The organism is Proteus genomosp. 4 str. ATCC 51469 (assembly GCF_003144375.1).
In the GTDB taxonomy this organism is placed as follows: Bacteria; Pseudomonadota; Gammaproteobacteria; order Enterobacterales; family Enterobacteriaceae; genus Proteus.
In genome coordinates, this window is the sequence record NZ_PENV01000017.1 from 1 (window position 1) to 55,034 (window position 55,034).

The following is a 55,034-nucleotide window of genomic DNA, read 5'->3' on the forward strand; positions in this document are numbered from 1 at the left end:
ATCAATACTTTTTTTATTGGTATCAATGTCTTTTTTATTAGCATCAATATTGTCTTCATTTGCTAATATTCTTTCTAAATTCATTGCGTGACCAGATTGATTAACTTTGCTCATCATTTTATTAAGCTTAATTTGATTATCAAACTTACTCAGTTCAACATTGTTCTTTTTGATTAACGTAATGATCTTTTTATTGAATTCATTTTCAATTGAAAATAAATCCCCTTGCTTTATTACATTGTTTTTTTCTCCATGAACAATATCATCGTATTGTTTAATGGTGAGGTTAGGTAATGTCGTTTGTGCAATCTGTATATCATCATTTGTATGTTCGGCTAGAAAGTGAAGAACGGCTTTTTTATTAAATGAAATATGTGGGGCATCGTTTGATCCTAGTAGATTACCTTCTATTTCATTATAAAAAAAAGAAGCAATCTTTGATCTTATCTCTATATCTTTCGGTGAAATAATTAAACTATCTTTTATTTTAACATTTTCTTTTGTAATGCTTTCTCCGAATGTTGTTTTTATATTCCCAATGTGTTTATTGAGCTTTTCTATTATCTCATCAGTTAATAATATTTTATTTTTTTCTAACTTAACATAGTGGTTACTTATTTTTTGATCAAAAGATGAGGGGGATGTGATTATCGTATCTGGTTCAATAGCGATAAATGGAGTTTCATCTGGTGTTATATAATATGTTTCATCTGAAAATACATGAGATGAATAAATTAAAGGTAAGATTATAATAATAGTCTTATTTAAATTCATTTTTAAATCCTTTTAAAAATATTATTTTTGTGTGAGATTGTTTATTTTATTTAAATAATGGTTTTCTACAATAACAAATAGAAGTTAACTGAAAATTTGTTCTTTTTTTAAAATTATAATTTAAGTTTATTGTGCCAATAAATTTTAATGAAAAACTTATAATATATTGCTATCCTAGCGTTAAGAGGGCGGAGTAATGACTCTCTTGTATAATGAGAAATTCCTCTTTGACTGGCCGATAGAAATATCGGCTTTTTTTTAACCTTTTGAAAATGTTAATAATGATTAATAGAAAACAAAAAATAAGATAATAAAAAACCCCTTTTACAGATAAGTAAAAGAGGTTTTAGGAAAATACTTTATTAAGTATTATTGTTTGGGTTTAAAACGCAATAAGCGGTTTGCGTTACTTACTACAGTGATTGAAGACAATGCCATTGCTGCGCCAGCAACAACAGGGTTTAATAACGTGCCTGTAAATGGGTATAAAATACCGGCTGCGATAGGAATACCTAAGCTGTTATAGATAAAGGCACCGAATAGATTCTGCTTCATATTACGTAGCGTACCCTTTGAGATCTCAACGGCATCAGCAACACCATGCAAACTATGACGCATTAACGTGATAGCGGCTGTTTCAATAGCGATATCACTACCACCACCCATTGCAATACCAACATCAGCTTTGGCTAATGCAGGGGCATCGTTAATACCATCTCCGATCATTGCAACACGACGTCCTTCAGCTTGAAGCTCAGTAATAGCTTGTGCTTTACCTTCTGGCATCACACCCGCAATAACCTGATCAATGCCTGCTTCTTTTGCAATTGCATTCGCTGTAATTGGGTTATCTCCCGTTAACATCACGAGTCGATAACCTTGATTATGTAAACGTTGTAACGCACTTACAGTATCTTCTCTAAGAGGATCGCGAATAGAAAGTAATGCCGCAATTTTGCCGTCTTGTGCTAATAAAACCGGAGTAACCCCTTTGGCTGCCTGAGAGTCAATTAGCGAATTAACTTCACTAATATCAACACCAGAGTCAACCATCAATTTTGGGTTACCTAAAAGTACTATTTTACCCTTAATTTCACCACTTAATCCCATACCTGCTAATGTACGAAACTTATTTACTTCGGGTAAATCAATGCCTTCAGCGCGTGTTAAAATTGCCTTAGCTAATGGATGATTAGAACCATTTTCCAGTGATGCTGCTAATGCAATTGCTTGAATTTCATCTACTTGATTGAAAGTATGAATTTCAGTGACTTGAGGCATACCTTCTGTCAATGTTCCTGTTTTATCAAAGACTAAAGTATCTAGCTTACTGGCTTGTTGTAGCGCATCCGCATCACGAACTAACACACCATATTCAGCCGCACGACCTACACCTGAAATAATGGACATTGGTGTCGCTAAGCCCAAGGCACAAGGGCAGGCGATGATAAGAACCGTTGTGATAATTACAAGTGCATAGGTAATTTGTGGCGAAGGACCAAAAAAATACCAAATAGCACCTGCAATTAAGGCAATAATGACAACAATAGGCACAAAAACACTTGAAATTTTATCCGCTAGCTGACCAATTTCTGGTTTACTACTTTGTGCTTGGCGAACTAATTTAATGATACGAGCCAGTGTTGTTTTACTTCCCACTGCCGCCGCTTTAAATAAAACTGAACCATCTTGAACTGTGGTTCCGGCATGAATAGTATCGCCCACTGTTTTTTGCTGTGGGATGGGTTCACCAGTCAACATGGCTTCATCCATCCACACTTCACCTTGGATAATTTCACCATCAACCGGCACTTTATCACCTGTTGCTAAACGTAATGTCATTCCTTGTTTAACATCAGCTAATGGCATTTCAACTTCACCATTTTCAGTGATAACCCTTGCTGTAGGCGGTGTTAAATCTAATAGGCGCTCTAGTGCTTTAGATGAACGCTGACGCGCTCTTTGCTCAAGCATATGACCTAGATTGATTAAACCAATAATCATCGCACTGGCTTCGTAATAGAGATGTCGAGCTTGAGCAGGGAACACTTCTGGCCATAAATTCACGGTAATGGAATAGAGCCATGCTGTTCCTGTTCCTAACGCAACGAGGGTATCCATTGTCGCACTGCGGTTTTTTAAACTTTGCCATGCACTACGATAGAAATGACCACCAGCAACAACCATAACAAACAATGTTGCAATACCAATACCTAACCAAATACTGTGGTTAGCTTCGGTTAACATCATATTGTCGCCGATCATTCCCCAAATCATGACAGGGATACCAACAACTAAGGCCAATGCAGCTTGCCAGCGAAAACGCTTCATATTAGCAACAGCGACTTCTTGCTGTCGCTCTCTACGTTTTACATCATCTTGAATAATTTCAGCGCCATAACCTGCTTTTTCAATGGCAGTCACTAGTGCATCATGATCAATTTCACCTGTCACTAATGCGCTACGTTCAGCAAGGTTTACACGTACATTCTCAACGCCATCAACGGATTGTAATGCTTTGTGAACCTTGTTTACGCAACTTGCACAAGTCATGCCATCAATTAAAAGCTGAACACTGCTGTCATCGTCAATGTCTATTTCTGAGCTATTTTCAATGTCTGCATTTTCAACTGGAATGTCACAAACAGCCGCTGACGATGCTTCCAGTTGTGCATGCGTTTGCGTCAGCGGCTCAGTTTTTGGGAAATCAGTACCTGCTAGTTGTGCTTCAAAACCAGCATCTTTAATAGCTGTTATTAATGTATCTGCGGTAGCTGATCCGATTACTTTTGCATGAGTTAATTCAACTTCAGCACTATCAACGCCTGTTGTCGCTTCAAGTGCTTTTTTGACTGAGCCGACACAATGTCCACAATTTAAGCCTGAAAGGGCTAAATTAATTGTGTTATCTGTGGGAGCTAAACTGGCTTGAAAACCTTCAGCCGTAATTGCTGCAATTAAGGTATCTGCAGTAGCATCGCCAAAAACTTCAGCAGACTCTTTTGTCACATTAACCGCAACTACACCTTCAACGGCTAATAATGCTTTTTCGGTTTTACCTACACACTTCATGCAGTTAAGGCCACTTAGGCTTAATTTTACATCAGGCTGTGTTGCAATTTTAGCTTCATAACCCGCGTCTTCAATCGTTTTGATTAAACTTTCAGCAGTTGCATCACTGTCAATTTTAGCGTATTGAATAGTCACATTTGACTGTTCTATATCATTGCGAGCATCAAGTGCTTTTTTTACACTGTTAACACAGTGGGAGCATGAAAGCCCTTGTAATGCGAGTAGCGTAGTTTTTGCCATGTTAGTTTATCTCCGAAATAAAAAGCGTTACCTCTATTATTGCGCAATATCCGGTAACTTGCTTTCTTTAAAGGTTTTTTCTTATCAGAGATAAAGGCTAAACCTTTCCGCAAGGGGAAGGTCAAGGGGGAATTTTGAATATTAGTGAAATCGCAAACAAAACAGGATTAACAGCTAAAGCCATTCGGTTTTATGAAGAAAAAGACTTGATCACACCCCCAGGAAGAGGTGAGAACGGCTATCGCTATTATCAGGCACAACATATTGAAGAATTAACATTATTGCGACAAGCGAGAGAGGTTGGTTTTAACCTAGAAGAGTGTCGTGCATTGTTAATGCTATTAAGAAATCCATCACGACATAGTGCTGATGTGAAAGAAGCGACGTTAAAAAAGGTGGCTGAAATTGAGAAGACTATTAACGAACTTAATGCAATTCGTCAACGCCTTCTCTTGTTAGCCAGCGAATGTCCTGGCGATGATGGTGCTGATTGCCCCATTATCAATCATTTGTCAGGGTGTTGCCACCATCAGAAGCAGTCGGTTTAAGTGGTATAACGTGTAAAGTAATGCCATCAATAGCAATGACTTCGACTTTATCACCCGCTTGTAATGGCGTGTCTGAATAAACACGCCAACTACCATCGGCTAGTTTTATGCGGCTAAACCCATTTTCTGTATCTGATGATAGAACAGCGTGAACACCAATCAGTTGATGACTTTTCTGATTTAAGTTCTCAGCTTCTTTTGATTGTTTTCTGCGTTTAAGCCAAAGGTGCCAAAGTACAGCACTAATAACTGTTAATATCGCAAATAACACACCTTGAGTAGGCCAGTTAATAGGTAGCATCCATGCGAGTAAAGAAACGCACAGTGCTGCCATTCCTGACCATAAAAGGTATCCTGCTGTTCCAAGCATTTCTGCAATTAACAGCAAGCCACCAAGACAAAGCCAGAAAAGTGCGGGGTGAGCACTAATCCATTCAATCATCATTAATTACTCTTGTTACCAGAGTCATTTTTTTTGGTATTAAGGAGCTCTGAAATACCACCGATTGCGCCCATTAAATTACTGGCTTCTAGTGGCATCATGACAACTTTACTGTTGTTGGCTGAGCCAATTTGTGCGAGTGCATCAGTATATTTTTGAGCAATAAAGTAATTAACAGCCTGCATATCCCCTTTAGCAATAGCTTCAGAGACCATTTGTGTTGCTTTAGCTTCAGCTTCTGCGGCACGTTCACGGGCTTCTGCTTGTAAGAATGCTGATTGACGCTCACCTTCAGCCTTCAGAATTTGTCCTTGTTTCTCACCTTCTGCTTTTAAAATAGCGGCTTGACGAATACCTTCAGCTTCAAGAATGTCGGCACGTTTAGTACGTTCAGCTTTCATCTGAGCATTCATTGCAGAAATCAATTCTTTTGGAGGGCGTACATCACGAATTTCAATACGGGTGATTTTGATACCCCAAGGGTTTGTTGCATCATCCACAATTAGTAAAAGACGGCTATTAATTTGGTCGCGTTGAGAAAGAATTTCATCAAGTTCCATTGAACCTAATACTGTACGGATATTCGTCAGTGTTAAGTTGATAATCGCAAGTTCAAGATTATTAACTTCATACGCAGCTTTTACTGGGTCAATTACTTGAATAAAGCAGACTGCATCGATGCTGACGTTGGCGTTATCACGAGAGATCACTTCTTGAGATGGAATATCAAGTACTTGTTCCATCATATTAATACGGCGACCAACACGATCGACAAAAGGAATAAGAATTTGAAGTCCTGGAGTGAGTGTTCGTGTGTAACGACCAAAACGTTCGACAGTCCACTGATAACCCTGTGGAACGGTTTTAACACCGCTTAAAACTAAAATAATAGCGAATAAGATGATAATACCAATGACTATTTCCATATATCTGTCCTAAGTCTGCTTTTATAAGAAAATAAAACTAATAAAGTAAAGAATACACCATACGGCGATATTTAGACGCTAAATTATCATTAGTGCCTAAGGCGGATAAAATATCCATCAGTGTTTTCTTAACTTGGCCATCACCTGCATTTAAGTCTTTTTTGATAAAGCTAAATAGCAATTCTAATGCTTCTTCATTGCGGGAGACTTCATGTAATTTTAGTGCAAGTTGAATAGCAATATCAGTATTTGCAGGTTGTTGACTAAAATCATTTTGTAATTGCTGAATTTCTGGGGTATCAGCCGCTTGTTTTTGTAATTCAATTTGTGACAGTAAGCTATGATAATAACTATCTTGATCTTGTAATGGGATAGTGATTAGCAGTGTTTGTGCTTCTTCATTTTTATTTAAAGAAATAAGAGCACCAGCTAAAGCTAGTGTAATTTCACTATTTTTAGGCGCGAGTTGATGTGCTTCTTTTAATAGAGGTAAAGCTTCATCCGCTTTTCCTTCAGAAAGAAGTTGCGCTGCTTGTGCTGCTTTTAGCTCTTCAGGTTTTGGCAATACATTGGCTAAAACTTGGCGGACTGCTTCTTCAGGTTGAGGACCTTGGAAACCATCGACAGGGCGACCTTCTTGTAAAATATAAACAGTTGGGATCGCACGTAGACCAAATTGTGAGGCGATCATTTGTTCTGCATCGCAATCCAATTTTGCCAAAATAAATTGATCGGCAAATTCGGCTGCCAGTTTATTCAATGTTGCACCAAGCTCTGCACAATGAGGGCTGTGTTCTGAATAGAAATACATCATGACGGGTTTGGTCATGGATTGTTCTATAACTTGTTGAATATTTGATTCATTTACATCAACAATATGTGCAGTTGCTAACATTAACTTGTCCCTTTTTGAGAGTTTTAAATATAGATGCGATTTATAACGCTATTTCATTAATAAGTAAGGGTGAAACCAAAAAAATCAAGCCTTGCCACTTTGGCGACTTAAAATTGCATCCATTAAGGTATCAGGTAGAAAACGCTTTAATATTCTGACAGCATAAGTTAATAGCGTTACGGGATAACGTATCTTAGGTTTTGGACTTTCTAAAGCGTGTACAAGCTTTTTCACGACATCTTCAGGTGTTAATGTGAAACGACTCGCAATCCCCGGATTTTTTACGGGTTTATCTTTCTCAGCTTGAGCAACATTTTCAGTGAAACAAGTTCGTATTGGGCCTGGCTCTATTAAACTCACTTTAACACCGGTATGTATTAATTCCATTCTTAAGGCATCAGACCATGCTTCTACGGCATATTTGCTAGCTGCGTAAGCGCCTCTGCCTGGTGTTGAGATAACGCCCATCACTGAACTGGTTTGAATAATTCGTCCTTCACCATGGGGCAACATAGCTGGTAATAGTAAGGTAGTTAATTGATGCAAACCAAAAAAATTTGTGGAAAATTGCTTTTCCATTTGTTGGCGACTAATCGCATCTAGTGGGCCGTATACACCAAAACCACCATTATTAAATAATCCATATAAACGACCATTTGTTAGATGAATAACCTCTAATGCCGCTTTTTCAACACTTTGCGAATCATCAAGATCAAGATAAATAGGCTCTAATCCTAGTGTTTCCATGCGTTTAAGATCTTCATCTTTACGGCAAGCGGCAAGGACTCGATAACCTCTTTTCTTAAGCGCTTTAGCTGCACAAAGCCCTATTCCACTAGAACTTCCTGTAATCAATACCGTTTTTTGCATAATTTTACAATTAATCTCGTTTAATCTACGTTAACTACTGTCAGAATAGTCTAACGTGTTAAGTAAGGGGATAATGTTTTATCCATCCATTGCACGATAAAAGGCTGAGCATCTTCATTGGGATGTATACTGTCGTTTTGCATCCACTCAGGCTTATCTGCGATTTGCTCCATATAAAAAGGAAGCAGAGGGATCGCATTATCTTCTGCAAGTTTAGGATAAATCGCTGAAAATGATTGTGTATAGCGTTTCCCGTAATTAGGTGAAATCATAATTTGCATAAAAAGTGGGGTTGCGCCCGACGCTTTAACTTGTGCAATGATGTTTTGTAGCGCGTCTTTTGTTTGTACAACAGGGTATCCCTGTAAGCCATCATTTGCACCTAATTCAATTAAAACCCAGCGTGGTTGATGCTGTTTTAATAAATCAGGAAGTCGATTTTGCCCCTGAAATGCAGTTTCACCACTAATGCTTGCATTAACAACATTAATTTCAGGGTAGGTTGTTTTCCATTTATCAGCAAGGCGCTGTGGCCATGCACTCTCAAGAGGAAGACGATAGCCTGCACTCAAGCTGTCACCAAAGATTAAAAAGGTATCAGCAGCAATCGCCTTAAAGCTAAACATCATCATAACGATAAGGAAAAATGTATGTCGACGGAAAAGGTTCTTGAAGTTCATCAGTTAACCAAACAAGTAGGACAAGGTGATAGTCAGATCTCTATATTGCAGGGTGTTGAGTTAGTTGTCGAGCCTGCACAAACAATTGCGTTAATTGGTGAGTCAGGATCGGGTAAATCGACGTTGTTAGGAATTATTGCCGGACTTGATGATGGAAGCGCTGGCAGTGTGAAATTAATGGGACAAGATCTCACAAAAATGAATGAAGAAGAGCGTGCTAAATTACGTGCTCAACATGTTGGTTTTGTTTTTCAATCATTTATGTTAATTCCGACATTGAATGCACTCGAAAATGTGCAGTTGCCCGCATTATTAAAAGGTGAGTCCGAAAAACACAGTTATGCTCGTGCGGTAGATTTACTTAAGCTGTTAGGATTAGGGGAACGCTTGCACCATATGCCAGCACAGCTTTCGGGTGGTGAACAACAACGTGTGGCATTGGCTAGAGCGTTTTGTACTCAGCCTGCTATTCTTTTTGCTGATGAACCAACAGGAAATTTGGATCGTAAAACTGGAGATAAAATTGCTGATTTGCTGTTTTCTCTCAATCGAGATTATGCAACAACATTGATTTTAGTTACTCATGACAATGAGCTTGCTGCTCGTTGTCAGCGGCGTTTACGATTAGTTGATGGACAACTTAAGGAGGAGTCATGATTTGGCGTTGGTTTTGGCGTGAATGGCGTTCTCCTGCATTATTAATTGTTTGGCTTTCTTTAGCACTTGCGGTCGCCTGTATGCTCGCTTTAGGGCGTATAGGTGATCGTATTGATAAAAGTATTTATGCCCAAAGTCGAGATTTAATTGCGGGCGATTTAGTGCTACGAGCATCTTATCCCGTCGATGAAAACTGGCTTGTTGAGGCGAAAAAAATGGGGTTAACTCTCAGTCGCCAAATGCAATTTACTACAATGTCTTATGCTCCAGAAGGAGATACACCACAGCTTGCATTAGTTAAAGCAGCTGATAATTTGTATCCACTTTATGGTGAATTAGAAACAGAGCCAGCGGGTTTGAAACCAGAAAAAGGAACTGCGCTTGTTGATGCCAGATTACTGGAACTATTGGATATAAAAGCCGGTGATAAAATTGATGTCGGTGACGCTACATTTACAATCAGTGGCGTATTAATTCAAGAGCCTGATAGCGGATTCAACCCTTTCCAAATAGCGCCACGTATTTTAATTAATCTTGATGATGTCGAATCAACAGGTGCAGTACAACCCGGTAGTCGCCTAACTTATCGCTATATGTTAGCGGGTAATGAGTCCGTAATTGATAGTTATCAACAACGCTTTGATCCTTTATTAAAACCCGATCAACGTTGGAATAGTTTAAAACAAGACAGTGGTGCGCTTTCACAATCGATGGAAAGGGCAAAAAACTTTCTTTTACTCTCAGCTCTATTAACGTTACTACTCGCAATATCGGCAGTAGCGGTTTCAATGGCACACTATTGCCGCAGTCGTCATACCTTAATTGCAGTACTAAAAACTTTAGGTGCAGATAAACGCGCATTGCGAAAATGGATAGTAGGGCAATGGGGCGTTATTCTTATCGGAGCCGTCATTGTTGGCTCATTGGCAGGGCTTCTCTTTGAAAGTATTCTGTTACAAATTTTAGCCCCTGTTTTACCTAAAAGTTTGCCTGAAGCGAGTTTTTTACCGTGGTTTTGGTCAGTAGGCTCTTTATTGTTAATCGCCTTATTAACAGGGTTAAGGCCTTACTATCAGTTAATGGCAACTCAACCTTCTCGTGTATTAAGAAGTGATACCACAGCACCTATCTGGCCTCTGCGTTACTATTTACCACTCGTAGCGTTAATTGTTATTGGTACTTTAACGCTTTTTGCTGGAACAGGGGTTTTATTGTGGTCAATTCTATTTGGTATCGTTGTTATCGCCTTTTTACTGGGGATTATTGGTTGGCTTGGGTTGTGGGTATTAAAGCAGTTTAAATTTCGCCAGCTCAGTGCTCGGTTGGCAGTAACTCGCTTGTTGCGACAGCCTTTTCAAACCATGACTCAACTGGCTGCTTTTGCACTTTCATTTATGTTGTTAACGCTATTGGTGTTGATCCAAGGTGATTTATTAGATAAATGGCAAAAACAGTTGCCAGAAGATAGCCCTAATTATTTTCTGATTAATATGTCCGCACCTCAAGTTCAAGAAGTTAACACCTTATTGGCACAATATAACGTCGAACCTACAGACGCCTATCCTGTAGTATTAGCGCGCTTAACGCAGATTAATGAGAATAATGCCAAAGAGTGGGCTGATAAACATGATGCGGGTAATAATACCGTTCGCCGAGAACTTAATCTAACGTGGCATAGCGAATTGCCAAAAGATAACGTGATTGTAGAAGGAACATGGCCACCTGTGGGTAATGGTGTTTCTCTTGATCAAGGTGTTGCCAAACAACTTGAGATTAAACTGGGCGATGAATTAACTTTTGTGGGAGATACTCGAGAGTTTAAGTCAGTAGTGACGAGTATTCGCCATGTCGATTGGGAAAATATGCGCCCTAACTTCTTCTTTATTTTTTCTGAAGAAGGATTAAATAATCAACCAGAAAAATGGATGAGTAGTTTTTATTATAATGGAGATGGTGCGTTAATTACGGCGCTTAATCGGCAATTCCCAACCGTAAGTGTGTTAGATACAGGCGCATTAATTCAGCAAGTGCAACAAATCTTACAGCAAGTCAGTCGCGCATTAGAGATTATGGTTGGGTTGGTGATGATTTGTGGTGCATTATTATTAATTGCTCAAATTCAGGTAGGAATGACACAACGACGCATTGAGCTGGTGGTTTATCGCACACTGGGTGCGGGTAAATCATTATTACGACGCACTCTTTGGGCGGAGTTTGCTTTATTAGGCTTAATGGCTGGTTTAGCCGCAGCCATTGGCGCTGAGATGGCATTAGGTCTATTGCAGAAATTTGTATTTAATTTTTCTTGGCAGCCTCAATGGGGAATGTGGCTTACTGTGCCTATTATCGCGGCACTTCTATTGTCTCTGTGCGGTAGTATTTTAGGTGTAAGGCTGTTGCAAGATAAAGGGCAATACCGCCGTATCCAAGGTGAGTAGTGAAAAGAAACAAGAGCTATAAATAAAGTTAAATAAAAATGCTGATGCCATCAAACATCAGCATTTTTTTATGGAAAAATAAAGCATTATTCTTTTATAACATAAGCATAAATACGCTTACTACCATCATCTTCATTATAAATATAAACACCCTGAAGTTCCGTTGAAAAACCCGGAAGCTGGTTAATGGTTACTTCAAGGGCTTGAAAATAACGCAACACCGCACCTCCCCAAATTTCACCAGGAACTGTACATAAAACACCCGGCGGATAAGGTAAAGCGCCTTCTGCAGCAATTCTGCCGTCTAATTGACTTAAAGGTAAAAACTCTACATTGCCACGTACAAATTCAATATTAGCTTGTTGAGGGGGTAGCGCTCGCTTAGGAAAATGATTTTTTCTAAACATCTGTTTTTGCAGTAACTTGATATTGTATTTGATACAAATATCATGCATTTCCTGACAGAGTTGACGCAAGGTATAACCTTGATAACGAGATGGATAACGACGACAAACAGAAGGTAATACCTGTTCTAATGGGGAGTCATCAATTAGCCGTTTTTCAAATCCCATAATTAATGAAATTAAGCGCTCAAATTTATCATTATGCTCTGCGGGGGTGAGTAAAAATAAAATAGAATTTAAATCACTTTTTTCAGGAATAACGCCATGTTCCCGCAAATAGTTTGCCAAAATAGATGCTGGCACACCAAAGGATTCATATTCTCCAGTATGAGGATCGATCCCCGGCGTTGTAAGCATTAATTTGCAAGGATCAACAAAGTATTGATTGGTGGCATAACCTTCAAATGAGTGCCAATTATCATTAGGAACAAAGTTGAAAAAGCGTTGATCGTGAGCGATTTCATCTGTGTCGTGATCTTGCCAAGCAATACCATCAATAACTTCAGGAATAAATGGCTTAATAAACTGGCACTGTCTAAGTAAGGATTTACGAGCCTCAACACCTTGCTTAACACAATTCATCCACATAGCTTCACCGCTTTTGCCCGAATGCATCTTTGCATTGACATCTAGAGCTGCAAAAAGAGGGTAAAAAGGGCTGGTGGATGCATGCATCATAAAAGCATTATTCATACGCTTATGATTAACATATCGAGATTGTCCTTTGATATGCGCATCTTTTTTATGGATCTGGGAGGTTTGTGAGAAGCCTGCTAGTTGCTTATGGACAGATTGAGTGACGAGAATACCAGGATCGTTTTCATTGAGCGTTAGTAACAAAGGCGAACACTGTTTCATCATTGGGATAAATTGTTCATAACCGACCCAAGCAGAATCAAATAAAATGTAATCACAAAGATGACCAATTTTATCAACAACTTGTCTGGCATTGTAAATAGTACCGTCATAAGTGCCTAGTTGAATAACGGCCAAACGAAAAGGACGCTTATCGAATTGGCGTTCAGGTGTAATCTCTGCAATTTGTTGGCGTAAATAGCTTTCTTCAAAGCAATGTGCATCAATACCACCGATAAAACCAAAAGGGTTGCGAGCTGTTTCTAAATAAATAGGCGTTGCACCCGCTTGAATAAGTGCGCCATGGTGATTAGATTTATGATTATTTCTATCAAATAACACTAAATCATTTGGTGCCAATAATGCATTTAAGGCAACTTTATTGGAAGAGGAAGTTCCATTTAAAACAAAATAGGTTTTATCTGCATTAAATACTTGTGCTGCATAGGCTTGTGCATCGTAAGGTGCACCTTCATGAATAAGTAAATCCCCCATTTCCACATCAGCATTACAGAGATCAGAGCGAAATAGATTTTCACCAAAATATTGATAAAATTGCTCACCGGCAGGATGGCGTCGGAAAAATTCGCCCCCTTGATGCCCTGGGCAATCAAAAGCAACATTTTTTTCAGCAACATAATTAACTAAGCGTGAGAAAAACAGGGTAGTTAGATTTTCTTCATATTGATGAGCTGCTTTATTGATCAAAATACTATTCTTTTGATGTGCGCTTTCATCTGTAATGACAACACCCGAAACTTGATTAAGTAAGTCAGCACCAATGGTATCGTTAAGATCAACAGCAATAAAGACAGGTAATTCAAAGCCTGTTTGTTGAATACGTGCTAACTCACCTGACTCAATATCTGGCAATGACAATATCACCGCTGATACTTGTGTTAAATTAGCATCAACAATATCAATAATAGGGCGTTCACACGAAAAATAGTGTGAAAGCGAGGGGCGACACGCCAACTTCATTTTTTTCATTACACTCGTGTTTAATCAATCGGAGAATTGGCGAACAATATACTTGGTTGTGAATATGATTGAAATAAATTAAAGCAATAAGATTGATAATTTTATGCATAATAAATGCATAACTTACCGTTATTGGTGATTGGTAAATGGATAAGTTTATAAGAGGCTAAACTTATCCATTTCAATTATTGTGGGATAGAAGACGATTTTTCGATATAAATTGTTTGAGATGGAAATGCAAAATCAGCGCCATGTTTATGCACAATCTCAATCATCTTCAAATAAACTTCCTGCTGAGCTTCAAGCCACTGCGCCCAGACAGTTGTTTTGGTAAAACAATACACCATGATATTGAGTGAAGAGTCTGCAAATTGATTAAAATAGACTAACAAGGTTTGTTGCGTATCAATTTTGTCATTTTGCATTAGCATGGTGCGGATATCTTCAACAATCACACCAATTTTATCTGAATCTTCGTAACGTAAACCGAGTTCAGTTTCAATACGTCGATTAGTCATTCGGCCCGGATTTTCCACACTAATAGAGGAAAAAATTGAGTTAGGAATATAAAGTGGTCGATGATCGAAAGTAATAATTTTAGTAATACGCCAACCAATTTCTACTACCGTACCTTCAATATTACGATCAGGTGAGCGCACCCAGTCACCAATATTAAAAGGGCGATCGAAATAGAGCATAACACCAGAAAAAAGGTTACTGAGTACATCTTTGCTTGCCATACCAATGGCAATACCACCTAACCCGCCAAAAGTCATTAAGCCAGATAAGCTCATACCAAAATGCTCACCAAACAATAAGATGATGATGACAAAAAGGGTAATTTTAAATATCCGAGAAATAATGCGGGCAGAAGTAGGATCACTACCTTTTCTAATTTGTGATTGCTCTAATCTATTAATAAGTAAGAAAAATTTACGCATTAAAACTAAGGCGATGCCAACGTAAGTAAAGAAATTAATCATCCTAAAAGAGATAAAATGGAGATTAAAATCAACAACAGCCATTTCACAGTATTGGCTTAAGATAATTACTAAACTACAAAGGAAGATGGCTTGGCTAATATGAATAATAATATTTCTACGACGTTTTTTCTTTTTGTCATGAAAAAGAGAGACGGCGACAAAACCAATAAAACAGGCTAAAGCAATGCCTACACCTATTGAGTATTTTATTATTAATGCATCATTCATCAGCTTAACATCTCCTTAGAAAATGCGTTTGTATAATACGTGAGCTATTACCATGTTTATTTAATCGTTATTTTTTCTGTTCACTAGCATGCTGAAATTTAGGGTAAGTCGGTGGTTTCATAAAGAGTGTTACCGCAAGGATCAATAGCACTGGTACAGTTAAAATTAAGAATGCAGGCGTGAAACTCCCTGAGATGTCTTTTATTGCACCCGCAAAGAACGGCGCTAAACAAGCAAGCGTCGAAATTAAATTCATGACTGAAAAGAGTTCAAGATAAGGAGAGCGACCAAAGTAGTTAGCCAGTAATATACTCGATGCTAAAAAGGTCATGCCATAACCGATACCGACACAAACTGTAAACAGGATCAGGTAAACCCAAGAGTTTGCCATGCTGAGTGCTAACAGCCCAATAATGATAATACTTAAACTAGCAATAAGTAATTTTTTAGGTTCTAGCCATTCACCAATCGCGCCACCGGCTAAGCGTGAGAAAGCGTTGATAAATGCCATGCTACTTAATAAGGTCGCGGCAATGGTTTCGCCAAAGCCATTTTCAATAATATGAGCAACAGCAAAGCTATTAACGGTAATACCGCACCATAAAAAAGCAGTATAAGTGGCAGCGATTACATAAAATTGCCATGTTCTCAAAGCATGGCGTGCCGTCCAAATTTCTTTAGTTTGATAGATACGTTTTGTGCTTTGGAGTTGACTAATTCTTTTGGCATGCTCTTGTTCTTTACTTCCTTCACGTAAAAAGAGAATAGTGAAAAGAGTAACAATGGTAAGTGTGATCGCTGAAATAAGCCAATGCATACGCCATGTATGCCATAAATGCGTGGCTAAAAAGTAGATCCAAGGCCCCGCCACACCACCTAATCCGCCAATAGTGAAATAAACACCGAAGGCAAAAGATTGTTTTTCAAATAAACGAGAAATTACGTAAGTTCCGGGTACTGTTGCAAGTAAGGTAAAACCAATACCTAATAGTGCAGTACCAAGGAAATATCGTGCAATGGTGTAGGTTTCATAAAGAAAATAAAAACCGCTGACGAAAATCATTAGTCCAATAAGAAGGGTAAAGCGAACACTTAATTTACGAATAAGTAAGGTGGGTAAAAAGCTAGCAAGACCACAGGTTAATCCTAATAACGTAAAACCAAGGCCCGCTTGAGTCCAATTCCACTCTAGCTCATTTATCATGCTAGGAAGAACAACACCCAAAGATGTAAATGTGGTAGCGGTAGCTAAAAAATAGACCAAACCCAGTAATATCAGCATACTCCACTGATAAATGGGCCCAAAACTCTGTTGTGTGGCTTGCATCCTGACTCCATCAAACGGGTGCAGTAACCTGAATAATCAGGAGAAAATAGCGAATAACAGACCTCTTTAATCAAGGTCTGTTCGTTTAAAGGCTATTATTCTCTAACTTTATGAGTCGGACTGCTAGCTTAATTTTTCTAAAGCCCATTGGATGGGTTTTTGATAGGCATCATCAAGCATAAGACTCAATGATTTAAGTGTCTCTTTCAGCGGTTGGTTATCACGATGAACAAGATTTAGATGACCCACTTTACGCACGGGGCGAACTTCTTTTTCATACCAATGTAAATGCACTAAAGGCAATGAAAGCCATTGAGGATTTATATCAGTACCAATCAAATTAACCATCACCGCAGGTTGGCAAACTTCAGGTTTTGGCATTGGCAAACCTAAGATTGCACGTAAATGTAACTCAAATTGGCTAATTGAGGCACCATTTTGTGTCCAGTGCCCACTGTTATGAACTCGGGGTGCTAATTCGTTGATAAGTAATTTATCACCGACAATAAAACACTCCATCGCCATTACACCGACATAATTGAGTTTATCAAGGATAGATGTCAGCATTTTTTCTGCTGATTGTTGTAATTCTGGGGTTGGTGTTGGTAATGCAACACTCATACGCAAAATGCCATCTTGATGAAGGTTATGTGTTAAAGGATAAAATACACAATGACCGTTTTTATCTCTGGCTCCAACTAAGGACACTTCACCAGAAAACGGAATACCTTGCTCTACAATGCATTCACCATAAATTTCAGTGGGTAATTGCTGCTCTTCACCAGGGTGAATTCGCCATTGTCCGCGACCGTCATAACCACCAACACGACGTTTCACGATAATAAAATTACCTAACTGAGCAAAAATATCAGGCCATTGTGCTGGAGATGTTAAGGCTTGCCAAGGTGCGGTTGCTAGGCTTAGTTCATCAAGAAGTTGTTTTTGAGGCAATCTATCTGCAAGTAAAGGGAAAATATCACGGTTAACAAAGTTAGTATGACGTTCTAACTCCTTTGTTAAAGCGGTTTCTGGCCAACGTTCAATTTCTGCAGTAATAATGCTCTTTTGATAGGGAACTGCTTCAGGTTCTGCATCTAATCCTACAGGGTAAACAGCAATGCCTAAAGGTTCACCCGCTTGTCTTAGCATTCTACCTAATTGGCCATTTCCAAGGACACAAACCGGTTTCATAGTACCTCTCTTGGATCTGGGTTATTTAATACATCGTCGGTTTGCGCTGTGCGCCATGCAGTCAGTGCATCTAAAATAGCAGGAGAATGTAACGCCAAAACTTGAGCTGCTAATAAAGCCGCATTGGCAGCACCTGCTTTACCAATCGCTAAGGTTCCTACTGGAATACCTTTTGGCATTTGTACGATTGAATAGAGGCTATCAACACCGCTTAATGCCGCACTTTGAACGGGAACACCGAATACAGGTACTAATGTTTTAGCTGCAAGCATTCCTGGTAAATGAGCTGCTCCTCCAGCACCAGCAATAATGACATCAAAGCCATTACTTTTTACTTTTTCAGCAAAACTAAATAACTTATCAGGGGTACGGTGCGCAGAGACAATCTCAACATGGTAAGGAATGTGTAGTGTATCTAATACATCAGCGGCATGAGACATGGTTGCCCAGTCACTTTTAGATCCCATTACAATGGCGATACGAGGAATAGCGGTATTTAGACCAACGTGAGAAGACATTACTTAACTGCTCCTGTAAGTATAAACGGATATAGCCTAATAAATTGAGAATGATAGTATCACGCTAACACGCCAAGGAAAACGTTTGCGTAAAGAAAAAAAAGGCTTTTTATAGAGAAAATAAGTGAAGCAACTTAAAAGGGAAAATGGATCAGTTCTATTTTTTCAGCGGTGACTTTAAACATAGAACCTTCGGTATGCCAAGCGCCTAATACACCACGGTAATGTGTTTTATTATCAATGTTGACGGTATGAATTGCCGGACGATGCGTATGGCCGTGGATCATCCATTCTGTATTGAAATGTTTAAAAGTATCAATCACAGCCTGAGGGTTAACATCCATAATGGCATCTGATTTGTACTGATTTTCGTGCTGGCTACGTGATCGCATTTTGTCAGCGATACGCAGTCTAATAAATAGAGGAAGTAATAAGAATAGGCGCTGGATAAATTTATTATGCACTTTTTTACGGTAACGTTGATACGATTCATCATCCGTACAAAGTGTATCACCATGCAAAATTAGGATGCGATGTTTCTCTATTTCGAGCACTTTTTCTTGAGGAAGTAGAGTGATACCACTCTCTTTTGCAAAACGAGAGCCAATTAAAAAATCACGATTTCCATGAATAAAATAACAGGGAATACCCGCATTTTTTAGTGTCATTAGTGCTTGAGCAATTTGTTGATGTAATGGATTAGGATCATCGTCACCTATCCAAAAATCAAAAAAATCGCCTAAGATATAGAGCGCTTTAGCATGAATGGCTTGCTCTTTTAGAAAGCGAAGAAAACCGGCAGTGATTGCCGGTTCATGTTCACTTAAATGCAGGTCTGCAATAAAAAGCGTACACATAAAGAGTAATGCTTATTCGCTAACCGTTACACTTTTAATGATGATATCTTCACGAGGAACATCTTGGTGGAAACCGCTACGACCTGTGGAAACAGCTTTAATTTTATCAACAACATCCATGCCTTCAACAACTTCAGCGAAGACACAATATCCCCAACCATTTGCGTTTTCAGCACGGAAGTTTAAGAAATCGTTATCTGCAACGTTGATAAAGAATTGTGCAGTCGCGGAATGTGGATCGTTAGTACGAGCCATTGCTAATGTACCACGATTATTTGCAAGTCCATTGTTTGCTTCGTTTCTAACAGGTGCTTTGGTTGCTTTTTGGTTCATACCAGGTTCAAAACCACCACCTTGGATCATAAAGCCATTGATGACACGGTGGAAAATAGTGTTATCGTAGAATCCTTCTTTACAGTAGTCTAAAAAATTTTCTACGGTTGCAGGCGCTTTGTCTGCAAATGTATTAATCACGATATCGCCGTAATTGGTATGAAAAGTAACCATATTCAGATCCTAATATAATTTTAGCTTTACCCAGATTTGGGCATAAACAATAGTCCCGTTTTTTATATCACAGTTGCCTTATTTAGTCAGTATTCATCTTTTTTTTGCGCGGTTTTTCTAATTAAACGGGCATATAAAATAGGGAAAAAACACTTTTCGCCAAAATTTAGCTTAATAACATAAGTTTGATTGTTCACTATCAACGATTGAACAGTGAAAATAAGGGCTAAGCAGAGTAATATAAGAGCGTAGATCTTGAGTTTGCTTTGTTTCCAAGATCCAATATCCTAATTAATATCGTGCTATAGTAGTCGTTATTTTCTTTTATATAAAAACGTAATAAACACGTACAGTTGAAAACGGGAACGTCCACCGATGCTAAAGATTTTTAATACTCTCACTCGCCAAAAAGAAGAATTTAAACCTATCCATGCAGGGAAAATAGGTATGTACGTGTGTGGCATCACTATTTATGACCTGTGCCATATTGGTCATGGACGTACATTTGTGGCTTTTGATGCCATAACCCGTTATCTGCGTTATTTAGGCTATGACGTTAATTATGTGCGTAACGTAACGGATGTGGATGATAAAATCATCAAACGTGCGATCGAGAACAATGAGACGTGTGAGCAATTAACAACTCGCATGTTAGCTGAAATGCATAAAGATTTTGATGCATTAAATATTGCTCGCCCTGATTCAGAGCCTCGTGCGACACATCATATTGCTGAAATCATTGAATTAACAGAAGCGTTAATCAAACGTGACCATGCTTATGTTGCTGAAAACGGTGACGTTATGTTTGCGATTGATACCGATCCTGATTATGGATTGCTTTCTCGTCAAGATTTAGAACAACTGCAAGCAGGTGCTCGTGTTGAAGTAGCTAATGTGAAACGTAATCCTATGGACTTCGTTTTATGGAAAATGTCTAAGCCGGGTGAGCCAAGCTGGGAGTCTCCATGGGGAGCCGGTCGTCCTGGTTGGCATATTGAATGTTCTGCAATGAACGGTAAAGAGTTAGGACACCATTTTGATATTCATGGTGGTGGTTCAGATTTAATGTTCCCACACCATGAAAATGAAATTGCTCAATCAACCTGTGCTCATGATGGCCCGTATGTAAATTACTGGATGCATTCAGGTATGGTGATGGTAGACAAAGAAAAAATGTCTAAGTCACTTAATAACTTTTTCACCATTCGTGATGTATTAGCTTATTACGATGCTGAAACGGTGCGTTATTTCTTATTATCCGGTCATTATCGTAGCCAGCTTAACTACACAGAAGAAAATCTAAAACAAGCACGTACCGCTTTAGAGCGTCTCTATACGTCATTACGTGGTACTGATGCTAATGCACAACCTATTGGTGGTGAAGCGTTTGAAGCACTGTTTATAGAAGCAATGAATGATGACTTCAATACACCAGAAGCGTATTCAGTATTATTTGATTTAGCACGAGAAGTAAATCGCTTAAAAAGCGTGGATATGAATAAAGCTAATGGTTTAGCTGCGGTGTTACGCAAATTAGCTAAAGTATTAGGTCTGTTAGAGCAAGATCCGGAAGCCTTTTTACAAAGTAGTGCTAAAGCAGACGATGCTGGTGAAGTTGAAAAAATTGAAACTTTAATTCAACAACGTAACGATGCACGTAAAAATAAAGATTGGGCTGCAGCTGATGTCGCGCGTGATGCATTAACTGCGATGGGAATTGTGTTAGAAGATGGCCCTCAAGGTACAACTTGGCGCCGTAATAATTAATATAATTAACGAGTCATTACACTTAATACGTGTTTCTAAAAAATATCGGATATTTATTATCCGATATTTTTTTGCTATTTATTATTTAGTATTTTATTTATTGACTAATAATACTGGTTTCTCTTTCATTATCTTTTTGTTTGTCTTTAAAATAATTTATGACATTCTCAGAAAAAAAGAGTCTATGAGTTAAGATAACTATAATAGAAAAAGCAACAAAACCAAATTCAGACATATTGGTTAATGACATCGAAACACTTAGTATAAAAAATAGCGAAATAGATAAGCATACCCATGATATTTTTAAAAAAGAGTAAGCATTTTTACTGTTTCTTGCGAGTTTTATCCATGCAATAACTTGTATTATCATTGTAATAATCAGGCACAGCATAATAAATAGGCCTAGAAGCATCGTTTGACCACCGCCCATCGCCATTGCTAATAAATAAATCGGTGCTCCAGCAACCAATATAAACAAACTTATACCTAAAAATAGTACTGAAATAACTTGGATCCATAAAAGTACTATGGGCCTTTCCATAATTTCTCCTAAAAACAAAATAAGTTTTTATTAGCTTTAGAATATCTTTATTAACTTTTATTAAAGTGAAGTTTATCGAATAAATAGAAAAAATAAAGTTTGATTTAATAATAAATAAATATTAATCAATTTAAGAGATTCTATTTTAGAGTTTCTATAAATATGATATTAATATATTTAATTGGAATAGTGGTAACTCTACTTAATATTATTCGATATACCACTGGTATTATTACTTATAATTTTAGAGGAGTTAATTCTACTTCTGCCATCATCTTTGCCAATTGTTCACGGTCACGAATACCAACATTGGTCTGACTTACTGCAAGAGCAGAAACTGCAGTTGCAAGACGTAATGTATGTTCACTGGTTTGTCTCATCATCAGTCCATAAATTAGGCCGCCAACCATAGAATCACCGGCACCTACAGTGCTGACAACATTACATTTAGGAGGTGTTGCCATCCATGCGCCAGATGCATTTACCCACATTGCACCTTGCTCACCTAATGAAATAACAACGTGAGCAATACCTTGTTGGCGTAATGCTTGGGCTGCTTGTACAACATCAGAAAGTTCAGGTAAAGGCCGGCCAGCCCAAATTTCTAATTCATGATGATTAGGTTTAACAAGCCAAGGAGAGGCTTTTAATCCTGCGACAAAAGCATCTCGACTACTGTCAAAGATCAAACACATGCATTCACTGCGTAAACGAGTCATCCATGCAGTGAAATCATTAAGATCAACACTTGAAGGTACACTACCACTGACACAGATCATATCAAACTGACCAGCCCAGCTTAGTGTGTCATTCACGAAACGAGTCCAATCTTGTTTTGTAATTTCAAAACCAGAAAAATTAAAATCAGTGACTTTGCCATTAGGCTCAGTAAGTTTCACATTTATGCGAGTACGGCCTTCAACCATTTGAAAACGGTTTGCAATACCTGAATCACTAAACTCTTTTTGAAACCCATCTTGATTTTCTTTACCTAAAAATCCACCAACAGTGACATCAACGCCGAGACTTTTTAAGACTTTAGCAACGTTAATACCTTTACCAGCAGCATGAAAGCCTGCTGTTTTAACACGATTAACTTCACCAAGTTCAATAGGATTACTTAAACCAACAAGATCATAAGCAGGGTTAAGTGTGATGGTCGCAACTCTGCGTTTCATGCTAGTTCCTTACCTTAAATAAAAGAATAGGCATCATTTTTTGCTGTTGTTTAGCAATGATAGAGATACCTTGAGTGGGTAGGCCGAGCATAAAATCTCCTGTTAGATGAAGGGCAAAAAAGATCTTAATATCACAAAATAACAACTAAGATTGTATCATTGGGCTGAATCGTTTCAAATTATAACGTGTAATTTAGTACAAACAATGTTCTTTTGCCTAATGAAAGTAGAAATAAATTAGATCTAAATCACATTTTAGTGCATTTAAACATGAACAAATGAGTAAAAAGTGTCAGCAAAAAGGTTTGTTGCTGAAGTTTTACAGTAATGGTTGAAAAGTGTTATTTATATATAAAATAATAACTTACATATCTTTTTTTATCTATTTTTTGATAAAATGTATAATGTGCTGAACATCTAGGAGAGATTATACCAAGAGATATGCCTAAAAATAATGATTTGAATTTAATTAAATTACACTAAATTTATTATTTGGATTTTAATTCAATTAGTTATGATTATCTCTTTTTTTTAAAGATGATTAAATAAGGAAAAACAGAGGAAAAAAGAAGAAAAGTGCTCAAAAGAAAAAAAGTGCCACTTAGGGCAGCAGCACTTTTTAATTTTAACTGACTTGCTGATTATTTGCTGACACTGACCGAGAACTCACCAAAGGTGACAATTTTTCCATCAACGATTTTACAACGTTTACGGGTTTCAACTATGCCATCAACGCTAACTAAGCCTTCAGCAATGACACTTTTAGCAGCAGCGCCGCTTTCAGTCCAACCTTGAAGTTTTAATAAATCACAAAGCTCGACATAGTCGTGCCCATCTAATTGAAATGTTTCCATTGACTAATTATTTCCTGTTTCAGGGTCGTGATACTCTTCACATGCTTGTAAAGTGTTTTGAATAAGTGTGGCAACTGTCATTGGACCGACACCACCAGGGACTGGCGAAATCCAACCTGCGCGTTGTGAAGCGACTTCAAATTCAACATCGCCCACCACTTTACCACTTTCAAGGCGGTTAATACCGACATCAATGACAATAGCACCAGGTTTAATCCATTCACCGGGGATAAAGTTAGGTTTACCTACAGCGACAACCACGAGATCAGCGTGTTCAACATGAAAACGCAAATCTTTAGTGAAACGATGAGTAACCGTTGTTGTACAGCCTGCAAGTAGGAGCTCTAGGCTCATTGGACGACCCACAATATTTGACGCACCAATAATAACCGCGTTTAAACCATTCATAGGGATATCACAACGTTCTAGCAGTGTGACAATACCGCGAGGCGTACAAGGGCGTAATTTTGGTGCACGTTGACATAGGCGACCAACATTGTAAGGATGAAAACCATCCACGTCTTTATCTGGGCGAATACGTTCTAGTACTTTAACGTTATCAATTCCGGCAGGTAAGGGGAGTTGAACGAGAATACCATCAATGGTGTTATCTTCATTAAGCTGGTCGATCAGGTTTAATAAATCAGCTTCACTGGTAGTATCAGGTAAGTCATAAGAGCGAGAAATAAAACCAACTTCATCACAAGCACGGCGTTTACTTCCGACATAAATCTGTGATGCTGGGTTATCACCCACTAAAATAACAGCTAAACCAGGCGCTCGTTTTCCTGTATTAATACGTTGTTTTACTTTTTCGGCAACTTCGCTTCTGATGGTCTGCGCAATCGATTTCCCATCTATAATTCTTGCTGACATCTATACATCCAAATTATTCAATTACGGTATTGCTCTATTTTGTCAGATCAAGAGCAATCTGTCAGTCGAATACTTGCCATATTTTGACCATATAGTTTGATATCGTTGAAAAATCGTTGACTCTCAGAATGTTGAACGTATAATTCACACCCGTTATCAGCAGTGATTGCTGACGTCTAATCTCTTCTAGGCGCCCTTAGCTCAGTTGGATAGAGCAACGGCCTTCTAAGCCGTAGGTCACAGGTTCGAATCCTGTAGGGCGTACCATTTAAAATCAATGAATTACAAGATTTTAAAAAGAAACCCGCAAGAGATGCGGGTCAAGTAACGGGTCAAGTTAGCATTACAGTTTTTCACTTCTAACCCACTCTTCATAGACATGTTCTGGCCAGCCTAAAAACGTACCACCTTTTGTTCTTTCTGGTCTGGGAAACTCATTTCGTTTTGCGTACATTCTCCAAATTGTAGGTTTGCTTTTGCCAGTTAACTGGATCATTTCCTTCCACTTAATGTATCGAGTCACAGTTGTCATTTTTTATTTCCTTCCCTATACCCGTTCTCCATAATGCACTGTGCGATAGTCGCTGGTGGGTTATCCCAATGGGCATCAAAAATGATATCGTTTAAATGATATTTACTGATGTCATCTAAAGTCTTAGGTAAGGTGTCATGGGGTAATTTTAAACAAATAGAATCACCCGTCATGCTTACTGCAATATCAATGATCTGCTCAGTGGTAAAATCTGTTTTACGATAACCGGCTTTCCAGACTGCATCAGTTATATCACTGGGATCACTACCTGCATTTTTGATGACACTAACGAGATTGAAATCTAAAGTTGTCATTAATCATCATCCTTAATTAAGCTGTAAACTTTATCAGCAATATCAAAAGCATTATCAGCCACTGCTAATACAAGTAATTTAGGATCACCAAATGATTTTTTTGTCAGAAGTGAAAAATCGAAAAGCACACTTTTGCTATCTTTTGTTTTCAGCATTTCCGTAATAACACGGCCAAATAGTAGATAAGGCAAGGCTAAATACATGGACTGCAATAAAGGTGCTTCACCTTTAATAAATTCCTGCTCAAAAAGACGATTAAATGACGGGTACTTATCTTTGATTAAAGTGAGTTTTGTTTTATAGTAGGGATAGAAATTTTCATCCTTCTCTTGCTTATAATGAATAGCGACATAAGAACCATCGTCATATGATTTAATATGTGTATATTCAGCATCGCTAGGAATTGCTTCATCAAATTGAATAACAATATCATCACTGAATTCAGAGTTGTGTTTCATGCGTAATACTACATGCCCATTAGACACTTCGATATGTTCAGCGTTGATATGTACACAGTTAGTAACAAGACGAACATCATCACTCATTTTTAATAATGTAAGTGCAGCTCTTAATTGGCTTGTCTCGATGTAAGGTAATTTAGTTGTCATTTTTTACCGTCCTTAGTGCATAGTTGGCATAGCTAGAAATCCGTTATTAGCTTCTAACTCGCGAATATAATCATCATGAAGAATACAGAGCCCTTCACGTCCTTTTTCTGATAGGCGAGGACCATGTTCAAGGGAGATGTCCAGAAAGCCGATATAGGCTTTTATGATGAAGTCAGGACAATAATCTTTATAGATACCCCCTAACTCTTCGATAAGAATGCTTTCAAAATGGCTTGCAAGACAAAGGCGCAAAGAAGCTGGGTAAATGGTTAAAGCATTTTCTCCGTTACTGTAAATAGTGGCAAGATCAACACCGCCTTCTTCATTACGAATTTCAGTGGTGCCATTCTTTTCTTGTAGTTCACGAATAAAGCAAGTTGCTACCACCCAGCGCCAGACAGAAATTCTCTGTTCAGGTGTTAATGTTTCAGATTCATCAGCTAACTTACCCATGACTGCAGCGGCTAAATATAAACCTTTCAATAACTCTTTATCGTATTGACCTGATTCAAGGGCTGTTACAGCTTCAGAGTAAGATATTAAAGCACCATCATCAGAAATAACGCCATTACTAGTATCAGTAAAATAAGCCATTATTTACCCTCCCAGCCAATTGCCTGAAACAATCCCATTTTAGGATGATGCCAGCGAGTGCCACGTTTTTCGGCTTCACTCATCATTGCCTTGAATGCAGATATAAAATCAGCTTCATGAATAATGGCCATAGGCCTAGGCATACCTTCGGGCGTAAGAATAGTTATTTTATTTTTGCGAACATTGAACTGTTTGGTGAGTGTTTTGCATTTATCCACCGTCATACCTGATTTAGTTCTCGCCAGAGAGTACCCAATCCAACCTACAGGGATCGTTCCTTGTTTTATTTGCTCAACGACTTCATTCACTTGTTCAACTTTTTGCTCTACATGAGATATACGGCGTTCGCTTTCTAAGTTAGCCAGCGCCATAGCAGCAATAATTTCTGCTTGTGATTTTGGTTTGACTCGTTCATCTTCAAGTTCTTTCCAGCGATCAACTAACCGAGCTGTAAACTCTGGGGACAGTTGCGCAACGACAATGATACTGTCTCGTTTACCTTTTTCACCTGTGAAAACATAATGTAGTGGAGTGGTTCCGTTTGCTGCTTTAATCCCATCCACCGTTGGTGGTTCGGATATAACATTTTTCTCTGCCAACCGTTCGATAGTTCTTTTAACACTATCTTCACGGCTACCAACTAATTCGGCGATCTCTTTAGAGGTCATTGACGCATTGGTGCTAATTAAATTATTCATATTGACTATCCTTAGTGTATTAATTGACTTTTACCTTGTGAGATAAGCAAAGTGGCGCTATTGATGAGTAGTTGATCAAGCATGTCTTGCATCCATTTATCACCTTCTTCGCCTTTTGCTTTGTTACCTTCGTAAAAACGGAACAGGGCGAATACGCCATCGCCTGACTGATCGAGAATGACTGACTCAACTTTTACAATGAGTAGCTTCTCGATAATTTTTAAATCCAAATCGACAACAATATTTTTGTGTCTAAATGAAAACTGCTCATTAAGACCAGGACCGAATCGCGTTACACAGGAGATTAAATATTTATTTGCTACAATCGTTCTTAAATTATCAACAATGTGCTTAACAAATATCTCTTGTTCTTCTGGTGTTAATTTACGATTTGACTTAATAGCTTCTTTATCTAATAAGGAAGCAGGGAAACCTTTTTCTTTTAAATATTCGATGATTTCATTTGTTGTCATTTTTTTACTATTCATAACATGCCACCCGGTATTTTAATTTTGGCTTTATCTAAACAACGCTTAGATGATTGATTACTTATTTTTTGTTGATAACTCATTGCGCCTTTAGCTGGTGGATCTGCGATAATAAAAGCTTGGTTATATTGCTCTAGTGCGCGTCTATAAAATCCTTTCCCCTCTAATTGCTTACCTTTTTTCATGAATTCAGAATACGTCATGATATTTATATTCCTCTCCATTTAAGTAAGGAGGTAAATACTCAACAATATAATCAATCATGAATTTACCCATATCAGAAATCGAGCCATTTAAGTTATATAACCATTCATAAGTATTGTAGATATCTTTATCACTCCACTTACAACGTTGACGGCAATCTTTTTCTTCATAGACATCACGGAAGAAATTATTTAAATTTTCAAAGCTAATTTCTGTAATAACAGTTTTATTATTTAACTTTGATTTAAACTCAGCTTTCTTTCCATTTTGTTTAATATAAATAAGCACTGAGTTGATAAAACGCTTTCTTCTTACTTCAAGTAAATTAACTTTATCCATGTTGCTTACTCCTGATTTAGAGCGCAGCAATCCCTAGCATGAACGCTATAATTAATTTTTATTTAGTGGATGATTTATTTATTGGTTAAAGCATTATTTAATTCGTAATATAGTCTATCAGCTTCTTTTTCTGCATCATCATATTTAGCGACAGCTTTAGCATATTCTTTTTGTAATCGTTCAATATTACGCTCTTGCTTTAATCGCTCTTGGAGTTCGGTTAGTTTAGCTTCCTTGCGATCCATAAAGTGTTCGGTAGGTTCGCCACGCTTAAAAGCGATTGTGCCATTTTCAAGTTCGCATTGTTCACCTTCATAGTTAGTCTCAATGCCTTCCTTATGAAGTTCACGCTCGGTGAGGATATTTGCTAGCTTATTTAATGCTGAACGCTCACTTAAGTAAGCACGATTAGCACCTGAAATAATATAAACAGGGCGCATAGCAATAGTAATTTGATTGTCAGTTGCTTTCTCAATAGCTTCGTGTTGTCTGCTCATTTTCTTGTTCCTTTTATTTTTCGATTTGATATTTCGTATTCAATTCCACCAAGTCTGTCATTTAATATTGATATAAATGACGATAGCTGACTTACAAATAATCCCACATCCCCAAGATGATCTTTACCATCGGGATAATTTTCATTAGCATCAGCCCAAAACATAAACTCACCGAATATATTCATTCCTGTAACAAGTGAATCGATAGCTAAATCTAAATTACCTCTTAAGTTACCCAGTTCACCTTCTGTTAATTTACTTAAATCAGGAAGAGTAACTAAGTCATCAATATTCATTAAGCCTCCGTGAAACTTACTTTTTCATAAACAGTTTCTAAATTTAATTTGGCTGACTGGATTAAATTTGTAATTTGAATATCGTAATTTTTAATGTGACCGCTTTCTTCAGAGACTTTTAAATTAATTGCAGTTTCTAATGTATTTAAAATGCACCCGACAGCCGTTTCAATTGTATAGTTATCACTGATTTTAATTTCACCGATAGGCTTTGGTGATTTATCAGTATTAATATTCGATACACTTTCTTTAGCTCTTTCTATATTGGCTACTGCTGATTCAATCGCATTAAACATATTATCGCTAGGTGTTACGTTATCATTGATAATGAGATTTAAAATAGAAGTTGCATAAAGTAATTCATCACAAGCGGATTCTTTTAACTTAGTGTTATTCATCATTTAAAACCTCATCGATTTCATCTTCTGCTTGAGATAATAAGCTAAGTTGAATTGCTCGCTCTTCGCTATTACGAGAAAGAAACTGAGCTGAAATTAAGAATGCTTTTACTCGATGTAATGTATCTAGCATTTTCCCGCTATCTACATTAATTATTTCTTTTGCCATGATCATTATCTCTCTGTGCATTTTCTTCAATTAACCAGACTGAAATATCACCTGATAATTCGTAAGCTAGTCCAATTAAGCTTTCTATCTCAGGCTGACCCGATATGCGCTCAGCGTTGAGCTGGAATAAAAGGGCGTTTAGTTGGTCGCTTTTTTTTGCAACAGCTTCTAAATTGAGTTCGTGAGCCATAATTAAGCCTCGCAAGGAAATTGTGCAGAGAAAACTACATTACCACCAAGTAACTCTTTAGCTTGTTCAGCGCTGGTGGCCATAACTTCTTTTTTCTCTGGATGCTCAGTTTTAGTCCAGAAACGAAACAAGAACATAGGTAACATTATGGCTGTATGCATGTCAGGTTTCGGCAAATTAGGGATTGCGGTAGAATATATACTGGTCATATATGATCCTTCATTAATTCTATCAGTTATCATTTACAATTAAGTATCACCGCTAGTGATTTTGTTGTCAACACCGCGAGTGATTAATTATCATTACCGCAAGTTATTTTATTGAATTTAAAAGGAATTTATTTTCAAATAAATCTCAGATTGGAATGCAGATCACTTCTTTGGAGGGGAGAGGGGACAAAAAAGCCCCGTTAGGGGCTATAGGGTATTACTTATGATCTCTTCGATACAAAGTCCACTCTTCAATTCTTTCACCAGAAGGTAATGTACAGTATCCTACTTGACCTTTATCTGTGTTAACTATTTCCAGCTTTCCGCTTATTTCACCGCAGTACACAGAGGCAGGGTTTGCCATTCCTACCTGTTTATTTCCCGTAGTAGAGCACCCAGCGAGTATAATGGTAGCTGCCAAAACTGTTAATTTTTTCATTATTCTGTCCTTACAGATGCGAATGGCTATTGTGAATAATATATTTTTAGCATAAAAAAGCCCTCGCGAGGAGGGCTGGGAGGTTAGTGTTTGTTTGGCAGCTCTGGTTTTTTTACTTGCGTCAGTAAATTTCCTGCATTCACCTTCGGTATTGCTCCATCTTTTATTTTGCTTTCTATGTATGCAGGGAATTTTTGTGGTAAATATATTTTCTGTAACCAGCGCCTAAACTCACCTAATGCGTCATCTGGATATATCCACGCTTCTATAGCTCCTGCTTTGTGTTGAGGGAACCAATCAGGATAATGGTGCGGGTGCTTTGTCCTTTCTCCGTATTTACTGCATAAGTCATTTTTTACCCAGTGTTTTCCCCAGGTTATTCCAATGCTTATATCAGGTATTGAGGCTGGCCCAAGGTTGAACCCTGTATTGATCATCCGCAGTGTTAGATCTGCCATTTCGCTAAAAATAGAAAAATACCCGAATGGTATATTTGCATTTAGCTGCAATCTCTCTTGAAAGCACTTCCATGCACTACGTAATGGGTTTTCTGGGTCAATACCAAGATTGAGGAAAATAAAGCGTCTTAAGCTATATTCGGCTAAGTCTCTATATCTTTTCTTAGCTACAGAATTATCAAATGCAGATGAATCTGCATCAAGGGCGTAATACTCCAATATGGCCATGCATACGCGATCGGAGTATGCATATACTTCACCGGTATTATTATTAAGAACAGTATATAGGCTGGAGAGCGTTAACCCTTTTCCTCTAAGGATTGAGTCAATTTTCTTTCCTCTCGGTTTCGTTCTTTCTTCAAGCCAGTTGGTTGTTAACCTACCAAGAGCTCTATGATCTACTCCACATAATCTAGAAAGCCCTCTCAATGTTAAATACGGAGTGCCATCATTCATTATTCCCATCTGGATACCATCGAACTCAACTTCTTTCACTGGAAATAATTCTAATTCCCCTTGGGGATTGATTACTGCTAGTTTATTGTTATCCAATTGATATCCTTATTTATTTTAATGGGGCTCACCCTAAAACGTGTCGTCACCCAAAGAAGCAGCCTTGTACATCATCTTCGACGAGCTTAATAGCGTCAGAGAAACTACCTAACATTTTTTCATCGCAGTTGTGCCAGTTACTATTTTTATCCATCCAAAGCAGAGACCATGAATTCGAATATTTATTATGTGTGATTTTTGCTATAGGTTCTTCTACTCTGCCATCACTCCATATTAGTTGCCTAATTTCAAAGATAATTACTGAGTCGTCCTCGATACGATACTGTAAATCTAATTCATCCCTTAGGTGCTCTGCTGGGCGGCGTTTTTCCATGAAAAATTCCATACACCGTCTAATATTTGCTATCTCAATATTGTTAAACGCCATATTTCCTCCTAAAACGTGTCGTCAGGCCATTGTGACTTGATTACCTTACCTATGATTGTGCAGTTCCCGTTAATAGGGATCAGGTCAAAACGAGGGTTTAATGGCTCTAGGTACTCAACTCCACCATCTCTAATCAGTCGTTTGAATGTGAACTCATCATTTAGTAAACGAGCAACGCAGAAGTCACCGAACTCTACTTCTTCCTCAGGATCAACCAAGATAAGCATTCCTTCTGGAAAACTTGGCTTACCTCCCGGTGGTGCGGTCATTGATTGACCTTCAACCTCTAGCCAGAAAGAACGTTCGCTGGCTTTCTTGGCTGTTGGTATCCACGACACTGCGTCTTGTTTTGTGTATGAATTAAATTCTGTCGAGAAGGCACCAGCCTGAACTTTTGTGAACAATGGGTATTGATGAAAACTTTGAGAGCTTTGTGTTGTGTGAGATAAAACAGGTTGGTAAACCTCCCTAATTTCTTTTGCAAGAAATGGGCTTATTTCTTCTACCGAAACGTCAAGTATTTTTGCAAGTTTTGCAACATGCTCATGATTAATAGCATTAACGCCATTCAATATTTGCGCAACAGCGCTTTGCCCCATCCCCAACATTTCCCCAAGAACTTCTTGTGATAATCCCAAGTTTTTTTTCTTAGATTCAAATATGGATTTGAGGCGAATTGCGTCTGCTTTTTGTTCATCAGTCAAAGGTTTCTTTTTCATAAATTAATAATATCACCTCCGGAGATAAAAACAATCACCTCCGGTGTTGATTTAATTATCATTAGCGGTAATAATAAATTCAGGAGGAGCATTTATGGAAAAAATACCATTATCGGTTTTGGTTTCAAAGTTGGGGCAAAAAAAAGTAGCTGACTTATTTGGTATTCAGCAAAGTGCAATAAATAAAGCATTAAAAAACAAAAGAAATATTTTTGTTATTCATGTTGATGGAGAAGTGGTGGGAGCCGAGGAAATTAAAGTTTTTCCTAATAAACCAGAAAGGGAAACTCATGCACCAAATCAATATGCCGATGCCTGATCACTACTTTCCTGATGATGCTAAGTGGATTCAGGAACAACTCACGAAGTTAAGCCCAAGCATGAGGCAAAAGGCATTAGTTAAATATTCAGAAGTGTATCAAACGGAATGGGAACGAGAACAAGTTCCCTACCGTAAAGACAACAAAGCTCGTCATGAGGCTAACGTGAGATTAAGAGAGTTCATAAAGCGTTATCAGAGAGCAATGCAAGGTTATACAGCAAAGCCGTTATCGATTTGACAGTGATTGGATTTAGGAGATGTTGGAAGTTAAGACGTTTAGCCGTCTAGATTGTTTTCTGGGGAAGAGGGGAAAACTTTCTAGGGGGGAAAGGGGGGTGATCTTTGAAAGGGGTGTTAGGGAAGGCACAGCCAAGGGAGTGAGTAGATCTTAAATATAGATCTCTATAGGAGTTAAAAGACAAACAGCCGTTTAGACGTCCAGATAAAAATAAATCCCTTCCTTTGGCAGTGCTAATTATTAGATGAGGAAACCGATGTTAACAATCACACCAAATTTTGCACAGGAACGCGGATTGACGATGTTACGTCAGGCATGGAAGCAAAATAGAACATTCATGATTTATAGCCCAACAGGAAGCGGAAAAACGGCATTAGCTGCGTTTATTACTGATGGACATATTCAGCGTGGAATGAGAGTGATGTTTCTTGTTCCTTACACAATTTTGATTGATCAAACAGCCAGTCGTTTTATTGAGTATGGCTTGCCAGCCGAAGAGATTAGCTATGTATGGCGCGATCATCCTAATTACGATCCGACTCGTTTAATTCAAATTGCATCAGCAGATACCGTTATTCGTAGAGACTTTCCAGACAACATCGATTTACTCATTATCGATGAGGCGCATTTACGCCGTAAGAAAATATTAGAAGTGATCAGTGAAAGTGAATTCAAGGCAATTGGTTTGTCCGGTACGCCTTTTGCATCATTCCTTGGTCATTACTACGAAACACTAATCAAGCCCACCACCATGAAAGAGTTAATCAAGCGTGGTGATTTAAGCTCATACGAGTTCTATGCACCAACTAAACCAGACTTATCAAAAGTAAAATTGTCCAGCAACGCAGAGTTCGGCAGTGATTACAAAGAAGCTGAAATTGCTGAAATTATGAGTGGTGCTGATTTGGTGGGGGATATTGTTGATAACTGGTTGGTGAATGGTCGAAACCTACCTACGATTTGCTTTTGCGTCACAGTCAGTCATGCCAATTTTGTCACTGTCGAATTTAATCGTGCAGGCGTCAATGCTGAGGTGATCACCGCAGATACGCCACATGATGAGCGTCAAATTATTATTCACAGGTTTGAGCAAGGTGCGACCAAAGTGCTTGTAAGTGTAGGAACATTGATTGCCGGCTTTGATAGTGATGTCCGTTGCATTATTTACGCTCGCCCAACTAAATCAGAGATTCGTTGGTGTCAGGCGATTGGAAGAGGATTGCGTACTGCACCAGGGAAAGAAACTTGCCTTATTTTCGATCACTCCGGTTCTGTTCATCGCTTAGGTTATCCCGATGACATTGAGTATGACGAACTACCTACCAAAAATGACGGCATGAGTGAATCTTCGTCTAGCCGAGAGCAAGAAAAACGAGAGAAGAAACCGAAAGAATGCTCCTCTTGTCACTACATGAAGCCAGCAGGTGTTTATGTTTGCCCTAAATGCGGATTCAAACCTTTAGTCGGTGAAGATATTGATGTTGATACTAGCCGAAACATCAAAAAACTGAATAAAAAAGAGCGCACTTACACCCGAGAAGACAAGCAAAGCTGGTGGTCCCAATTGAAATACTACCAGAATCAACGTGCGACACAGGGTAAGCCGATCAGCGATGGTTGGGTTTCTAATACTTTCAAAGATAAATTTGGTGTATGGCCACAAGGTTTTCATAACACACCACAAGAAATCACGCCCGAAGTGAGTAACTTCATTAAATACAAACAAATCGCCTTTGCTAAGTCACGCAAGAAGGCACAAGTCAATATTCAAAAATTACGCACTCAAATTAGCCACCAGCCACAGCAAGGAGGTTTACTGTGAATACAATTGATGCCGTAAAAGGGCAATGGGAAAAAGTATTTGCTCATTATGGGCTACCTCACATTACAGGGAAAAGGCACTTTAAAGGTGATTGCCCTATCTGCGGGCAAAAAGGAAAGTTTCGTATTGATGATAAAGACGGGCGAGGAACTTACATTTGTACGTGCAGTTCGGGGAATGGATTCCAATTACTGGAACGAACACAGGGTAAAGACTTTAAAACATTAGCAGATGAAATTGATGTATTGATTGGTAATTACCGAGAAAAAGAAATACCAACAACAAAAGAGAAACCAAAAGGGAATTTATTTCAACGTATCACTGGCTGTTATTCAAAATTACCCATACTGAAAAATACACCCGCCATGCAGTATTTGCAGAATCGAGGTGTTTTTGAGTTACCACTTGATAACGTCCGTTATTGTGAACATCAACCTGTTCGTAATAGTTCTGACAAATTTCAAGCTATTTGGTCATTAGCGACAGATGCTAAAGGACAACTTTGTTATTTACATAGAACGTATTTACAAGGGGATAAAAAAGCGCCTCTTGATATTGTGAAGAAAATGACTGCTGTGCAGGATGACAATTATTTAGAGTATGCAGAATCTGTCGCGATAAGAATGTTTTCTGTTGATACCACACTTGGCATAGCTGAAGGTATCGAGACGGCACTTTCCTGTAAGCAACTCTATGGTGTAAATACTTGGTCGGTCATCAATACTAACTTCATGAAAAAGTTCAAAGCACCAAAAGGTGTTATCCACCTTGTTATCTTTACAGATATGGATTGGAATGCGGCAGGTCATGCTGCAGCTATGGAGTGCGCACATAAAAACCTACTTTCTAATAATGATGTAGAAACGGTCAGTGTGAGATGGCCTGATAATGGTGATTTTAATGACATGCTAACAGAAGCTTGTGAGGTAAGAGAGTTAGTATTTTCAAGACAACATAAGGAAGTGGCGTAATGCGTGATATACAACAGGTATTAGAAAGATGGGGTGCATGGTCGGCAGATAATACAGAGTCGGTTCAATGGTATTCGATTGCTGCGGGATTTAGTGGATTAATACCAAGCAAGGTTAAAGCTCGTCCTCAATGCTGTGAAGACGATGCAATAATTATTTCTAGTTGCATGGCGCAATTAAATAAAAAGAATAGTGAGATGCATGACCTATTGCTTGATTACTATTTATTCGGAATGACATTTATGCAACTGGCTAACAAGCACAATTGTTCTGATACTCACATAGGAAAAAAACTGCAAAAAGCAGAAGGGATAATAGAAGGTATGTTAATGATGTTAGATGTCTCCTTAGAAATGGATCGATACATAGAAAAAGTCACATAACGCGCTTTACGATCGTAAAAATGATGATATTGTGATAAGAGTGACATCAAGGTCAGCCAACTTATAAACCCGCTTTTGCGGGGTTTTTATATATAAAATAAAGTTTGCTATCTGAGTTTATCTATGGCTTAATGACATCACTGGTTTGGAAGTACAGGCCTATTTATGTTAGTCAGTTTAAAGTTGTTCACCGTTTAGCGTTATCCTCGATACCACTTCATTGCGAATTCCTTCTAATTAATTCCCATAAGTAAAAATAAAAAACAAACCCTCATATGCCTTATGGCAAATTAAAGAAATTAAAGGAAATTCTATGTCTAATACAATGACTGGTTCAGTAAAATGGTTTAACGATGATAAAGGTTTTGGTTTCATCACTCCTAAAGATGGAAGTAAAGATGTATTTGTACATTACTCTGCAATTCAGAGTGATGACTTCAAATCTCTGATGGAAGGCCAAGAAGTTTCATTTACCATTGAAAATGGTATGAAAGGTCCAGCAGCAGGCAACGTGGTGGCTCTCTAAAGGCGCTATTACTATTCGCCTCTATTTTAAATGTCCTTGTTGTAGCGGTTCACAATATAGAACATCACAATTTGATGTTACAGTGAACAATCCACACGGCGCAAAATGTATTTTTTGTAAGACTGTGATGGCTGCTCAAATGAGTTAAGCGTTAATAGTTGAATATATAAAACCTCGTTTTGGCGGGGTTTTTTTGTTGCTTAAATTTAAAGATGATCCCTTTATATTTTAAAACGTACATATTCATTAGTGTGTGGTAAACTTAGAAGAGTAAACATACCTCATTGCTATCAACAGCAAACCTTGCATTTGCAAGTTTTTATCGAAAATAGATGTGGTATCTAAAGGAATGATTTCCTAAGGAGATGCCTATGAATTGGTCTGCGCTATTACATCTAATCCCCGCTTTTTTACGGAATGTAATTATCATTGCTTTATTGCTCTTAGTTGCATTTATGATAGTTCGTTGGTTCAGGTAAATTCATTCCGCCATTAGCTTAACTGGGAGAGTATTTAGTTTTATTTAAACTAAAAGTCGAGGTTCGATACCTTGATGGCGGCCCAATTAAATATAAAGCTTCTCATCTATTTTTTATTTTAATCTATAGAAAACTTGATATTAGGGGCATAAACTCTTAGGAGTTATTATGACAGGACTAAATCAAACAAAAGTAATTAGTCGAGTTTTACAATGGATTAGTAGTGTTGGCCTGATATTGCTTGCAATTATTTTAATAATTTTTTTAGTTAAAGAAACTATTATTCTTGCTAATTTGTTGTTTACAGTTAGTGATCCAGTTTCAATTTATTTATTAGTTGATGGACTTATCATTTACTTTCTGTATTTTGAGTTTATTGCCTTAATTATTAAATACTTTCAATCAAATTATCACTTTCCATTACAATATTTTATTTACATCGCTATCACAGCTGTAATTAGACTTATTGTTGTTGAACATAAAAATCCGCAATTACTTATCGTATATTCAGGAACAATCCTTATTCTAGTTATTGCATTGTATATTGCTAATGCAGAAAGATTGAAGCCAGAATAAGCTAAAGTATCTCATTTAAAAGGTCGCCACGTGCGGCCTTTTTTTATATACGTAGATCATAGTATCAATCACATACTGATTACTTCACATAAAAACTGTGTATCTGTATCTCTTTAACTAAACTCGGACACTCCGTAGGGGGTGACTATGCGCATGGAAAAATTGACCAATGCTACCTACGGAACAGCTGGCTTAACTGCCTTTTTTGCAAGTCTCTCACTTTATGAATGGGGATTTGTAATAGGGATGGGATTCAGCATGCTCCTTGGATTAGCAACTTATTTTATGACACAGCGAGAACAACGAAAACGAACAGCGTTATTTGCTGAATTAGTTCACCGTAATTGTTCTAGTGATCCGCAAGACATAGAAAAGATAGTTGGCGAGATGCTGACTAAAGCTAAAAAGGACATTTAATGAACCTAAAACAGAAAGTGACAGTAGTCGCGAGTGCTGGTGCGGTAAGTATTGCGCTAACCGTGATTGGTTATTTTGAGGGAGTGCGTTATGAGGCATACCATGATGTTGCTGGAATTCTGACGGTTTGTTATGGCCACACTGGAAATGACATCATTCAAGGTAAGACATATACACAGCAAGAGTGTGACGAATTACTGCAGAAAGACTTTATTAGAACGCAGCAGCAAGTTGATACCCTGATTAAAGTACCGCTGGATGATAAAACAAAAGCTTCTCTATATTCCTTTGCTTTTAATGTCGGTACCACAGCATTTGCACGTTCTACGTTACTAAAAAAATTAAATGCTGGTGATCAGTATGGTGCCTGTGAAGAAATGAAACGCTGGGTTTATGCGGGTGGCAAGGTATGGCGAGGGTTAGTCAGTCGTAGAGATGCGGAGTCAGCACTATGTCATGGAAACCTTTAATTATCGTTATCAGCTTTATTCTCGTATTACTCATCACGGTCGCTGGTGGCATTTATCTCTTAATTGATAATTCATGTGTTAACGATAAAGCCAGTTTAGACAAGCGCTGTCAGATAGCTCTCTCACATCATCGGTACTAATTATGAAGCATTGGAAACTTTACATTGCCATTGTAATGGTAGGAATTGTCGCTGGTGGTTATATTGCCAACATCATACAAGATATCATTACTCAAAGAGATAATTTAATAGTAGAGAATAAGCAATTAACAAAAGAAAATAATAGTTACTCAAAGCTGTTAAGTGATCAGATATTTCAATTTAATAGATTTAATCAAATAGCGACTACAGCCTACCACTATGGCATTCAGGCAGATGCAAAATCACAGGAGAAAATCATTGAATATAGAACGATCCTTAAAAAAGAGCCGACTTGTGATTTGCTTGTTCCTCAACATATTACTGATGGGTTGCTCAAGCACACCTATGAGTTACGGTCAATGTATAGAGATACCCAAGACATTGACTCAACCAGTGTTAGTGCCTCTACCGTCCGAACTTTAACATATTGCCAAGTGGTATTATGGATACCTTCCTTGTTATCGACAATAGAAAAAGCTAATGAGCAATTAAAAGCAATACGGGAAATTGAAGCGAAGAAAGTAAAAAAATAGACCCGCGGGTTTAATGGGGGTCTGAATGTTTTAGATAACATGGATCTTATTATTTTGCCCAAGTGAACAGGTCGCTCTTCACTGGAACATCAACCGTACTCCGTTGCTTAAATAATAGCCATTTTATATTTGTAAAGGTTCATAGCCACTAGTTAATAGCTGGTGTTTTTGTATCTGTAGAAAGGATGGTTGATTTCATCAGGCTGACGGGGAAGCCGTAAGTGATTAAGGTAGCGTAGTGATACATGATGATGCAACCGCCATCAGACCTACTAACACCACAATCAGAAATTATTGGTTATTCTGAGAGCGAATTGCAGAGTTAGAGTCAGTGATATTAGAGTTACAAGATTACATTAGAATGGAGTGTTTGTGATAATCCCCTTCAACAAGAGAAGGGGAATTAAACAAAATTGTAAAAACTATTTTTTATTTAATAGATAACCAATAACAAAACCGACACCTGCAGAAATGGCTACCGAAGTTAGTGGATTCTTTTTAATTCCGAGTTGTGTGTTTTTGACACATTCTTGTGCGGAATCGAGTAATTGCGATGTTACTTGTTTTCCAGCACCACAAATTTCTTTCGCATCACCTTTTATTATGTGCTCAGGAGAATCGATTACTTCTCCATATTTAATTTGTGCTTTACCTAGGGTTTCTGTGGCTTTACCTTCAGCTTTCTCAAAAAGTCCCATAATGTTACTCCTATAGTTAATTTGTTTTGTGCAAAAAATATAATTATAAGTGGGTAGATAGTTTTAATATTAAATAATCGCCACTATAAGAAAGGTATATGTAAGGTTGGTAATCACCCGAATAGGAGTGAGCAGATTAAAATAGGGAAACTAACTATAAACTGTTAAAAATATAATTATTCATGACTTTTATTGTCACTGAGTAATCGGGTTATTTTTATAATTTAAAAAATAGCTCATCAGAGATGAGCAACTATTACATTAAAAAATTATCAATTTTTATAGTTCAAGCGAAACACAATGAGTTAAACGACAGTACACTGTTGTTTAAATAATAGCCACTTTATATTTGTAAAGTTTCATAGCCATCAGTTAATAGCTGGTGGCTTTTTTAATGATAGGTAGTTGTGAATATTCAACAAAGAATAGAAATTCGTGCACTATAAGTACAAGTAGAACGACAAGGACAACAAATTACAGACTTACAAAAACAGCTCGATGATATGGAATCAACGAACTGTGAATCAAACATTATTAAAAAAGCGCTTTCACAAGAAATGGATAATATCATCAACCAACAGGCAACAAATGGAGAACCAAAGCGGTTACTTTCCGTATGAGTCTATTCTTGCAAGTAGTTCAGCTTCAGCTTGTTCATGTATTTCTTTGATAGTTTTATTTTTCACGTCATCAACGTAAAGATGTATGGTGAACTCCTCTGCACCATTATCTTTGTTAATTCCGTAGAGAGATACCCTTACATTAGATGTATTGGGATCTGATATTAATTCAGAAAATACTTTGACACTGTTAAATTCTAGTTTCATGCAAACCTCATAGCGAAGTAAACCAGCCATTTCTTTAGTAAGTTTCTCAGGGCTGAATACTTCAAATAATCTAATGGATATTTATTTATACCCTGATATTTGATCAGGGGTCATTGTACTGCCTTTTTTGTTGGAGAGCACTGTGTCAGATAAATTAAAAGTAACGGTAGATACAGCAAACCTAGATAAGTTAGAAGAACAACTAATCCGCATTAAGCAACTGATGCAAGATGTAGGTATCAAGGTCAGTGTTAAACCTGAGCAAAGCAATGATTTTTTTATTGCAGGTTTAGGTAATTGTTTTATGAAAGATGCTGTTATTGATGCGGGAAAGCTAAAGTGCTGTGCATCAAGTGATGCCGTATTAAGCGGTGTAATTACTGGCGGTAAGTTAGAACCAGACATCAAGGCTTAAATGGCAGATTTACGCATGTAAGCTAATCGACAAGTGTTGCTATCAATGAGTTAAAAAGAGTAATGGAAACTCGGCATCAAGCATTTTCGCAAGCCATAAGTGATTTAAATAACAGAACGTGGTGTAGTCAGAAGTAAAGGTGAGAAATCTCACCTTTAAAATCAATGAGGATTATTATCCTCTTTAGGTTATAGGGTATCACATGCCACCTCGTATACCTCGCGCGTGTCGTAAACAGGGATGCGCCAAGACAACAACAAAACGTAACGGTTACTGTGAAGATCATCAGAACTTAGGATGGGAAACCCACCAGCGCGGTAAGTCTCGTCATCAACGTGGTTATGGTGCCCAATGGGATAAGTTACGAGCACGTATACTCAAGCGTGATAAGTATCTGTGCCAAGAATGCTTAAGAGCCGGACGAGCAACTGAAGCGAAAACAGTCGACCATATCATTGCTAAAGCGCATGGGGGTACTGATGCAGACACTAACCTGCAGTCATTATGTATTCCATGTCACAGAACCAAGACAGCAAAAGAAAGAATTTAAATTAAACTATAAGTCATTGATATATATCTAATATATAAAGATATAAAAATATTTGATTTCATATTGAAACTATAGCGTGTAGGTAGGAGGGGAGGGTCAAATCTCTACCACTTTCGCCTTATAGGACCGCCCCCTTACCTCTTTTCACATCACCGCAGGTTAGAAAACTTTTTTTGGGAAACCCCAAGCGATTATTGATAGGAGATTTCTATTATGGCTGGACCGCCTAAAACCCCGTCACATCTGCAATTAGTGAGGGGGAACCCATCAAAACGACCGATTAATAAAAAAGAGCCAAAACCGCCAAAAGGGGTACCCCCAACTCCGAAGCATTTCACTAAGCAAGGTAAGTATTGGTTTAAGCGTATTGCTGAAGAACTTGATGCAATGGGTGTCATGAGTCAGATGGATGCCAAGGCATTGGAGTTACTCGTCGAAGCTTACACTGAATATCGACATCATTGTGATGTTCTCGATGAAGAAGGCTATACCTACAAAAACAATACAGAAAGTGGATTGATGATAAAGGCGCATCCATCTGCTGCAATGAAGGCAGACGCATGGAAACGTATTCGTTCCATGTTAAGTGAATTTGGTATGACTCCCGCTTCTCGAGCAAAAGTCACGATGAACACACCCGCCGAAGAAGATCCTTTTGAGGCATTTTTGAAAAAGCGCAAATGATGAATGGCAATCGTAGCAGATGGAATTCAGTACGCCGAACAGGTGGTTGCTGGAGAAATTGTTGCGTGCGAACTGGTACGTTTAGCGTGCCAACGGTTTTTGAATGATTTAGAGCATGGGCCTGAGCGTGGCATCTATTTCATTGAAGATCGCGCACAGCACATACTCGATTTTTACAGTTTTATTCCTCATGTCAAAGGGGCATTAGCCGGTAAGCCCATTGATTTAATGCCTTGGCATGTTTTTATCTTAATTAATATTTTTGGTTTTGTTATTCCGTTAATTGATGAACAAACAGGCAAAGAAGTTGTGGATGAAGACGGTGATGTTGTCTTTGTTCGTCGTTTTCGCACAGCTTATAACGAGGTTGCACGTAAAAATGCAAAATCCACATTGTCATCAGGTATTGGGCTGTATATGACCGGTGCCGATGGTGAAGGCGGTGCCGAAGTTTATTCTGCAGCAACGACACGTGATCAGGCTCGTATCGTATTTGAAGATGCGAAGAATATGCTGAAGAAGTCCAAAGCGACATTGGGACGTTTATTTGAATTCAATAAACTCGCTATCTATCAAGAAAGAACCGCCTCTAAGTTTGAACCGCTTTCCAGTGATGCCAATAACCTTGACGGCTTAAATATTCACTGCGGTATTGTTGATGAATTGCATGCACACAAAACTCGTGATGTGTGGGACGTATTAGAAACCGCCACCGGTGCGCGTCTGCAGTCTCTTCTTTTTGGGATCACCACTGCGGGTTTTAATAAAGAGGGAATTTGTTACGAACTACGGGATTACGGTATTAAAGTGCTTCGTGGTCAAGTGGATGATGACTCGTTTTTCGCGATTATTTACACCTTAGATAAGGACGATGATCCCTTTGATGAAACCGTGTGGCAAAAAGCGAATCCGGGTCTCGGTGTTTGTAAGCGCTGGGATGATTTACGCCGTTTAGCCAAGAAAGCCAAAGAGCAGGTTTCTGCACGGATTAACTTCTTCACCAAACACATGAATATTTGGGTCACGGCTGAATCTTCATGGATGGATATGATGAAGTGGGATAGTGCTCCTGAGCTTGCATCACAACAAGAATTACAAACTTATCCGTTATGGGTCGGTGTTGACCTTGCTAATAAAATTGATATTTGTGCGGCAGCTAAAGTATGGAAACAGCCCGATAACGGTCATGTTCATGCTGATTTTAAGTTTTGGTTACCTGAAGACCGGCTTGAGCGTTGTTCTAAACAAATGGCGGAGCTTTACCGCAAATGGGCTGATATGGGGTATCTCGAATTAACTGATGGTGAAGTTGTCGATCATGCTCAAATTAAAGAAGAAATCATCGAATGGGTGGCAGGCGAGAACTTAAACGAACTGGGTTTTGACCCGTGGAGTGCGACACAATTTAGTTTATCACTGGCTGAAGAAGGGTTACCCCTTGTAGAAGTAGCTCAAACGGTGCGTAATTTTTCTGAATCCATGAAAGAGATTGAAGCACTGGTTTATGCGGGTAAGTTTCATCATGGCCAACACCCTGTTATGAACTGGATGATGTCGAACGTCACGGTTAAACCGGACAAAAACGACAATATTTTCCCTAATAAATCCACATCCGAGGCAAAAATTGACGGCCCTGTTGCACTATTTACAGGTATGAGTCGATTATTGGTGAATGGGGGTGGTGGTGGTGACTTCCTTTCCTCTTTAGATCCTAACGAAGACCTTTTATTCCTATGAAAAACTTATTACTTGATATCACTGCACTGGCTGGCGTTGGTGCGGTTATGGCGGGGTGTTATCTAAAATATGGTATTGCTAACACGCTGATTATCGGTGGTTGCATTGCAATAACCTATGCCTTGGCGGTAGCTATGAGGGGGAAACGTGCTAATTGATGCTCTATTTCGCAACGACTCACCCAGTTTAGAGAGCCCTAACACACCTATTACGGCTGACTCTATTGATAATGACGGATTATTTACGGCTGATGTATATGTTAGCCCTGAAACATCCATGAAATTAGCAGCAGTCTATGCCTGTATTTATGTGCTTTCATCGTCTATTGCCCAGATGCCACTGCATGTAATGCGAAAGTCGGGTAATAGGGTAGAAACTGCGCGTGATCATCCTTTGTTTTATTTAGTTCATGATGAACCTAACGAGTGGCAAACCAGTTATAAATGGCGCGAAACAAAAGAGCGTCATGTGTTGGGTTGGGGAAATGGTTATACCCAAGTTATTCGTAACCGAAAAGGCGAGGTGACAAACCTAGAAGCCTGTATGCCGTGGGAAACGACACTACTTAATACCGGTGGTCGATACACTTACGGCGTTTATAACGAATTGGGTAATTTTGCCATTAGCCCGGATGACATGATCCATATTCGAGCGTTGGGGAATAATCAGCGTATGGGGTTGAGTCCCATTGCTCAGCATGCTGAAACTATCGGTATGGGGATGAGCGGACAGAAGTACACCAGTTCCTTCTTTGGGGGGAATGCTCGTCCTGCGGGGATTGTTTCAGTAAAAGGTGAGTTACAAGCAGCTGGATGGGAACGACTGAAAGATATGTGGCAAAAAGCTTCCAGAATGTTACGAAGCCAAGAAAATAAAACCATGCTTTTACCTGCGGATCTGGATTACAAGGCGCTAACGGTTTCTCCTGTTGATGCTCAACTGATTGATATGTTGAAACTGAACCGCTCAATGATTGCAGGGATCTTCAATGTGCCGGCTCACATGATTAACGACCTAGAAAAAGCCACTTACTCAAACATCTCAGAACAATCCATCCAGTTTGTACGGCATACCATCATGCCGTGGGTAGTGAACTGGGAGCAGGAATTAAATCGACGCTTGTTTACTCGACAAGAGCGAACAGCCGGATTTTATGTGCGATTTAATTTGGCGGGGTTGTTGCGCGGAACGCCGAAAGAACGTGCTGATTTCTACCACTTCGCGATTACAGATGGCTGGATGAGCCGTAATGAGGCGCGTGCCTTTGAGGACATGAATCCTGTCGATGGTCTTGATGAAATGTTAGTGAGTGTCAATGCCACCAAGCCAGCAGGAGGAAAAGCAGAAGAACAAAAAGGGGATAACGATGAGTAGTGAAAAAGAAACACGATGTTATGTCGGTGAGGTTCGGGCAGAGGCGGGAGAGGAAAATAAGCCGACACATATCGTGGGTTTAGGCTCTGTCTTCGACTCCCGGTCCGAACTGATTTATGGATTTCGTGAAATTGTTAAACCAGGGGCGTTTGATGATGTACTCAATGATGATGTTCGCGGGTTATTTAATCACGATCCTAATTATATCTTAGGGCGAACAACCGCGGGAACGTTGTCATTAAGCGTTAATGAACGTGGGCTTGTTTACGACATTACGGCGCCAGACACACAAACCATTCGTGATTTAGTATTAGCACCGATGCAACGTGGCGATATCAATCAAAGCTCCTTTGCCTTTCGTGTCGCGCGGGATGGTGAAGACTGGTACCAAGATGATGAGGGTGTCGTTATTCGTGAAATAACACGATTTTCTCGACTCTATGATGTTAGCCCTGTCACCTATCCGGCGTATCAAGATGCAGACTCTGCGGTTCGCTCAATGAATGCATGGAAAGAAGCCAGAGACAGTGGCGATCTCCAAAAAGCAATTAATCAAAAATTGGCGCGTGAGCGTCTTATGACTTTACTCAATGCATAAGGTAATACTATGACTATGAAGCTTCATGAATTAAAACAAAAACGTAACACTATCGCGATTGATATGCGCGCCATTCACGAAAAAGTGGGTGATGGTGTGATGACTGAAGAGCAACGTACTCAATGGAATAAAGCACAAACTGAACTTGAAAATTTAGATGCTCAGATTCAGCGTGAAGAGCAACTACGCTCATTAGATCAAGATTTGGTTGATGACAAAGAGAAAGAACAGCGTGGCCAACAACCGAATAACCCTGAAACAGAGCAAGCAGAGCGTCGCAACCAAGCGTTTGATCGCTTCCTGCGCTGTGGTTTTGGTGAACTTACTGCTGAAGAGCGTCAAGCGGTAAAAGAGATCCGCGCTCAAGGCACTTCACCTGATGAAAAAGGGGGTTACACTGTTCCTACTCAGATGTTAAATAAGATTGTTGATCAAATGAAAGCCTATGGTGGTATCGCAAGTGTGGCTCAAATTTTATCAACTGCCACCGGTCAAGATATTACGTGGTCAACATCTGATGGTACTAATGAAGAAGGTGAATTACTGGGCGAAAATACCGCAGCAGGTGAGCAAGATGTTGAGTTTGGCACCGCCATTTTAGGGGCCAAAAAATTAACATCGAAAATCATCCGTGTATCCAATGAGCTACTGCAAGATAGTGGTGTGGATATTCAAGCCTATTTGGCTTCGCGTATTGCTCAACGCATTGGTCGTGGTGAAGCAAAATACTTAATTAAAGGTACTGGTACAGGAACACCTCAACAGCCTTCAGGTTTGGAAACTGCGGTGACAGGCACGGTTGAGGCATCAGGTGCGTCATTAAACTGGAAAGATATTGCCGAATTAGAGCATGCGATTGATCCTGCTTACCGCAATAGCCCTAAATTCCGTCTTGCCTTTAATGATGATACGTTGAAAAACCTAAAATTAATGGAGGATGCGCAAAAGCGTCCTTTATGGCTTCCGTCTATTTCAGGTGTTGCACCGGCACAAATTTTAGGTATGCAATATGTTGTGGATCAGGCCATCGACAAAATGGAAGCGGGTAAAAAATTCATCTTCTGTGGTGACTTTGACCGCTTCATTTTACGCCGTGTTACCTACATGACGTTAAAACGTTTGGTTGAACGTTATGCTGATTATGACCAAACTGCGTTCTTAGCCTTCCATCGTTTTGACTGCGTACTTGAAGATACTTCTGCAATTAAAGCGCTGGTGGGTAAAAGCGCGACAAAATAGTTTTAAATAACACTGAGTCAATCAAGTACCGCTTAATTGCGGTTTTTTTGTGCCTGCGATCTGGATGGTCGCAGGTATTGGGGGATTTATGCCACTACCCACACTGGAAAAATTGAAGCGACAATGCCGTATTGATGATGACTACACGTTAGAAGATGAGTTATTAATACAATATCTTGGGGCATCGAAAAAACGAGCGGAAACCTATATCAATCGTACATTATATGAAAAAGATGTACCTGCAAATGATCCTGACGGTTTAATTATTACCTCTGATATTGAATTAGCGTTAATGATTGCAGTGAGCTATTTCTATGAATACAGAGAAAGCGCGTCGATACCTTCTGCATTCTATGCCCTACTCGATCCTTACCGTTATATCAATTTATAAGGTGTGTTATGAAAATAGGTAAGCTTCGACATCGTGTTACTTTTCAAAGATACGTATCAGAGCGGTTACCATCAGGCCAACCTCACAACAAATGGATTGATATTGCGACAACGTGGTGCGAAGTAAAACATCTTTCTGGTCGTGAGCTGATATCCGCTAATGCTGAAATGTCAGAGGTTACTGTTAGAGTGTGGATGCGTTATCGACCCGATATTAACAGTACCTGCAGAATGGTTTGGCGTGAGCAAATTTATGATATTCAGTCAGTCATCCCTGATGAGAAATTGACTCGATTAGAATTGCTATGCAAACAAGGAGTTAAACAATCATGAACTTGGATTTCTCCGATCTACTCGATTTATCAAGAGAGTTAGATGTTTTAAGCCGAGCTGAAAGTCATCAAGCGATGCGAAAAGCAACCAATGCGGCCGCAACGTTATTACGTGATGAAATCAGAACATCCGCACCACGAAAAACGGGAAAATTAGCACGAAATATAGTGACCCGTAATCACAGAATGCGCAATAAAGGCGAGGTTTCTTCGGGCGTTTATGTTCGAGGGAGTAACGCATCAGGCACAAACAGTGATACATCCATGAAAAGTGATCATCCTAACAATGCCTTTTATTGGCGCTTTCTTGAAGAGGGTACTTCTAAAATGGCGCCAAGGCCTTTTATACGTCCCACTTTTGATCGTGAATCGGATAAGGCAGCCAATTTAGCTATTAGCGAATTAAATAGAGCGATTGATGAGGCGCTAGGAAAATGACAGAGGCGGATATCTACGCAATTTTATCACCCGTATTACCTGATAAAGTTTTTCCGTATGTTGCTCCACAATCAAGCCCTGCAATAACAGCGCCTTGGTGTGCCTTCTCTTTGTACGATGTCAAAGGCGATGTACTGAAAGGGCAAGCCGAAACGATGACGAATATTCAGGTTGATGTTTATGCCGATACGATTGATGAGGCGAGAACGCTTCGCTTGTTATTTGCTAATGCATTAACAAAATTAAGTCCTGTTGAAATTTCAGAAAAACAAGGCTACGAGCCAGATACAGGATTGTTTAGAGCAATATTTGAATGCCAAGTTTGGCAATAGCATCGCCTTATTATTCACACTAAAGCCACCTTCGGGTGGTTTTTTTATGCCAATAGGAAATGATCATGTCTAGTAAATATGAAAAAACACAAGGCACTAAAATCAGTGTCTCGAAATTACCCGCAACAGAAGTTAACCCAGCTGATGCGGTATTTTTAGGAATTTCTTGTTCAACAAAAGAAATCAGTTATACCGGTGGGCAGAAATCAGATATTGATGTCACCACGCTCTGCTCTGAGGAGCAAGAAGTTACCAATGGATTATCCGCACCTGCAGAACTCACCATTAATGGTAATTTCACCGATGATGAAGGACAAGAAACATTACGTACCGCGTATGAAAATGATGAAGTTCATGCCTTTAAAGTGGAGTTCCCTTCGGGGATTGGCTATGCCTTTTTAGCCGAGGTACGTCAAAACAGTTGGAGTGTTTCTACTTCGGGTGTGGTTTCCGCTTCATTTACCCTACGTTTAAAAGGTAAATCTAAGCCGATTAAAAACGGGACTGTTAATTTAAATAAAGGTAGCGAATAACCATGAAAAAACCGTCATTAAAGTCACTGGCTTTAAGTGAAAAGAACGCCTTTCGCACAAAGAAAGTGAATGTTGCTGAATGGGAAAATGCGGTCGTCATGCTTCGTGAACCGTCATCACCTGCATGGATGAAGTGGCGTGAAATTATTCATCATGATAATGCTGAAGATGAACATTCGTTATCTGACATTGAAATTGCACAACGTAATTTACGTGCTGATGTTGTGATGTTTATTGATGTGTTGCGTGATGAAAAAGGGAATGTTGTTTTTGATGAATCAGACATCAACGATGTAATGGCCATTTATGGTCCAGTGCATTCTCGTTTATTAAAACAAGCGCTCGATTTAACTATTTCGGTTGATGATGCAGAAAAAAAGTAGCCCAGCCTGATACTTTCTTTTTAATGACATTGGCGCTCCGTATGGGGCGCACTCTTGATGAACTCACTCGCCAAATGAGCTTGAGTGAACTTCGGATGTGGATGGCTTTTGATCGCATTAATCCCATCGGTGATATTCGCAGTGATATTCAAACAGCACATATCGTTTCTTCTATTTATCACTCTCAAGGCGGTAAATGCACGCTTTCTGATGTGCTTTTACGGTGGGACCCCAATGCAACCCAAGAAAGTGATGATAGTTCTAATGGGTTAGAGAATTTCTTTCAGTCTATTTCAGAAAATTAATTATTTTTGCGAGGATAAAATGGCAAAACTGCGTGAACTGATTATTAAAATTTCTGCTAATTCTTCCTCGTTTCAATCTGAAATAGCGCGGGCTTCGCGTATGGGAGAAAACTATTATCGGATCATTGAGCAAGGCGGGAGACGTGCCAGTGGTGCATCTCGTGAAATGCAACGCGCTATTCATGATCTAAATGGTGAATTATCGTCCATTAAAAATACTGTATCAGGCGTTGCGGGTGCATTTGCAGGAGCTTTTGCAACACAGCAACTTATCAATTATGCAGACACATGGAGTCAACTCAGCGGTCGATTAAAATTAGCGTCTACCTCGCTGGAAGATTTTAAACAAGCACAGCAAGAGTTAATGACGTTGAGCCAAAGAACGGGCACATCGATTGCAGCGAATACGAATCTATACAGCCGTGTTGCACAATCCATGCGTGATGCGGGTTATGCCTCAAGTGATGTTGTGAAAGTTACCGAAACCATTGCAACTTCATTAAAACTCTCTGGCGCCAGTGCTGAAGAAACCAGCTCTGTTATTACACAGCTAAGCCAAGCATTAGGTTCGGGTGTTCTTCGTGGTGAAGAGTTTAATGCTGTCATGGAGAATGGTGGTCGATTAGCAAAAATGCTGGCTGATGGTATGGGAACGACGATTGGTGGTCTGCGTGAAATGTCGCAAAATGGACTGCTCACGATGGATAAAATTGTTCCTATCCTGACGAATACGCAACAGTTACGAGCCGAGTTTGAGCAATTGCCAGCCACGGTAAGTGGGTCTGCACAGAAGATTGAAAATGCGTTCATGGCATGGATTGGCAATGTTAATGAAACATCAGGTGCTACTCGCACACTATCAACCGCAATGGAGGGGATCGCGAACAATATTGATGGTATAGCCTCTGTTTCTGGTGTGTTAATTGGTCTAGGGCTGGCGCGTTATTTTGGCGGGCTGACAACGAGTGTGGCGAATGCAACCATTGGGGTTGCGCGTGCAACAAAAAGTGAAATAGCACATGCTCAAGCTCAATTGCAAGGTATCAAAATATCAACGGCTAGAGCAAGGGCAGCAGTCTATCGGGCTCAACAAGCAAGGTTAGCAGCACAAAGTGTTGAGCAACAAGCATTAGCTGAACGTCGCTTAGCTTCCGCACAAGGAACATTAAACCGGAATATTTCAGCTAGACGCACAGCACAAGAAAACCTTAATAGAGTAACTTCAGTTGGAACACGCCTTTTGGGTGGTGCAATGGGGTTAATTGGTGGGGTTCCTGGTCTCGTGATGGCGGGCGCGACTGCTTGGTATATTATGCATCAGCGCCAGCAAGAGGCGAGAAGATCTGCCCTTGAGTATGCTAATACGCTAGATACTCTGAAAGAACGTATGCCTAACATGACTTTATCGCAGTCGCATGATGAGTCAAAAAATATAAAGAAAACGCTTGAAGTTCAAATTGAAGAATACGAAAAGCAAATTGCTAAAATCAAAAACATGGAGCGTGGCATAGTAAGTGCTCAACGTGAAGCGGATAACTTGCCGGAAGGTGTAGCAAGAGAAAGATTGCAATGGCGTATAAAAGAAACCGTATCTGCATTAGCCGTTGAAACTCAGCGGTTGTCTCAAATGGAACAAGAGAAAGAAAGAACAACAAGTGCATTAAATGCGGTAGACAGCCAACGGAATTTTCTTATACGTCAGCAGGACTTAGAACAAAATAAAACCCATCAATCACTACTATTAATGAATGCCGAGCAAACCAAATTCAATCAAATCATGAATATTGGTAATAGTGTCTTAGCGACTCGACAGGCATTAGTTAATATTCCAATGCGCATTCCCAATGCAACATTAACTGATAAACAGCAAGCGTTAATAGATAATTCTGAGCGAAATAAAATTCTCTCTTCATTAACAGGTGAGGCAAGGGTCATTAAACAAGCTGAATTTTCTGCTGACGATGAGGGATTAACAAATACACCCGAACATGCTGAAAATAGGCAGAAATATATTAATAACCAAGTTGTTGCTTATCAAAATCAACAGAAAATCAATGAATCTCTTCAAACAGGAAAGGCAACCCAAAGTGCCTATGAAAAAGCGCAAAAAGAAGCTGAAAGAACCGCAGAACAATATGAGCGGAAAATAGCAGATTTAAGTGTGGCAACAGAGGTTCAGAAGGTTAGGGCTTCACAAGGTGAAAAAGCCGCTTCTCTTTATGCAGCATCACATGAAAATGGGGCTAAATGGACTGATAAGCAAAGAGAAGCAATTGAACGCTCATCTGTTGCTCTCGCAGAATGGACGCAAAAAGCAGATGATGCCGTCAAAAAGCATCGTGATATGGAAGAGGCCCGTAAAAAACTGCAAGAAGCCACAGTCAAATTTAACGATGAAGCCTCGTTAGCGACTCAAACCAATAGCATGAGTTCTCGAGAAAAAAGCTACTTTGAAGAAAGCCAGCAAATAGACCGTATCTACAATGAATCAGCAAAGAAAACAGAAGATATTGAAGCCAGATCTAAAGCATTAGATGCATTGGAAAATAAATATCGAAGTATTGCTCTTGCTGAATCTGAATGGACCGCTGGTTTAACGCGTGGAATGAAAGATTGGGTTGAAGAGAGTGGTAATTATGCTACTCAGACAGCCTCTGTTGTTCAAAATGCTATGGGTGGGATGGTGGACACGATCAGCGATAAATTAAATGGCAATAAAGCCAGCTGGAAAGATTGGTCTGTTAGCGTGTTGAAATCGATTCAAAATGTACTCATTAATGCCGCAGTAGTGAATAGTCTAAATGCAATGGCCGGTGCTGGTGGTTGGATGGGGGCTGTTGGTGGATTTTTAGGTGGTGTATCTGCCCATGCTAAAGGTGGGGTACATAGTTCAGAAAGCCTTGGTTCTTATAGTAATCAAATCGTTAGCTCACCCACTTATTTTGCCTTTGCTAAGGGGGGCGCGCCTAATCTCGGACTCATGGGCGAGGCGGGGAGTGAGGCTATAATGCCATTAACTCGAACTGCAGATGGCAACTTAGGGGTTAGAGTTGTTGGTGGTAATAATCAGGGCGCTCATTCAGCACCTCAGGTTTACATTACCATTGATGGTAACGGTAATTCAGAAACTCAATCAACGAATGGATTCGAGCAGTTTGGTGCGGAGATTGGCCGATTTGTTGATAGCCGTTACCGAGAGTTAATGTCTAAAGATATTAGGCCGGGTGGTTTAATTTGGAGTGCAACTCGAGGAGGCCGTTAAAAATGGAAACATTCACTTGGTGTCCGCGTGTAAATCCGACTGAAGATGTCTCTTACAACACAAGGAAAGTCAAGTTTGGGGATGGTTATGAACAAGTTTCTGGCAATGGTTTAAATTCACGCAGTCAGAAATGGTCAATGGAGTTTGTGGGTGATGAAGACTACATTTCAGCTATTCGTCACTTTATTGATAAACACGCAGGAATAAAGTCATTTTTCTGGAAACCACCTCTTGAGCCACTTGGATTGTATCGTTGTGATGAACACAAACTCATTCCGAATGGTGCAGGGAATTACACCCTTTCTTTGGTTTTTATTCAGGCATTTAAATCATGATCACAGCTGATTATCAAAAATTAGAGCCGGGCAATACTGTCCGGCTTTTTGAAGTTGATGGTACAGAATTTGGTGTTCCTAATATTCTGAGATTCCATGCATACAATATTCCCATCACGGAAGAGGAAATGCAAAAGGCTAAAGGAGAAATAGAGGCTAAGTCTATTTGGTGGCAAGGGAATGAATATGGGGCATGGCCAGTTAAAATAGAAGGGTTAGAGTCCTCTACAACGGGATCTAGTGCTAATCCTAAATTATCAGTGGCTAATTTAGATAGCTCAATAACCGCATTATGTCTGCATTATGATGATATGTTGAAAGCAAAAGTGATTATTCACGATACACTTTCTCATTATCTCGATGCGGAGAATTTTAGTGATGGGAATGTTTCTGCAGATCCCACCCAAGAGCGAGTATCTGTCTTTTATATTGATAGTAAAAGTGCAGAAACAAATGAATTTGTTGAATTTACACTGGCGAGTCCAATGGATTTACAAGGTGTGATGATACCTACTCGGCAGCTGCATTCAATGTGTACGTGGTGTTTACGTGGACAATATAAATCGGGAGATGGGTGTGATTATGCAGGGCAAAATGGTTATTTTGATAAACAGGGTAATCCTGTTGATGACCCATCACTAGATAAGTGTAGTGGTTTATTGAAAACGGGGTGTGTACCGCGATTTGGTAAAAATAATCCTCTTCCTTTTGGTGGTTTTGTCGGGACCTCGTTGTTACGGAAATAATAATGATGCAAAAGAAAATACGAGAGGCGATATTTTCTCATGCAAAAAAGGAATATCCCAAAGAAGCATGTGGCGTTATCGTACAAAAATCCAGAGTAAAGACGTATTTACCTTGTGTAAATGTAGCTACAACACCTCAAGAGCACTTCGTTATTTCTCCCCAAGAATATGCATTATGTGAAGACCAAGGCGTCGTTATTGGTATTGTTCATAGTCATCCAGATGCTACGACTCAGCCTTCTGAGTTAGATCAGGCTCAATGTGATGCACTGGGTATC

The 55,034-nt window shown here is 39.0% G+C and carries 73 protein-coding genes and 2 tRNA genes (1 of these 75 running past the window's edge); 37 read left to right on the top strand and 38 right to left on the bottom strand.

Annotated features, from left to right (window positions below; genetic code table 11):
- A partial coding sequence (locus tag DK866_RS15245; RefSeq protein WP_162557019.1) for a hypothetical protein occupies positions 1-774 on the bottom strand: 774 nt, incomplete at its 3' end.
- Positions 775-1,143: 369 nt separating this feature from the next.
- The gene (gene copA, locus DK866_RS15250; RefSeq protein ID WP_109409589.1) at positions 1,144-4,086 is read right to left on the bottom strand and encodes a copper-exporting P-type ATPase CopA; all 2,943 of its coding nucleotides are present in this window, start codon (positions 4,084-4,086) and stop codon (positions 1,144-1,146) included.
- 134 nt (positions 4,087-4,220) lie between these two features.
- On the opposite strand from copA, the gene cueR reads away from it, so the two are divergent.
- On the top strand, positions 4,221-4,634 hold the full coding sequence (gene cueR / locus DK866_RS15255) for a Cu(I)-responsive transcriptional regulator (RefSeq protein WP_109409590.1): 414 nt from the start codon (positions 4,221-4,223) through the stop codon (positions 4,632-4,634).
- Here the strand turns inward: cueR and DK866_RS15260 are convergent.
- The 5 genes from DK866_RS15260 to tesA all read right to left on the bottom strand — a co-directional run bounded on the left by DK866_RS15260 (position 4,588) and on the right by tesA (position 8,447).
- Complete coding sequence (locus tag DK866_RS15260) at positions 4,588-5,076, bottom strand: NfeD family protein (RefSeq protein ID WP_109409666.1); 489 nt, start codon at positions 5,074-5,076, stop codon at positions 4,588-4,590. The genes cueR and DK866_RS15260 overlap by 47 nt on opposite strands.
- Positions 5,077-5,078: 2 nt before the next feature.
- Entirely contained in the window at positions 5,079-6,002 is a 924-nt protein-coding gene (locus DK866_RS15265) for an SPFH domain-containing protein (protein ID WP_109409591.1), read from the bottom strand.
- A gap of 37 nt (positions 6,003-6,039) precedes the next feature.
- Complete coding sequence (locus DK866_RS15270) at positions 6,040-6,897, bottom strand: co-chaperone YbbN (protein WP_109409592.1); 858 nt, start codon at positions 6,895-6,897, stop codon at positions 6,040-6,042.
- A gap of 84 nt (positions 6,898-6,981) precedes the next feature.
- Entirely contained in the window at positions 6,982-7,767 is a 786-nt protein-coding gene (locus DK866_RS15275) for an SDR family oxidoreductase (RefSeq protein WP_109409593.1), read from the bottom strand.
- A 50-nt stretch (positions 7,768-7,817) separates the two neighbouring features.
- Complete coding sequence (gene tesA / locus DK866_RS15280; RefSeq protein ID WP_109409594.1) at positions 7,818-8,447, bottom strand: multifunctional acyl-CoA thioesterase I/protease I/lysophospholipase L1; 630 nt, start codon at positions 8,445-8,447, stop codon at positions 7,818-7,820.
- Between tesA and ybbA the strand changes: the two genes are divergently transcribed.
- Positions 8,418-9,104, top strand: a complete 687-nt coding sequence (gene ybbA, locus DK866_RS15285; RefSeq protein ID WP_109409595.1) for a putative ABC transporter ATP-binding protein YbbA — start codon at positions 8,418-8,420, stop codon at positions 9,102-9,104. The genes tesA and ybbA overlap by 30 nt on opposite strands.
- Positions 9,101-11,542, top strand: coding sequence for a putative ABC transporter permease subunit YbbP (gene ybbP, locus DK866_RS15290; RefSeq protein ID WP_109409596.1), 2,442 nt, complete (start codon positions 9,101-9,103; stop codon positions 11,540-11,542). The genes ybbA and ybbP overlap by 4 nt, the downstream gene beginning before the upstream one ends.
- A gap of 86 nt (positions 11,543-11,628) precedes the next feature.
- Here ybbP and DK866_RS15295 read toward each other — a convergent pair whose 3' ends face one another.
- From DK866_RS15295 to ppiB, 7 genes are all read right to left on the bottom strand, one after another.
- On the bottom strand, positions 11,629-13,791 hold the full coding sequence (locus DK866_RS15295) for an ornithine decarboxylase (protein WP_109409597.1): 2,163 nt from the start codon (positions 13,789-13,791) through the stop codon (positions 11,629-11,631).
- 176 nt (positions 13,792-13,967) lie between these two features.
- Positions 13,968-14,993 (bottom strand): mechanosensitive ion channel family protein, encoded by a 1,026-nt coding sequence (locus DK866_RS15300; RefSeq protein WP_109409598.1) that lies wholly within the window; start codon positions 14,991-14,993, stop codon positions 13,968-13,970.
- Between the two features lie 67 nt (positions 14,994-15,060).
- Positions 15,061-16,320, bottom strand: a complete 1,260-nt coding sequence (locus DK866_RS15305; protein WP_109409599.1) for an MFS transporter — start codon at positions 16,318-16,320, stop codon at positions 15,061-15,063.
- 123 nt (positions 16,321-16,443) lie between these two features.
- Positions 16,444-17,511: a 5-(carboxyamino)imidazole ribonucleotide synthase gene (gene purK, locus DK866_RS15310; protein ID WP_109409600.1), complete on the bottom strand. Its 1,068-nt coding sequence runs from the start codon at positions 17,509-17,511 to the stop codon at positions 16,444-16,446.
- Entirely contained in the window at positions 17,508-18,029 is a 522-nt protein-coding gene (purE, locus tag DK866_RS15315; RefSeq protein ID WP_109409601.1) for a 5-(carboxyamino)imidazole ribonucleotide mutase, read from the bottom strand. Before purE ends, purK begins: the two co-directional genes overlap by 4 nt.
- A 134-nt stretch (positions 18,030-18,163) precedes the next feature.
- Complete coding sequence (locus tag DK866_RS15320; protein WP_109409602.1) at positions 18,164-18,886, bottom strand: UDP-2,3-diacylglucosamine diphosphatase; 723 nt, start codon at positions 18,884-18,886, stop codon at positions 18,164-18,166.
- A gap of 12 nt (positions 18,887-18,898) precedes the next feature.
- Entirely contained in the window at positions 18,899-19,393 is a 495-nt protein-coding gene (gene ppiB, locus DK866_RS15325) for a peptidylprolyl isomerase B (RefSeq protein ID WP_036934689.1), read from the bottom strand.
- 375 nt (positions 19,394-19,768) lie between these two features.
- Here ppiB and cysS point away from each other — a divergent pair, with 375 nt between their 5' ends.
- Positions 19,769-21,160: a cysteine--tRNA ligase gene (cysS, locus tag DK866_RS15330; protein WP_109409603.1), complete on the top strand. Its 1,392-nt coding sequence runs from the start codon at positions 19,769-19,771 to the stop codon at positions 21,158-21,160.
- Positions 21,161-21,257: 97 nt separating this feature from the next.
- Here the strand turns inward: cysS and DK866_RS15335 are convergent, their stop codons facing one another.
- The 4 genes from DK866_RS15335 to folD form a co-directional block, all read right to left on the bottom strand.
- Positions 21,258-21,701 (bottom strand): hypothetical protein, encoded by a 444-nt coding sequence (locus DK866_RS15335; RefSeq protein ID WP_109409604.1) that lies wholly within the window; start codon positions 21,699-21,701, stop codon positions 21,258-21,260.
- A gap of 236 nt (positions 21,702-21,937) precedes the next feature.
- A complete protein-coding gene (gene fruK / locus DK866_RS15340) occupies positions 21,938-22,879 on the bottom strand; it encodes a 1-phosphofructokinase (RefSeq protein ID WP_109409605.1) in 942 nt (313 codons plus the stop codon).
- A 641-nt stretch (positions 22,880-23,520) separates the two neighbouring features.
- Entirely contained in the window at positions 23,521-23,733 is a 213-nt protein-coding gene (ybcJ, locus tag DK866_RS15345; protein ID WP_109409606.1) for a ribosome-associated protein YbcJ, read from the bottom strand.
- 3 nt (positions 23,734-23,736) lie between these two features.
- A complete protein-coding gene (gene folD, locus DK866_RS15350) occupies positions 23,737-24,609 on the bottom strand; it encodes a bifunctional methylenetetrahydrofolate dehydrogenase/methenyltetrahydrofolate cyclohydrolase FolD (RefSeq protein ID WP_109409607.1) in 873 nt (290 codons plus the stop codon).
- A 190-nt stretch (positions 24,610-24,799) separates the two neighbouring features.
- Here folD and DK866_RS15355 point away from each other — a divergent pair.
- Positions 24,800-24,876 (top strand) — tRNA-Arg (locus DK866_RS15355).
- Between the two features lie 76 nt (positions 24,877-24,952).
- On the opposite strand, the gene DK866_RS15360 is transcribed toward DK866_RS15355, so the two are convergent.
- From DK866_RS15360 to DK866_RS15440, 18 genes are all read right to left on the bottom strand, one after another.
- Positions 24,953-25,141 (bottom strand): helix-turn-helix transcriptional regulator, encoded by a 189-nt coding sequence (locus DK866_RS15360; RefSeq protein ID WP_072070108.1) that lies wholly within the window; start codon positions 25,139-25,141, stop codon positions 24,953-24,955.
- On the bottom strand, positions 25,138-25,455 hold the full coding sequence (locus DK866_RS15365) for a hypothetical protein (RefSeq protein WP_109409608.1): 318 nt from the start codon (positions 25,453-25,455) through the stop codon (positions 25,138-25,140). The genes DK866_RS15360 and DK866_RS15365 overlap by 4 nt, the downstream gene beginning before the upstream one ends.
- The gene (locus DK866_RS15370; RefSeq protein ID WP_109409609.1) at positions 25,455-26,063 is read right to left on the bottom strand and encodes a hypothetical protein; all 609 of its coding nucleotides are present in this window, start codon (positions 26,061-26,063) and stop codon (positions 25,455-25,457) included. The genes DK866_RS15365 and DK866_RS15370 overlap by 1 nt, the downstream gene beginning before the upstream one ends.
- Before the next feature lie 12 nt (positions 26,064-26,075).
- Positions 26,076-26,657 (bottom strand): hypothetical protein, encoded by a 582-nt coding sequence (locus tag DK866_RS15375; protein ID WP_109409610.1) that lies wholly within the window; start codon positions 26,655-26,657, stop codon positions 26,076-26,078.
- Entirely contained in the window at positions 26,657-27,355 is a 699-nt protein-coding gene (locus DK866_RS15380; RefSeq protein WP_036934672.1) for a Rha family transcriptional regulator, read from the bottom strand. The genes DK866_RS15375 and DK866_RS15380 overlap by 1 nt, the downstream gene beginning before the upstream one ends.
- 11 nt (positions 27,356-27,366) lie before the next feature.
- Positions 27,367-27,843, bottom strand: a complete 477-nt coding sequence (locus tag DK866_RS15385) for a hypothetical protein (RefSeq protein ID WP_036934671.1) — start codon at positions 27,841-27,843, stop codon at positions 27,367-27,369.
- A complete protein-coding gene (locus tag DK866_RS15390) occupies positions 27,840-28,046 on the bottom strand; it encodes a hypothetical protein (protein WP_052038446.1) in 207 nt (68 codons plus the stop codon). The genes DK866_RS15385 and DK866_RS15390 overlap by 4 nt, the downstream gene beginning before the upstream one ends.
- Positions 28,033-28,386 (bottom strand): hypothetical protein, encoded by a 354-nt coding sequence (locus DK866_RS15395; protein WP_072070107.1) that lies wholly within the window; start codon positions 28,384-28,386, stop codon positions 28,033-28,035. Before DK866_RS15395 ends, DK866_RS15390 begins: the two co-directional genes overlap by 14 nt.
- A 74-nt stretch (positions 28,387-28,460) precedes the next feature.
- The gene (locus DK866_RS15400) at positions 28,461-28,883 is read right to left on the bottom strand and encodes a hypothetical protein (protein ID WP_072070106.1); all 423 of its coding nucleotides are present in this window, start codon (positions 28,881-28,883) and stop codon (positions 28,461-28,463) included.
- The gene (locus tag DK866_RS15405; protein WP_036934667.1) at positions 28,880-29,179 is read right to left on the bottom strand and encodes a hypothetical protein; all 300 of its coding nucleotides are present in this window, start codon (positions 29,177-29,179) and stop codon (positions 28,880-28,882) included. Before DK866_RS15405 ends, DK866_RS15400 begins: the two co-directional genes overlap by 4 nt.
- Positions 29,179-29,577 carry a hypothetical protein gene (locus tag DK866_RS15410; protein ID WP_162557020.1) on the bottom strand — a complete coding sequence of 133 codons (399 nt, stop codon included), beginning with the start codon at positions 29,575-29,577 and terminating at the stop codon, positions 29,179-29,181. The genes DK866_RS15405 and DK866_RS15410 overlap by 1 nt, the downstream gene beginning before the upstream one ends.
- Positions 29,570-29,746: a hypothetical protein gene (locus tag DK866_RS19985; protein WP_164526622.1), complete on the bottom strand. Its 177-nt coding sequence runs from the start codon at positions 29,744-29,746 to the stop codon at positions 29,570-29,572. Before DK866_RS19985 ends, DK866_RS15410 begins: the two co-directional genes overlap by 8 nt.
- The gene (locus tag DK866_RS15415; RefSeq protein WP_036934661.1) at positions 29,727-29,936 is read right to left on the bottom strand and encodes a hypothetical protein; all 210 of its coding nucleotides are present in this window, start codon (positions 29,934-29,936) and stop codon (positions 29,727-29,729) included. Before DK866_RS15415 ends, DK866_RS19985 begins: the two co-directional genes overlap by 20 nt.
- A gap of 2 nt (positions 29,937-29,938) precedes the next feature.
- Positions 29,939-30,145 carry a hypothetical protein gene (locus DK866_RS15420; RefSeq protein WP_072070104.1) on the bottom strand — a complete coding sequence of 69 codons (207 nt, stop codon included), beginning with the start codon at positions 30,143-30,145 and terminating at the stop codon, positions 29,939-29,941.
- A 217-nt stretch (positions 30,146-30,362) separates the two neighbouring features.
- Complete coding sequence (locus DK866_RS15425; protein WP_036934656.1) at positions 30,363-30,584, bottom strand: putative hemolysin; 222 nt, start codon at positions 30,582-30,584, stop codon at positions 30,363-30,365.
- 83 nt (positions 30,585-30,667) lie between these two features.
- Entirely contained in the window at positions 30,668-31,594 is a 927-nt protein-coding gene (locus tag DK866_RS15430; RefSeq protein WP_052038444.1) for a hypothetical protein, read from the bottom strand.
- Between the two features lie 46 nt (positions 31,595-31,640).
- Positions 31,641-31,928 (bottom strand): DUF3024 domain-containing protein, encoded by a 288-nt coding sequence (locus DK866_RS15435; protein ID WP_232806304.1) that lies wholly within the window; start codon positions 31,926-31,928, stop codon positions 31,641-31,643.
- A gap of 62 nt (positions 31,929-31,990) precedes the next feature.
- Positions 31,991-32,701 carry a LexA family protein gene (locus DK866_RS15440; RefSeq protein WP_036934653.1) on the bottom strand — a complete coding sequence of 237 codons (711 nt, stop codon included), beginning with the start codon at positions 32,699-32,701 and terminating at the stop codon, positions 31,991-31,993.
- A 94-nt stretch (positions 32,702-32,795) separates the two neighbouring features.
- On the opposite strand from DK866_RS15440, the gene DK866_RS15445 reads away from it, so the two are divergent.
- From DK866_RS15445 to DK866_RS15495, 13 genes are all read left to right on the top strand, one after another.
- The gene (locus tag DK866_RS15445) at positions 32,796-33,020 is read left to right on the top strand and encodes a Cro/CI family transcriptional regulator (RefSeq protein WP_036934651.1); all 225 of its coding nucleotides are present in this window, start codon (positions 32,796-32,798) and stop codon (positions 33,018-33,020) included.
- The gene (locus DK866_RS15450; protein WP_072070102.1) at positions 32,992-33,261 is read left to right on the top strand and encodes a hypothetical protein; all 270 of its coding nucleotides are present in this window, start codon (positions 32,992-32,994) and stop codon (positions 33,259-33,261) included. Before DK866_RS15445 ends, DK866_RS15450 begins: the two co-directional genes overlap by 29 nt.
- Positions 33,262-33,517: 256 nt before the next feature.
- Complete coding sequence (locus DK866_RS15455; protein ID WP_109409612.1) at positions 33,518-35,083, top strand: DEAD/DEAH box helicase family protein; 1,566 nt, start codon at positions 33,518-33,520, stop codon at positions 35,081-35,083.
- Positions 35,080-36,054, top strand: a complete 975-nt coding sequence (locus DK866_RS15460; RefSeq protein WP_109409613.1) for a DUF7146 domain-containing protein — start codon at positions 35,080-35,082, stop codon at positions 36,052-36,054. Before DK866_RS15455 ends, DK866_RS15460 begins: the two co-directional genes overlap by 4 nt.
- Entirely contained in the window at positions 36,054-36,437 is a 384-nt protein-coding gene (locus DK866_RS15465) for an antiterminator Q family protein (RefSeq protein WP_109409614.1), read from the top strand. Before DK866_RS15460 ends, DK866_RS15465 begins: the two co-directional genes overlap by 1 nt.
- Positions 36,438-36,750: 313 nt before the next feature.
- On the top strand, positions 36,751-36,963 hold the full coding sequence (cspE, locus tag DK866_RS15470) for a transcription antiterminator/RNA stability regulator CspE (RefSeq protein ID WP_041701226.1): 213 nt from the start codon (positions 36,751-36,753) through the stop codon (positions 36,961-36,963).
- A gap of 7 nt (positions 36,964-36,970) precedes the next feature.
- A complete protein-coding gene (locus DK866_RS20215) occupies positions 36,971-37,111 on the top strand; it encodes a hypothetical protein (protein ID WP_419775829.1) in 141 nt (46 codons plus the stop codon).
- Between the two features lie 338 nt (positions 37,112-37,449).
- Positions 37,450-37,527, top strand: a tRNA-OTHER gene (locus DK866_RS15475).
- Positions 37,528-37,610: 83 nt separating this feature from the next.
- On the top strand, positions 37,611-38,018 hold the full coding sequence (psiE, locus tag DK866_RS15480; protein WP_063109078.1) for a phosphate-starvation-inducible protein PsiE: 408 nt from the start codon (positions 37,611-37,613) through the stop codon (positions 38,016-38,018).
- Positions 38,019-38,165: 147 nt separating this feature from the next.
- On the top strand, positions 38,166-38,435 hold the full coding sequence (locus DK866_RS15485; RefSeq protein ID WP_036904926.1) for a bacteriophage protein: 270 nt from the start codon (positions 38,166-38,168) through the stop codon (positions 38,433-38,435).
- A complete protein-coding gene (locus tag DK866_RS15490; RefSeq protein WP_109409615.1) occupies positions 38,435-38,905 on the top strand; it encodes a lysozyme in 471 nt (156 codons plus the stop codon). Before DK866_RS15485 ends, DK866_RS15490 begins: the two co-directional genes overlap by 1 nt.
- Positions 38,887-39,045, top strand: a complete 159-nt coding sequence (locus DK866_RS19990; RefSeq protein WP_167395494.1) for a hypothetical protein — start codon at positions 38,887-38,889, stop codon at positions 39,043-39,045. The genes DK866_RS15490 and DK866_RS19990 overlap by 19 nt, the downstream gene beginning before the upstream one ends.
- 2 nt (positions 39,046-39,047) lie before the next feature.
- Entirely contained in the window at positions 39,048-39,578 is a 531-nt protein-coding gene (locus tag DK866_RS15495) for a hypothetical protein (RefSeq protein WP_109409616.1), read from the top strand.
- A gap of 422 nt (positions 39,579-40,000) precedes the next feature.
- Here DK866_RS15495 and DK866_RS15500 read toward each other — a convergent pair whose 3' ends face one another.
- Together DK866_RS15500 and DK866_RS15505 are read right to left on the bottom strand one after the other, a co-directional pair.
- Complete coding sequence (locus DK866_RS15500) at positions 40,001-40,276, bottom strand: glycine zipper domain-containing protein (protein ID WP_088495907.1); 276 nt, start codon at positions 40,274-40,276, stop codon at positions 40,001-40,003.
- 605 nt (positions 40,277-40,881) lie between these two features.
- Positions 40,882-41,103, bottom strand: coding sequence for a hypothetical protein (locus DK866_RS15505; RefSeq protein WP_088495906.1), 222 nt, complete (start codon positions 41,101-41,103; stop codon positions 40,882-40,884).
- A 142-nt stretch (positions 41,104-41,245) separates the two neighbouring features.
- On the opposite strand from DK866_RS15505, the gene DK866_RS15510 reads away from it, so the two are divergent.
- The 19 genes from DK866_RS15510 to DK866_RS15595 form a co-directional block, all read left to right on the top strand.
- Positions 41,246-41,518, top strand: a complete 273-nt coding sequence (locus DK866_RS15510) for a hypothetical protein (protein ID WP_109409617.1) — start codon at positions 41,246-41,248, stop codon at positions 41,516-41,518.
- A gap of 202 nt (positions 41,519-41,720) precedes the next feature.
- A complete protein-coding gene (locus DK866_RS15515; protein WP_109409618.1) occupies positions 41,721-42,068 on the top strand; it encodes an HNH endonuclease in 348 nt (115 codons plus the stop codon).
- Between the two features lie 213 nt (positions 42,069-42,281).
- Positions 42,282-42,752, top strand: coding sequence for a phage terminase small subunit P27 family (locus DK866_RS15520; protein WP_109409619.1), 471 nt, complete (start codon positions 42,282-42,284; stop codon positions 42,750-42,752).
- 3 nt (positions 42,753-42,755) lie between these two features.
- Positions 42,756-44,489, top strand: a complete 1,734-nt coding sequence (locus tag DK866_RS15525; RefSeq protein WP_109409620.1) for a terminase large subunit — start codon at positions 42,756-42,758, stop codon at positions 44,487-44,489.
- Positions 44,486-44,647 carry a hypothetical protein gene (locus DK866_RS19995; protein ID WP_167395495.1) on the top strand — a complete coding sequence of 54 codons (162 nt, stop codon included), beginning with the start codon at positions 44,486-44,488 and terminating at the stop codon, positions 44,645-44,647. Before DK866_RS15525 ends, DK866_RS19995 begins: the two co-directional genes overlap by 4 nt.
- Positions 44,637-45,863: a phage portal protein gene (locus tag DK866_RS15530; RefSeq protein ID WP_109409621.1), complete on the top strand. Its 1,227-nt coding sequence runs from the start codon at positions 44,637-44,639 to the stop codon at positions 45,861-45,863. The genes DK866_RS19995 and DK866_RS15530 overlap by 11 nt, the downstream gene beginning before the upstream one ends.
- Entirely contained in the window at positions 45,856-46,461 is a 606-nt protein-coding gene (locus DK866_RS15535; RefSeq protein ID WP_109409622.1) for an HK97 family phage prohead protease, read from the top strand. Before DK866_RS15530 ends, DK866_RS15535 begins: the two co-directional genes overlap by 8 nt.
- A gap of 15 nt (positions 46,462-46,476) precedes the next feature.
- Complete coding sequence (locus DK866_RS15540) at positions 46,477-47,700, top strand: phage major capsid protein (RefSeq protein ID WP_109409667.1); 1,224 nt, start codon at positions 46,477-46,479, stop codon at positions 47,698-47,700.
- Between the two features lie 88 nt (positions 47,701-47,788).
- A complete protein-coding gene (locus DK866_RS15545) occupies positions 47,789-48,091 on the top strand; it encodes a head-tail connector protein (protein WP_109397690.1) in 303 nt (100 codons plus the stop codon).
- Between the two features lie 8 nt (positions 48,092-48,099).
- Entirely contained in the window at positions 48,100-48,423 is a 324-nt protein-coding gene (locus tag DK866_RS15550; RefSeq protein WP_109409623.1) for a phage head closure protein, read from the top strand.
- Entirely contained in the window at positions 48,420-48,860 is a 441-nt protein-coding gene (locus DK866_RS15555; RefSeq protein WP_023582509.1) for an HK97-gp10 family putative phage morphogenesis protein, read from the top strand. The genes DK866_RS15550 and DK866_RS15555 overlap by 4 nt, the downstream gene beginning before the upstream one ends.
- Complete coding sequence (locus DK866_RS15560; protein ID WP_109409624.1) at positions 48,857-49,192, top strand: hypothetical protein; 336 nt, start codon at positions 48,857-48,859, stop codon at positions 49,190-49,192. Before DK866_RS15555 ends, DK866_RS15560 begins: the two co-directional genes overlap by 4 nt.
- A gap of 65 nt (positions 49,193-49,257) precedes the next feature.
- Positions 49,258-49,725: a phage tail tube protein gene (locus tag DK866_RS15565; RefSeq protein WP_036913331.1), complete on the top strand. Its 468-nt coding sequence runs from the start codon at positions 49,258-49,260 to the stop codon at positions 49,723-49,725.
- Between the two features lie 2 nt (positions 49,726-49,727).
- Positions 49,728-50,108 (top strand): phage tail assembly chaperone, encoded by a 381-nt coding sequence (locus tag DK866_RS15570; RefSeq protein ID WP_109409625.1) that lies wholly within the window; start codon positions 49,728-49,730, stop codon positions 50,106-50,108.
- A 41-nt stretch (positions 50,109-50,149) separates the two neighbouring features.
- Complete coding sequence (locus DK866_RS15575; protein ID WP_232799173.1) at positions 50,150-50,413, top strand: phage tail assembly protein T; 264 nt, start codon at positions 50,150-50,152, stop codon at positions 50,411-50,413.
- Between the two features lie 19 nt (positions 50,414-50,432).
- Positions 50,433-53,675 (top strand): phage tail tape measure protein, encoded by a 3,243-nt coding sequence (locus DK866_RS15580; RefSeq protein ID WP_109409627.1) that lies wholly within the window; start codon positions 50,433-50,435, stop codon positions 53,673-53,675.
- 2 nt (positions 53,676-53,677) lie between these two features.
- The gene (locus DK866_RS15585; RefSeq protein WP_109409628.1) at positions 53,678-54,010 is read left to right on the top strand and encodes a phage tail protein; all 333 of its coding nucleotides are present in this window, start codon (positions 53,678-53,680) and stop codon (positions 54,008-54,010) included.
- Positions 54,007-54,756, top strand: coding sequence for a phage minor tail protein L (locus DK866_RS15590; RefSeq protein WP_109409629.1), 750 nt, complete (start codon positions 54,007-54,009; stop codon positions 54,754-54,756). The genes DK866_RS15585 and DK866_RS15590 overlap by 4 nt, the downstream gene beginning before the upstream one ends.
- Before the next feature lie 5 nt (positions 54,757-54,761).
- Positions 54,762-55,034, top strand: partial view of a C40 family peptidase gene (locus tag DK866_RS15595; RefSeq protein ID WP_109409668.1) — the 5' portion only. The gene runs 438 nt beyond the window's last position; only the first 273 of its 711 coding nucleotides appear in the window; its start codon is at positions 54,762-54,764; its stop codon lies off the right edge, out of view.

Bases quoted from the DNA above. Each gene is read 5' to 3' on its own strand.
- DK866_RS15585 (WP_109409628.1), top strand. From the start codon at position 53,678: ATGGAAACATTCACTTGGTGTCCGCGTGTAAATCCGACTGAAGATGTC.
- DK866_RS15275 (WP_109409593.1), bottom strand. From the start codon at position 7,767: ATGCAAAAAACGGTATTGATTACAGGAAGTTCTAGTGGAATAGGGCTT.
- DK866_RS15565 (WP_036913331.1), top strand. From the start codon at position 49,258: ATGTCTAGTAAATATGAAAAAACACAAGGCACTAAAATCAGTGTCTCG.
- DK866_RS15395 (WP_072070107.1), bottom strand. From the start codon at position 28,386: ATGGATAAAGTTAATTTACTTGAAGTAAGAAGAAAGCGTTTTATCAAC.
- folD (WP_109409607.1), bottom strand. From the start codon at position 24,609: ATGTCAGCAAGAATTATAGATGGGAAATCGATTGCGCAGACCATCAGA.
- DK866_RS15535 (WP_109409622.1), top strand. From the start codon at position 45,856: ATGAGTAGTGAAAAAGAAACACGATGTTATGTCGGTGAGGTTCGGGCA.
- DK866_RS15500 (WP_088495907.1), bottom strand. From the start codon at position 40,276: ATGGGACTTTTTGAGAAAGCTGAAGGTAAAGCCACAGAAACCCTAGGT.
- DK866_RS15400 (WP_072070106.1), bottom strand. From the start codon at position 28,883: ATGAGCAGACAACACGAAGCTATTGAGAAAGCAACTGACAATCAAATT.
- DK866_RS15555 (WP_023582509.1), top strand. From the start codon at position 48,420: ATGAACTTGGATTTCTCCGATCTACTCGATTTATCAAGAGAGTTAGAT.
- DK866_RS15590 (WP_109409629.1), top strand. From the start codon at position 54,007: ATGATCACAGCTGATTATCAAAAATTAGAGCCGGGCAATACTGTCCGG.
- DK866_RS15485 (WP_036904926.1), top strand. From the start codon at position 38,166: ATGCGCATGGAAAAATTGACCAATGCTACCTACGGAACAGCTGGCTTA.
- DK866_RS15435 (WP_232806304.1), bottom strand. From the start codon at position 31,928: ATGGAAAAACGCCGCCCAGCAGAGCACCTAAGGGATGAATTAGATTTA.
- DK866_RS15305 (WP_109409599.1), bottom strand. From the start codon at position 16,320: ATGCAAGCCACACAACAGAGTTTTGGGCCCATTTATCAGTGGAGTATG.
- psiE (WP_063109078.1), top strand. From the start codon at position 37,611: ATGACAGGACTAAATCAAACAAAAGTAATTAGTCGAGTTTTACAATGG.
- DK866_RS15260 (WP_109409666.1), bottom strand. From the start codon at position 5,076: ATGATTGAATGGATTAGTGCTCACCCCGCACTTTTCTGGCTTTGTCTT.
- DK866_RS15545 (WP_109397690.1), top strand. From the start codon at position 47,789: ATGCCACTACCCACACTGGAAAAATTGAAGCGACAATGCCGTATTGAT.
- ybbA (WP_109409595.1), top strand. From the start codon at position 8,418: ATGTCGACGGAAAAGGTTCTTGAAGTTCATCAGTTAACCAAACAAGTA.
- DK866_RS19985 (WP_164526622.1), bottom strand. From the start codon at position 29,746: ATGGCAAAAGAAATAATTAATGTAGATAGCGGGAAAATGCTAGATACA.
- DK866_RS15380 (WP_036934672.1), bottom strand. From the start codon at position 27,355: ATGAATAATTTAATTAGCACCAATGCGTCAATGACCTCTAAAGAGATC.
- DK866_RS15520 (WP_109409619.1), top strand. From the start codon at position 42,282: ATGGCTGGACCGCCTAAAACCCCGTCACATCTGCAATTAGTGAGGGGG.
- DK866_RS15365 (WP_109409608.1), bottom strand. From the start codon at position 25,455: ATGACAACTTTAGATTTCAATCTCGTTAGTGTCATCAAAAATGCAGGT.
- DK866_RS15525 (WP_109409620.1), top strand. From the start codon at position 42,756: ATGGCAATCGTAGCAGATGGAATTCAGTACGCCGAACAGGTGGTTGCT.
- DK866_RS15540 (WP_109409667.1), top strand. From the start codon at position 46,477: ATGAAGCTTCATGAATTAAAACAAAAACGTAACACTATCGCGATTGAT.
- DK866_RS15385 (WP_036934671.1), bottom strand. From the start codon at position 27,843: ATGAATAGTAAAAAAATGACAACAAATGAAATCATCGAATATTTAAAA.
- DK866_RS15450 (WP_072070102.1), top strand. From the start codon at position 32,992: ATGCACCAAATCAATATGCCGATGCCTGATCACTACTTTCCTGATGAT.
- DK866_RS15425 (WP_036934656.1), bottom strand. From the start codon at position 30,584: ATGAAAAAATTAACAGTTTTGGCAGCTACCATTATACTCGCTGGGTGC.
- DK866_RS15440 (WP_036934653.1), bottom strand. From the start codon at position 32,701: ATGAAAAAGAAACCTTTGACTGATGAACAAAAAGCAGACGCAATTCGC.
- DK866_RS15515 (WP_109409618.1), top strand. From the start codon at position 41,721: ATGCCACCTCGTATACCTCGCGCGTGTCGTAAACAGGGATGCGCCAAG.
- DK866_RS15295 (WP_109409597.1), bottom strand. From the start codon at position 13,791: ATGAAAAAAATGAAGTTGGCGTGTCGCCCCTCGCTTTCACACTATTTT.
- DK866_RS15570 (WP_109409625.1), top strand. From the start codon at position 49,728: ATGAAAAAACCGTCATTAAAGTCACTGGCTTTAAGTGAAAAGAACGCC.
- cspE (WP_041701226.1), top strand. From the start codon at position 36,751: ATGTCTAATACAATGACTGGTTCAGTAAAATGGTTTAACGATGATAAA.
- ybcJ (WP_109409606.1), bottom strand. From the start codon at position 23,733: ATGGAAACATTTCAATTAGATGGGCACGACTATGTCGAGCTTTGTGAT.
- purK (WP_109409600.1), bottom strand. From the start codon at position 17,511: ATGAAACCGGTTTGTGTCCTTGGAAATGGCCAATTAGGTAGAATGCTA.
- DK866_RS15360 (WP_072070108.1), bottom strand. From the start codon at position 25,141: ATGACAACTGTGACTCGATACATTAAGTGGAAGGAAATGATCCAGTTA.
- DK866_RS15370 (WP_109409609.1), bottom strand. From the start codon at position 26,063: ATGACAACTAAATTACCTTACATCGAGACAAGCCAATTAAGAGCTGCA.
- DK866_RS15415 (WP_036934661.1), bottom strand. From the start codon at position 29,936: ATGGCTCACGAACTCAATTTAGAAGCTGTTGCAAAAAAAAGCGACCAA.
- DK866_RS15390 (WP_052038446.1), bottom strand. From the start codon at position 28,046: ATGACGTATTCTGAATTCATGAAAAAAGGTAAGCAATTAGAGGGGAAA.
- DK866_RS15455 (WP_109409612.1), top strand. From the start codon at position 33,518: ATGTTAACAATCACACCAAATTTTGCACAGGAACGCGGATTGACGATG.
- DK866_RS15405 (WP_036934667.1), bottom strand. From the start codon at position 29,179: ATGAATATTGATGACTTAGTTACTCTTCCTGATTTAAGTAAATTAACA.
- DK866_RS15445 (WP_036934651.1), top strand. From the start codon at position 32,796: ATGGAAAAAATACCATTATCGGTTTTGGTTTCAAAGTTGGGGCAAAAA.
- DK866_RS15575 (WP_232799173.1), top strand. From the start codon at position 50,150: ATGGGGCGCACTCTTGATGAACTCACTCGCCAAATGAGCTTGAGTGAA.
- ppiB (WP_036934689.1), bottom strand. From the start codon at position 19,393: ATGGTTACTTTTCATACCAATTACGGCGATATCGTGATTAATACATTT.
- tesA (WP_109409594.1), bottom strand. From the start codon at position 8,447: ATGAACTTCAAGAACCTTTTCCGTCGACATACATTTTTCCTTATCGTT.
- DK866_RS15270 (WP_109409592.1), bottom strand. From the start codon at position 6,897: ATGTTAGCAACTGCACATATTGTTGATGTAAATGAATCAAATATTCAA.
- DK866_RS15580 (WP_109409627.1), top strand. From the start codon at position 50,433: ATGGCAAAACTGCGTGAACTGATTATTAAAATTTCTGCTAATTCTTCC.
- DK866_RS15495 (WP_109409616.1), top strand. From the start codon at position 39,048: ATGAAGCATTGGAAACTTTACATTGCCATTGTAATGGTAGGAATTGTC.
- DK866_RS15560 (WP_109409624.1), top strand. From the start codon at position 48,857: ATGACAGAGGCGGATATCTACGCAATTTTATCACCCGTATTACCTGAT.
- DK866_RS15465 (WP_109409614.1), top strand. From the start codon at position 36,054: ATGCGTGATATACAACAGGTATTAGAAAGATGGGGTGCATGGTCGGCA.
- DK866_RS15490 (WP_109409615.1), top strand. From the start codon at position 38,435: ATGAACCTAAAACAGAAAGTGACAGTAGTCGCGAGTGCTGGTGCGGTA.
- DK866_RS15335 (WP_109409604.1), bottom strand. From the start codon at position 21,701: ATGGAAAGGCCCATAGTACTTTTATGGATCCAAGTTATTTCAGTACTA.
- DK866_RS15265 (WP_109409591.1), bottom strand. From the start codon at position 6,002: ATGGAAATAGTCATTGGTATTATCATCTTATTCGCTATTATTTTAGTT.
- DK866_RS15505 (WP_088495906.1), bottom strand. From the start codon at position 41,103: ATGAAACTAGAATTTAACAGTGTCAAAGTATTTTCTGAATTAATATCA.
- purE (WP_109409601.1), bottom strand. From the start codon at position 18,029: ATGTCTTCTCACGTTGGTCTAAATACCGCTATTCCTCGTATCGCCATT.
- DK866_RS15375 (WP_109409610.1), bottom strand. From the start codon at position 26,657: ATGGCTTATTTTACTGATACTAGTAATGGCGTTATTTCTGATGATGGT.
- ybbP (WP_109409596.1), top strand. From the start codon at position 9,101: ATGATTTGGCGTTGGTTTTGGCGTGAATGGCGTTCTCCTGCATTATTA.
- DK866_RS15320 (WP_109409602.1), bottom strand. From the start codon at position 18,886: ATGTGTACGCTTTTTATTGCAGACCTGCATTTAAGTGAACATGAACCG.
- fruK (WP_109409605.1), bottom strand. From the start codon at position 22,879: ATGAAACGCAGAGTTGCGACCATCACACTTAACCCTGCTTATGATCTT.
- DK866_RS15550 (WP_109409623.1), top strand. From the start codon at position 48,100: ATGAAAATAGGTAAGCTTCGACATCGTGTTACTTTTCAAAGATACGTA.
- DK866_RS15420 (WP_072070104.1), bottom strand. From the start codon at position 30,145: ATGACCAGTATATATTCTACCGCAATCCCTAATTTGCCGAAACCTGAC.
- cysS (WP_109409603.1), top strand. From the start codon at position 19,769: ATGCTAAAGATTTTTAATACTCTCACTCGCCAAAAAGAAGAATTTAAA.
- DK866_RS15410 (WP_162557020.1), bottom strand. From the start codon at position 29,577: ATGAATAACACTAAGTTAAAAGAATCCGCTTGTGATGAATTACTTTAT.
- DK866_RS19995 (WP_167395495.1), top strand. From the start codon at position 44,486: ATGAAAAACTTATTACTTGATATCACTGCACTGGCTGGCGTTGGTGCG.
- DK866_RS15300 (WP_109409598.1), bottom strand. From the start codon at position 14,993: ATGAATGATGCATTAATAATAAAATACTCAATAGGTGTAGGCATTGCT.
- DK866_RS19990 (WP_167395494.1), top strand. From the start codon at position 38,887: ATGTCATGGAAACCTTTAATTATCGTTATCAGCTTTATTCTCGTATTA.
- copA (WP_109409589.1), bottom strand. From the start codon at position 4,086: ATGGCAAAAACTACGCTACTCGCATTACAAGGGCTTTCATGCTCCCAC.